This window comes from Pseudoalteromonas sp. S3776 (genome assembly GCF_005886915.1).
In the GTDB taxonomy this organism is placed as follows: domain Bacteria; phylum Pseudomonadota; class Gammaproteobacteria; order Enterobacterales; family Alteromonadaceae; genus Pseudoalteromonas.
Map to the genome: position 1 here is coordinate 1 of NZ_PNCU01000001.1, position 57,671 is coordinate 57,671.

Below are 57,671 nucleotides of genomic sequence, written 5' to 3' on the forward strand. Positions count from 1 at the left end.
TAAATTGTCCCTAGGCAGAACCCTTCGGGCAGCGCCTGTTTGGCATTTATACGACGTTATCGCCTATTTATGGGGAATAACCACACTACACAGGCTCTGCCTTGCCTAAATACCAAGCAGGCTGCTGCAAATTTAACCTCGAAAGATAAACAGGCCCCAGTATTAGTATGAGCGTGCTTATTATGTCCATCTTTAACCTCGGTTTAAATAATAAAAAACGCAGCTACGGTGAGGTAAGCTGCGTTTTAAACGTCCTGTAAGGCTTTTAAATTACTTTCTAGGCTCGTAGTCTATTCTAAATACAACAGTATAAAGCACAGGCACTACGATAAGCGTAAGTATGGTTGCAAAGCCTAAACCAAACATAATCGTTACCGCCATTGACTGGAAGAACACGTCAAATAACAGCGGGATCATACCTAAAATGGTGGTAATAGCCGCCATGGCTACAGGGCGTACACGGCTAACGCCAGATTCAAATACAGCTTGATAAGGCGATTTACCATCGCGAAGCTCAAGGTTTATTTGATCAACCAACACAATACCATTTTTAATTAGCATTCCGCTTAAACTTAGTAAGCCAAGTAGCGCCATAAAACTAAATGGTGCATTCATTATTAACATGCCTGCACTCACACCTATAATGGCAAGTGGCACTGTAGCCCAAATAACTAAAGGCTGTTTAAGTGAATTGAACAGCAGTACGGTAACCGCAAACATTGCTAAATAACCCAGCGGTAATGAGCCAAATATAGCGGCTTGCGCATCCGATGACGACTCATACTCGCCGCCCCATTCTAATTTATAGCCACGTGGTAACTCTATTGCTTCTACAGGTCCGCGTATGCGAGCAAAAAGCTTGGCGGCAGTTTCATCACCTAATACGTTGTGATCGGCCATAACCGTTATTGTGCGCTTTCTGTCGCGGCGCATAATTAGGCTGTCTTCCCATTCAACTACAAATTCGTCAACCACTTGTGTTACTGGCACAAATACCCCCAGTACTGGGCTGTATATTTGTAAATCGTGAACGCTTTCTACATTTAGGCGCTCATTTGCCGGTGAGCGAGCAATAATTGGCAGTAGTTGTGTACCATCGCGGTATACACCCACTTGCTTGCCCGAAAGGCTAGTAAGCAGCACATCATCAAGGTCCGACTTACTAATGCCTAAGCGGCGCGCTTTTTGTTCGTTAAATTGTGGGCGAATCATTTTAGTACGTGCGCGCCAATCATCACGAATATTATAAGCGCCGTCGTCTTGTGCGATAACTTCTTCAGCTTGGGCGGCTAATTGTCTCAGTATTACCGGGTCTGGACCTGTAAAGCGAGCTTCAATTTTAGCATCGGTTGAGGGGCCAATTTCCATCGGCTTAATTTTAAGCTCAGCTGAAAGGGGCGTACTTTGAGAGTACTCTCGCACTTTTTGCATTACTACAGCTACCGCCTCGCGGTTTTTTACTCTAATAATGAGCTGCCCGTATGACGAGTACGACTTTTGCGGTGCATAAGTGAGCATAAAACGTGGAGCGCCTTGGCCTGTAGTGCTGGTTATTTCTTCAACTAGCTCTTCTTTTTGAAGGTAGTTTTCAAGCTTTTTAATTCCCTCAAGTGTCGCCCTTATGTCAGAGCCTTGTTGCTGCCAGTAATCTACGTAAAACATAGGCGTGTTAGAGGCAGGGAAAAACGATTGTTTAACTGCACCAAAACCAACCACTGCCGAGCAAAGGAGTACAACCATAAGCACAAGCGTGGTTTTACGATAATGCATAGACACATCTAAAAGTGCTTTATAGCCGGTGAAAATAAAGCCTTGGTATGGGTCGTCGTCTTGTTCGCCCTCAGCATTTTTACCTTTTTTAAACTCATCTTGTTTAAACATTAAATTTGCAAAAAATGGTGTAAGCGTAATGGCGGTGATCCAGCTTAGTAAAAGCGATATAAACAACACCCAAAATAAGCTACCGGCAAATTCACCGGTCGCATCTGAGCTCAAGCCAATAGGGGCAAACGCAGTAATACCAATAACTGTAGCGCCTAGTAGCGGCCATTTAGTTTGTTCTACAATATTAACCGCCGCTTTTAACTTAGTTTGGCCACGCTTTAAATTTATTAATATGCCTTCGGTTACTACTATGGCGTTATCTACCAGCATACCAAGGGCAATAATCAGCGCACCCAAAGAAATACGTTGCAGGTCTATGGCAAACAGCTTCATAAATATAAAGGTGCCTAGAACGGTTAGTAATAAAATCCCGCCAATTAAAATACCGCTTTTTAATCCCATAAAAATCAGTAGTACCACAATTACAATGGCAATGGCCTCTACCAAGCTTACAATAAAGCCATCTACCGATTTTTCTACCTCTTTAGGTTGGTTATAAACCGATTTAACATCAATGCCATGGGGGCGCTGGTATTCAAGTTCTGCCAAGTGTTCGTCAATACGTTTACCTACATCGACTACGTTCACGCTATTCATAAACGAAACGCCAATTAAAAGTGCTTGCTCTGAGTTGTAGCGAATAACATTGTTGGGTACTTCTGCGTATTCTCTAAATACTTTGGCTACATCACCTAGGTAAATAAGCTCGCTAGCACCGGGTTTTGATATAAGTAGGGTTTCGAGCTCTTTAACATCTTTAAATTCGCCGGTTGGGTGAAAGCGTATAGACTCATCGCCCACTCTAATTTTACCTGCGTTAGAGACTGTATTTTGAGATTGCAGTAAACCAAAAATATGGCTTGGGGCTATACCGAGCTGCGCTAACTTGCGGGTAGACACTTCAACCATAACTTGTGGCTGTTGTTCACCTGCAATGGTTACTTTACTCACGCCTTTAACAAGTACGAGTTCACGCTTTAAGTAATCGGTGTAATCTTTAAGCTCATCATAAGAGTAGCCATCGCCGGTAACCGCATACATAACGCCGTATACATCGCCAAAGTCATCTAAAATAGTGCTCGGGTAAACACCACTTGGGAGTGAAGGCGCTAAATCGTTAATTTTACGGCGCATTTCATCCCAAATTTGGCGCAGCTGCTCCTTTCGGTAGGTGCTTTTCATTTCTACCGATATTTGCGACTTACCGTTTGATGAAATAGAGGTTACAAAATCAACGTAAGGGAGTTGCTGAATTGCATTTTCAATTGGGAAGGTGACTTCTTCCTCTACTTGTTGAGGTGACGCACCTGGGTACATAGTAATAACCATGGCGGTTTTAAGCGTAAACTCTGGGTCTTCTAGTTGGCCTAAATCAAAGTACGACACACTCCCGCCAATTAACAGCAGTAGTGCAAACATCCAGCTAATTACTTTTTTCTCTATAGAGAGTTGTGCAAAGCTCATAATTATAAGCCTCGCTCTTTATTCCATGGGCGTACTTTCATGCCTTCATCTAATGAATGCACGCCAGCAGAAACGACAATTTGGCCTTCTTTAACGCCGCTCAGTACTTCAATGCCGTCACGGTGTACTTGACCGACTTTAACAGCTTGCTTGTTAACAACGCCGGTTTCGGGGTTGTATATCCACACATGAGCGTTATCTGACACGCTTTCTTTAGCTTCAGAAAAAACCGACTCTATTGGTAAAATAGTGTAAGCCACTTGCGAGCTGGTTACTTTAGATAAATCAATAAATACACGCCCGGTCATTCCTGCAAGGAGGTTAAAGTCTTTAGGAACAGGCAATGAAAAAACAACTTTGTAAGTGAGCGTTGTCGGATCTGCCTGCGTATCCCACTCTTTTAAATCTAAGGTGTATTCTTTGTTCGTAAAACCATCGAACACAACGGTTGGGTGGTAGTCGCTGCCTTTTTTGATACGCGCAATGATTTTTTCAGGAACTTGAATCTCAACATCCATTAAATCGCGTGTTTCTAAGCGTAATATGTTTTGTTTGGCTTGAATGTTTTCAAAGTTTTTAACAAATACTTTGGCAACAGTACCTGCAAATGGAGCGCGCAATTCGCTGTATTCTAAATTAGTTTCAGCAATCTTAAAGGCTGACTCTGCCACTTGCATATTAGCCAATGCTTCATCGTACTCTGATTGGCTCGCTATTTTTTTCTCGTATAGTTGCTCAATACGACTAAGTTGCGATTTAGCAAGTTCATAACGGGCTTTTCTATCGTCGTACTGTAATTGAAAATCTTCTGGGTCGAGTTTTGCCAAAAGCTGGCCTTTCTCAACTTCTTCACCTGCTAAAACCGGAAACTCTACCAATTCACCATTTACTCTAAATGCTAAGTATGAGCCTTGGTTAGCAACCACTTCAGCAGGAAAACTGCGCACATTTGTTTGCGAATCATGTCCTATATTGAATAACTTTACAGGCCTAATGGGCTCTTCTTTTACTTGCTGCTCTGGCTCTGAACAGGCCATTAAAGTAAGTAAAGTCGTAGTAAGTATACATAGACGAAAGAGTTTCATGTCTTCTCCGTGGCAATGATGGGCAAAATAATTAAGTGCAGGATACGCCGCAACCATATAAAATAAAATTCATTAAATTTTAGAAACATAATAAGTTTTATTTATGATCATGTTGAGCGCAGTATGAAGCTGAATCAATTACAAATTTTAGATGCCATTGTACAAAGTGCAAGTTTAAGTGGCGCGGCGCTTAAATTACATAAAACTCAGCCTGCACTTACCTTAGCAATTAAAAACTTAGAGGCAAAAATTGGCTTTGAATTACTTGATAGAACCAAGTACCGATTACAGCTAACTGAAAAAGGGCGTGTTTTTCACCGCGAAGCACAACAACTATTGTATGCAAATGATGAGCTGGCACAGCTTGCTAAAGAGCTTGCACTCGGTAACGAGCCACAATATCGCATTTGCTACGAACAAATATGTCATAAAGACAGTTATAACGAGATCATAAGTAATACTTTTAGATTATTTAAGCGTACAGAGTTTAATTTAACCAGTGGCAAACGCTTTGTTTCTTTAGAGCAGGTAAATAGTGGGCAAGTTGAGCTAGGCATAGGCCCATGGTTTGATTTGTTTCATGCAACAGGGCATTTAGAAAGTTTGCCTATTGGTAAACTAAATATTGGTATTATTGCATCTACTAATAAATACCCTAAGCACATGACCTTTAACGAGCTACAAAATTACCCGTGTTTGGCCATGTTTGAAAGCGACTTAAGCATAGACAGCGACAAGCTTTCTTACTCAAAAGGGTCTGCCTTAATGAAGATTGATGATGTAACCAATTTAAAGTCGTTTTTGCTTGCGGGTGCTGGCTGGGCAATGATGAATATAGACTATTGCGCCCCTGAAATAGAAGCCGGGCTGTTGCAGCAAATACATATAAACGACAGAGAAGATCAGTTTGGTATAGAAGTGCGTGCATTTAGGCGTGATGCCATACATCATGGGCCCGTTGCCCGTTCCATTTGGGAGCAATTTAAAGTACTCAGTGAGGCGTACGTGAATGAGCGCTGATATCGATAAAGAAACCCTCATCTATACCATTATTGCAAATATACCTGCAGGTTTTGTAGCAAGTTATGGGCAAGTAGCCGCGCTTGCCGGTTATCCGCAAAATTCACGCCTAGTAGGGCGGCTTTTAAAGCAAATGCCTGATGACTCTGTTATACCGTGGCACAGAGTAGTAAACAGCCAAGGAAAAATATCATTCCCGGCAGGCAGTGATAAATACCAAGAGCAGCGCCAAAAGCTATTATTAGAAGGGGTTAGCTTTAAAAACGACAAAGTAAATATGCGCGAGTGTAGATGGCAGTAGTAAACGTACTATCGTAAAAGAAGCTTTTAAAGGCTGCTTTATTACAAGTGTGCGGCTTACTTTTTTGTTTTAGCTATCGTAAATCTACAACAAATAGGGTTTGTCAGCTTGTAGTTTTCCCTTCAACACAACCTTCTTAACTAGCTTTGTGAATGAAAAACTTACAATGATAAGCGATATATTTTCTACTTTTTCCACAACAAAAATATACACGGCAAAGTAAAAAACATCTCATAACCTACCTATACTTAAGATGGCATTTAATCAATTTAGCATCGAAATTTGGCATAACACTTGAACTACTTATTTGCTGTAAATAGATATTGAGCAGACCAAATGTCGGCTCATGGGCGCGTTTTAAGTGGTATCTCATTTACATAAAGGTAAAAGCGTAAAAACGTAAGTAATCCTCAAGCCATCTTAAAAGTGAATGATAAACTATCTGAAAAGTACGGTTTTTCACATCGCGAATGATGAATGAAGAAGCTGATGAAGTGTAGATATATAGTCTTAAGCATGAGGGTTTTTAAAACCAAATATTAAGGACTAACAAACTATGACTGACCCAACTTTATTGATTTTAATGTACTTTGTGATCCCTGTTTGGCTTGCTGCTGGCATTGCTGATTGGTTTTGTCATCGACGTAATAATATTTCTACAACCAGCGGTGCTAAAGAGTCATTTATTCATTTATTAATGTTTGCCGAAGTGGGCATACCGTTAATCCTCGTTCTAATTTTTGAAGTTAATAGTTTGATTATTGCCATTTGTATTGTGCTGTTTTTTCTACATGAGCTTACAGCAATGTGGGATGTAACTTATGCGGTAAGTAAGCGAAGGGTAGGGCCGATAGAGCAACATATACACAGTTTTTTAGAAATGATACCCCTGTTAGCTTTGGTATTAATTGTTGCGCGCCATTGGGAACAATTTACCGCTTTATTTACTCCAGGTGGCTTTCCTCCTGACTTTACGCTGCAATTAAAAGCCTCTCCTTTGCCAATAACTTACTTGGCAACGGTGCTATTTATAGCACTTGCGCTTGAATTTACGCCTTATTTAGAAGAGTTCATTCGCGGAATACGTGCTAAAAAAGATAACTCTTAATCTGTTTAACTTATTTAAGCAGTTAATTTATACGTGTCTAACTTGGCGCGCTCTTGATCACACTGAGCTAAATAGTGCTGTATGAGCACCGGTTTTTAGTACTAAGCTAAGGTGCTGTCTAAGGCATTGTTAACCAAAGCCACACCAATACTTAGTGGGGCTTATTTAGGTATGATTAAAAAAGGCTAGGTAATAATAGCGGCTTATATACGCCGCTATTATTTTATAAAATCAATAAGCTGATATTAACTAATATGAGAGAGCCTGTATGATTAAGGTAGATGCTGCCCACCTGTCACACCCATTATTTCAGCGGTAATGTAACTTGACTCTTGCGACGCTAAGTATACATAGGTGGGTGCTAGCTCAGCAGGCTGACCTGGTCTGCCAAGTGGCACGTTATCACCAAATTCAGGTAGTTTTTTAGCCGGTTGGCCGCCACTTTGTTGAAGTGGGGTCCAAATTGGCCCAGGAGCAACCCCATTAACCCTAATGCCTTTATCAATCACCATTTTTGCTAAACTTTTAGTAAAGCTTGTAATTGCGCCCTTAGTCGATGCGTAATCAAGAAGCCCAGCAGAGGGTTGATAACATTGGATAGAGGTTGTATTAATAATACTTGCGCCAGGTGGCATATGTTTTACCGCCGCTTTTGTTATCCAAAACATAGCAAATACATTTGTTGCATATGTTTGGCAAAATTGCTCGGTAGATAAATCGTCTAGCTCTGCAACAAACTGTTGTTTACCTGCATTATTCACTAATATATCGATTGAGCCTAAGTTTTCAATGCTTTGAGCCACAAGTTCGTTACAAAAACTCTCATCAGAGATATCGCCTGCAATTCCCCATGCTTTGCTACCGCTGGCTTTTAAGATATCGAGTGTTTCTTTCGCATCGGCTTCTTCGCTGGCTAAGTAATTAATAACCACATCGGCACCTTCTCTGGCAAATGCAATGGCAACCGCTCTTCCAATGCCTGAGTCGCCCCCAGTGATCAACGCTTTACGACCCTTTAATCTATCGCTACCTACATAGGTATCTTCGCCGTGATCTGCTTTAGGTTTTAAAATTCCATCTAGGCCTGGGTCTGGTTGATCACTGTCTTTTTCGGTCCGTCCCATTTGGTATTGGCTTCTAGGGTCTTGCATCGTAAATTGGTTAGTTGGCATATCAACGTCTCCTTTAACGTAAAGTTTAAGTTGGATTAACTGCATGTAATCACAAAGAGCCTAATGGGATATAACGCAGCAATGCGTGTTACCTATCTCTTTGCTTGGCGGGAATCGACGTAAAAGTGAGTGGTTGTAAAATATTGAGTATAAGTAGCGACTTACTAATGTAGCACTTGCCTTAATTGTAGAGTCAGCTTGTATTGCGCCCACTTTGTATCTCCTTTATGTATTTGCTTGGCCAAAGTTTCATTGACCATTTATATTGAAGGAGCAATAGATATGCCATAGCGTTACATTCAAAATATTAAGCTATGTCACTTATTTTAATGTATTTATTTTTAAACTAGGAAAAGTGTAAGTGGGTAAAATGGGTAAAATGGGTAAAATGGGTAAAAAATGGATAATAGTACCGAAAATGTTACAAGCTGTTTATCGAGCTAGTAAATTAGGCGAGTAAGGACAATGATAGGCTTATAGACAACGCCGTAAAAAACAGCGTTTTTAATTAAAGCTTAGGTGATATCGCCTAAGCTAAAACGAGCATTTACGTAAAAGGGTAGCCAAATTAATGCGGTTTATGTGCATGGTATAAAATGACTAATTACATGTATTAATACACGTAATTAGTAATTGAAATGTAGTGGCAAACGCACCCAGCAATCACAAACAAATGCCAAATAGCATGGCTAAATTGAGTGCTTTTAGCGCTATAAAATAATGTACCTAAGCTATAAAAAATGCCACCGGCCAGTAACCAGTAAAGTGCTTTTACATCAATATTTAAATAAAGCGGGTATACAATCGCGAGTGCAAACCAGCCCATAAGTAAGTAGGTAGCCAGCGATATTTTTTTATTACCATTTTTAACCAGCACTTTATAAGCAACGCCGCTAATTGCTACAGCCCATATAAAGCTAAGCGTACCCCAAGACCAAGCGCCATTAAGGGATAGTAACAAAAATGGGGTGTAAGTACCGGCTATTAATACGTAAATAGCGCAATGATCACACTTTTTATAAAAAGCGCGTATTTTTGGCTGCACACTGGCGTGATAAAGTGTGGATGATAAAAACAATACAAATAAACTAGCCCCATATACAGCGGTGCTAATATAAGCTTTTACGCTGGTGGCTTGTTTAAATAAATCCCAAGTTACAAACACAGCAAAAAATATACCCAGTGCATGGCTTAGTACGTTGAGTTTTTCTTCTTTGCGAGAATAGGGTGCATCTATAGTCATACTAGTCCTACCACTAATCAATTGAACTTGAGTGTACAGGTGTACGCTCAATGTTTCAATGCCATCACTGTTAATGTAAATTAGTCTGGTTACTTTTATTGATTTTAAAAGGAATTAATCGGTTATAGTGTGGTCGTATAGTCACAATCAATTAAGGCACGTTTATCATGAAAAAAGAGCTCAAAGCCGTTTTACTTACTGCCATTGTGTATCCTGGGGCAGGGCATTTTTCGCTTAAAAAGCATTTAATAGGCTGCATTTTTGCAGGTGTATTTACGCTACTTTTGTTTATGACATTAGGTGATATTTTGGCTGTAGCGCAATGTAGTGCAAATGAAATTTTAGCAGGTAAAATCCCAATGACGGCTTCTGGCATTTTACAAGCTGCTCGTAATCCATCAGGTGAATGTGCCCAACTTGGGGAATATAAATACCTTCCTTTAATGGTGGTTATTTGGTTATTAAGTATGGCTGATGCCTATCGGTTAGGTAAAAAAATGAAATTAGCTAAACACGCAAAAGAGTAACGCAGGGAGTTACTTTTAGTTGTGAAGAGTTAAACTTTATTTATTTACTAATAATTAGTCAAAAAATTAAAAAGGTTAGTTAAATTAACTAAGCCTGAATGCTGCATTGCTGTATGGTTTTTAATATAGTCTTTATATATCAATGATTTAATTTTTATTTTTCTGTTGGCACAACCCTTGATTATGTTATTGCGTCTAAACAATATACACAACAAGGAATACCATTATGAAACTTTCAATTAAAATCGCTATGGCAAGTTTATTAGTATTAGGTTCTTCGCAGGTACAGGCGAGTGAAGTGGACTTAGATGTAACTGATATTATAACGCAAAACGTAACAAGCTATATTAACCAAGCAACGGCAGAACTCGAGCAATCAATTTCGCAGAACCTTAGTTTTGATGCCCAAGCAGCTCTTGAGCAATTAGTTAATCAAGCGCAAGAACAAGCTGACGTTACCACGCAGTCTACAATGGCGGTAACTACACAAGTTAAAGCTAAATAAGTGTAAAAGGATAAGACGATGAGCAACGAATTAGGGTTATTTGCACTTATGTTGGCGCCTGTTGTAAGCATGATGAGTGTTTACTATATGGTTCAAGTTATAAAAAGTATGGGCAGTTGGATTAACTTTTAAATAATGGGTAAATAATTCGATTTAGGTAAGCTGATCGACTTAGTAAAAGCGCACGTAAATAATGGCAGTGTAATTTAAAGAAGTAGACTTTATGAAACGTGCGATTTTCCCATTACCAATATTTGTGCTACCTGAAGGCTATACGCGTTTACGTATATTTGAGCCTCGGTATTTAAACATGGTAAAAACCGCACTACAAAATAACGAAGGTTTTGTTTTGTGCACTTACCAGCACGATACGCCATTTAATATTAGCGCTCAGGGCTGCTTAGTCGATATTATCGACTTTGACCAAGACCTTAGCAATATGCTACTCATTGATGTGTACGCTGCTAAAACCGTGCAAATAAATGACGTATATCAAGATGAAAGTGAATTGCGCCATGGCTTATTAAGCGATTGCAATACGCCGTATTGGTACAATGACTCCCACAGTGATATTTCGGCCGATAATCAACGTTTGTCTGATTCTTTGCAGGACATATTTTTAAGCAATCAAGAGCTTTCGAGCCTATACAGGCAAACTAAATTTGACAATTTAGCTTGGGTTGCCGCGCGCTGGCTTGAATTATTACCTATATCTATTGATAAAAAACAGCAACTTGCGTTCGAAAGTAACTTTGCTAACTTACTAAACTTCCTCCATACTGTGATTAACAATGAATTTGCCTAAAATAATGTGATCTGCTTTAAATTGCTTAGCGTATAGATGTGTACAAAAGCATACACGGGATTAATTATTATGGTAAGTCAACAACCTTCACAACGTTGTGAACCTAATACAGGTAAATATACTGCCATGCCAGAAACGCCAAGTGCAGAGCTTATGCAAGCTTTGCTTGATGTAGCTACTTCGCGAGACAAAAGAGCGTTTGCTTACTTATTTGAATATTTTTCGCCAAAAATTAAACGCTTTGGAATAAAGCAGTTTGGTTCAGAGGCACAAGCAATGGAGCTTGTACAAGAAACATTAACCTCAGTTTGGCGTAAAGCGCATTTGTATCATAGCGATAAAGGGGCTGCAACGACATGGGTATATACCGTGATGCGTAACGCTTCATTCGACATGCTTCGTAAAATGAAAAGTAATAAAGAAGAAAACATAAGCGAAGATATTTGGCCACTTATTAACGAATCTCAAGATACAACACTTGAATTTAGCGACCATTTGGAAGACCAGCAAATTAAACGTTACCTAGATAAATTGCCAGCTGCACAGCGAGAGGTAGTCAGAGGCGTTTACTTTCAAGATATGTCGCAAGAGCAACTTGCTCAACAACTTAATATTCCTGTAGGCACGGTAAAATCACGATTGCGTTTAGCCTTGCAAAAATTACGTAATGAAATGGGAGATCAGCATGATTAAACATCACCCTAGTGAATCTTTACTAGCACAATATTGTTCAGCGCAGTTACCTGCATCGTTAAGTGTTGCGGTTTCTATTCACGTTGATATGTGTCCAGTTTGCCAAGCAAAAGTAGCAAAGCTCGAAGCCGCCAATGCAAATGATGTATTTAGTGAGGCGCTTGATGTGTCTAATGAATTAAATCTGAGCAATGATTTACAAACATCAGATTTTGACATCGACCTGTTAGATTTAATCACTGCTGATGCTAGCATTGATGAAGTTTACGAAGTTGAACCAGTAACTGTACAAGTCAATGAGCACAACTATGAATTACCTCGCGCTTTGACACGCATTTCTCATGGGCGTTTTACCCAGGTGGGTAAGCTTGCTCGCTCGCGTGTTGCTATTGATGATGGCCCGCTGCGATCAAGCCTTTTACATATTGGTGCAGGAGGAGAGATCCCAGAGCATACTCATAAAGGCTTTGAGGTAACCCTGTTACTTGATGGTGAGTTTAGTGATGAAGAGGGAAGTTACGTGCCAGGTGACTTTATTTGGCAAGATGGCTCTCATCAGCATACTCCACTTACAAAAGATGGCTGTTTATGCTTTACAGTAGTCAGTAGTGCGCTACATTTTAATAAAGGGCTCAGTAAGTTACTTAATCCTATAGGTAACTTGATTTATTAAGAGAATTTATGCAAACAGACACAATAAAAATAGGTATTAGCGCCTGCTTAGCAGGCGAGAAAGTACGTTTTGATACAGGCCATAAAAAGTCTAACTTTTGTATGGATGAACTTGGAAAACATGTAGAGTACACGCGTTTTTGCCCAGAAGTAGCTGTTGGTTTACCAATTCCTAGGCCAACTATTCGCCAAGTCCGTGTGGGTGATACAATAAAAGTATGTCGCCCAGATGGCACTGGCGATGTTGGGCCTAAGCTAACTGAATACGGTAAAAAAGTAGCTACAGAGCAAGCTAAAAACCTAAGTGGTTTTGTTTTTTGTGCGAAAAGCCCAAGCTGCGGTATGGAAAGAATTAAAATTTATAACGAAGCGGGCACCGGCAACACATCTGAAGGCGTTGGTTTTTTTGCTGAGCAAATAATGAAGCACAATCCATTATTACCTTGCGAAGAAAACGGTCGCTTAAATGACATGCACTTACGCGAAAACTTTGTAATGCGGGTGTACGCTTACAAACAGTGGCAGCTATTAGCTTCTGAACCGCTTACAGTACATAAGCTTACTCAATTTCATTCTCAATATAAGTACTTATTGATGGCTCATAATTATCAAGCCTACCGCGACTTAGGTAACTTACTTGGTACTTACAAAGGTGACGATATTAACGCTTTAGCAGATGAGTACATTCTGGGGTTAATGAATGGCCTTAAAAAGCCTGCATCGCGTAGGAATAACTGTAATACGTTAATGCACTTGCAAGGTTACTTTAAAAAAGATTTATCTAAGATTGAAAAGCAAGAATTGCGTGACGCAATCGATGAATACCGTCAAGGTTTAGTTCCTTTATATGTGCCACTTACTTTGCTAAAGCACCACCTTAAAGTACACCCTAATGAGTACCTAGAAAAGCAGGTGTTTTTTAATCCTTACCCTAATGAACTAAAATTACGTTACGGCATATAATGAATACACTTTTTTGGTTTAGGCGCGATCTGCGCCTTTTTTCTAACGAAGCGCTTATTGAAGCGCTAAATAATGGCGCTAAACAGGCCATTTTTTTTATCTGCGAAAAACAATGGCAACAACACAATGCCGCTCCCATTCAAATTGACTTACTAAAAAGACGTCTTAATTACATAAGTGAGCAGCTTGCGCAGTACGCAATAGAGCTTCACATTATTGATGCACCTTACTTTGCTGATTGTGAAAGTGCGCTTTTATCATTTTGCGATAAACATCAGGTAGAACATGTAATTGCCAATAAAGAGTACGAGTTAAATGAAGTCAATCGCGATGCGCAAATACTCACAAAATGTGATGAAAAAAATATCACGTTTACGCTTTATGAAGGCGATGTAATAGCACCTGTAGGCACTGTTAAAAACCAAAGTAACGAAATGTATAAGGTGTTTACGCCGTTTAAAAAACAGTGGCTTAAACAGTATCAAGATACTCACTTTAGTTTACTACCGTGGCCTTTAAAAAAGCTGGCAGAAGGTAAAAACAATTCACCGGTATTAAAAGGCGATGGTAGCTCAGAAAAATGGCCTGTTGATGATGACAGCTTAGCTACCATTGTTGATAATTTTATTTGCGACAAATTAAGTAGTTACGACGATCAGCGTGATATACCTAGTATCAAGGGCACTTCGGGTTTAAGTCCGTATTTAGCGCTGGGTATTATAAGCCCAAAGCAGTTACTCGTTAATATTCAAAACCGCTACCCAGATATTTTAACTACCTCTAAAAGTAAAACTTTTACTTGGATAAACGAGCTAATTTGGCGCGAATTTTATCGTCATTTAATTGCGCAATTTCCTAAGCTTTCTCGTGGTGATAACTTTAATGAAAAATACAATAGCGTAACATGGCGTAAAAACGAGGCTGACTTTAAAGCCTGGTGCGAGGGAAAAACAGGTTACCCACTCGTTGATGCTGCAATGAGGCAGTTATTTCAAACTGGGTGGATGCATAATAGATTAAGAATGGTGGTTGCTAGCTTCTTAACCAAACATTTATTAATTGACTGGCGAGAGGGCGAATCGTTTTTTATGCAGCATCTTATTGATGGTGATTTAGCCTCTAACAATGGCGGCTGGCAGTGGGCTGCAAGCACAGGCTGTGACGCGCAACCTTATTTTCGCGTGTTTAATCCTATTACTCAAAGTGAGCGCTTTGATCCTAATGGTAAATTCATACGTAAATATTTGCCAGAGCTTGAAAAAGTGCCAGATAAACATATTCATTTTCCTCATGCCTATTTAGCGTCAATAGGGGCGGATAAGCAATGTTACTGGCCGGCAATCGTAGATCATAAAGCAGCTCGCGAGCGTGCAATAGCTGCATTTAAGGGGTGATATGGAAACAGCATTACCGCTAGAAAAATTTGTAGAAATATATCAACAACTCGATAAATCAAACCTGCATTTGCTTAATGATATTTACAGCGAGCAAATTAAATTTAAAGACCCAATGCACGAAATACACGGGCTAAGCGAGCTTACCCGATATTTTTCTAATCTATATAGTAATGTTAAGCATTGTCAGTTTGATATTAGCGACACCTACGAGCGTGATGATAAAGCATTTTTGTATTGGACTATGTATTATGCCCACCCAAAGCTGGCTTCTGGCAAAACTATATCGGTAGAAGGGCACAGTAAGCTGGTTTTTAAAGAAGGTAAAATTATTAACCACCGCGACTATTTTAATGTAGGTGAAATGCTATACAAGCATATTCCCATTTTGGGTGGCATTATAAATTACATAGACAAACGAGCAGGGTAGCGATGAATATTTTAATTACAGGTGCAACCTCAGGTATTGGCGAGCAGCTTGCAATAAAGTACGCAAAGCAAGGCAACACGGTAATCGCTTGCGGTAGAAATCTTGAAAAGCTAGCTGAGCTTGAAAAACACACCAATATTAAAGCGTGTCAGTTTGATGCCACAGACCTTAAAGACATAAAGCAAGCAACCCTTGGGTTTACTGCTTTTGATAAGGTTATTCTTAATGCCGGTAACTGTGAATACGTTGATGATGCCCGTAACTTTGACAGCGCCCTGTTTGAGCGCGTTATTTCGGTTAACTTGCTAGCAATGGGTTATTGCCTTGAGGCTCTCTTGCCAAAAATTAGCACAGGCGGACAACTTGTACTTGTTAGTTCAAGTGTTACCTATTTACCTCTGCCACGCTCAGAGGCTTATGGCGCATCAAAAGCCGGGGTAAGCTATTTAGCGAAAAGTTTAGCAATCGACTTAAACGATGTTGATGTTACTTTAGTGCACCCAGGCTTTGTAAAAACCCCTCTGACCGATAAAAACGATTTCCCAATGCCCATGGCCGTTACCGCAACTGTGGCTGCCGATTACATGATTAAGGGAATTAATAAACGCCGTAAAGAAGTTCACTTTCCTTATCGGTTTACACTTATTTTAAAAGCATTACGAATCTTACCGTTACCACTTTGGTTACGTTTAGCAAAAGGACTAGCCCGTTGAAAAAAATAGCAATAATAGGTTCTGGCGTATCGGGTTTAACCTGTGCTCATTTACTGCATAAACATTACGATATTACCGTATTTGAAAAAAATGATTATATTGGTGGTCATACCGCAACAGTAGAAATATCTGATGCTGGAGTTAAACGCGCGATAGACACAGGCTTTATAGTATTTAATGACCGTACTTACCCGTACTTTGAAAAACTACTCGCGCGCATTGGCGTAGATAGACAAGAAACACAAATGAGCTTTAGTGTTCATAACCAAGCAAGCGGTTTTGAGTACAACGGTCACACTTTTGGCAGTTTATTTGCCCAAAAAAGGAATATATTTAGGCCCAAGTTTTGGCGCTTGTTAAGCGATATAGTTAAGTTTAATAAATTATGTAAAACAATGCACAGCGAGCAAAACTACCCTAAAAATCAAACGCTAGGTCAGTTATTGGATACACACGGCTTTAATGACTTTTTTAAATACCATTACATTTTGCCTATGGGTGCCGCTATCTGGTCAACCAGCATTAAAGAGATGCAAAATGTTGGCGTAGAGTTTTTTGTAAACTTTTTTTACAACCATGGTTTATTAGATATTACAAATAGGCCGCAGTGGTATGTAATTCCAGGTGGTTCCAAACAATATATTAAGCCACTTATCAAAGGGTTTGCAGATCAAATAAAACTAAATACCGATATTGAAACAGTTACTCGTGTAGATGATAAAGTAATTATTACCCTTGAAAATGGCGAACAAGCTGAATTTGATAAAGTGGTATTTGCGTGTCACTCTGATCAGGCACTAGCGTTACTTGGCGATGCTACTGAGCAAGAGCAATCTGTATTAGGTGCAATTCCATACACAGAAAATTCGGTAGTTTTGCATACAGACACCAGTTTGTTACCCGATAGAAAAGCCGCTTGGGCAAGCTGGAACTATTTACTTAATGAAAACACAGATAAAGCAGCCGTTGTAACCTACCAGATGAATATACTGCAGGGTATAGACTCTGATACGCAATTTTGTGTAACCCTTAACCACTTAGAAGGGATTAACAAAGCGGATATATTACGTGAGTTTACTTATCATCACCCTGTGTTTAACGAATCTTCCATTGCCGCACAAAAACTTAAACACACTGTTGATGGCCAAAACAATAGCTATTTTTGTGGTGCTTATTGGTATAACGGTTTTCATGAAGATGGCGTACGCAGTGGGGTTGATGTCGCTAGGCAGTTAGGTGTTGAATTTGAATAGCGCTGTTTACTTAGGCGATGTGAGGCATCGCCGCTTTTCTGAAAAAAGTCATAAGTTTAAATACCCTCTCTACATGATGTGGATTGATTTAAAAAATCCTCTATTGCTTAACAACATTCATCCTATGTTGGGTACATTTGGTTTTAAAGCATTGCGGTTTAACCAAGCTGATTATTTAACTTTACAATCCAACTCAGAGCCACTCAGCATTTTTGAACGTGCACAATGCCAAATAGAAAAATTAGGGGTTAAAGAATCGTTTTCACATATATATATGCTTGGCCAACTTAGGTGTATGGGCATTTATTTTAGTCCTGTAAATTTTTACTTTTACGGTAATAGCGCCGACAACTTTGAATATATGGTTGCCGAGGTGAGTAATACGCCCTGGAATGAGCGCCATTATTATTTGGTGCCCTTACAAAAAAAAGTGAACTTTAAAAAAGCTTTCTCCGTATCACCCTTTATGAATTTAGATATGGACTATCATTGGCAGGTACAACATACTGCTGATAACACATTAATTCATATAGAAAATAAACGTGGAGATGAGTTGTTATTTGACGCGTCTTTACGATTAAAGCGAAGCCAGTTAACTAAGCAAGAAGTTAATAAATTATTAAAAAAATTTCCTGCGATGACTTTGTCTATTTTCAAAGGTATTTATGTGCAAGCACTTAAGCTGTTTATAAAAAGGGTTCCTTTTTTAGGTCATTCAGGAAAACCTTAGTATAGTTAAACTAGCTTAGTTGCGGGTAGTGACAAAATTATAAAGGGTTTAAGATGGAAAAAGTCTCGAGTATAAACTGCCAAGAGCAAACTGGATGGTTTACAAACTTATATAAAAAGTTAGTTACCAAAGCCTTTGCAAGTATTGAAATAGGCCAAATAGTGTTAGTTGAGAACAGTCGCTCAACAGTATTTGGTCATCAGCATTCAGACTTAAAAACCACGATTACCGTTAACGACACTGCCATGTACAAAGCATTTGCTATGTCTGGAAGCGTGGGAGCCGGTGAATCTTATATTCTTGGGCAATGGTCGTGTGATAACTTGACCAAACTTATCGAAATTTTTGCTATAAACCAAAAGCAACTTGATGCATTTGAAAAAAAATTCTCTTTTTTTAGTGGCTTAGCCCACCGATTGAAACATCTTAAAAACAGCAACTCAGAATCTGGGTCGAAAAAGAACATTGTTGCCCATTATGATTTAGGTAATGATTTATATGAGTCATTTTTAAGTGATGAAATGCTGTATTCCTGTGCTGTTTATCCAACAAAAGAGGCAACCCTTGAGGACGCTCAACAAAACAAGTTAAAGCAAATTTGTGAGCAAGTAGAAATAAACGAAGGTGATACTGTTATAGAAATTGGCACAGGCTGGGGTGCGTTTGCCATTTACGCAGCAACTCACTATAACTGCCATGTCACCACAACAACGATTTCGGATGAACAATATGCTTATGTTGAAAACAAAGTTAAACAGTTAGGCCTTGAAAATAACATAACATTGCTTAAGCTCGATTATCGTTTATTAGAAGGTCAATACGACAAGCTAGTATCAATAGAAATGATTGAAGCAGTAGGGCATGAATACCTACCTAGCTTTTTTAAGCAGTGTAACAACCTACTTAAAGAAGACGGTGCAATGCTTATTCAAGCAATTACTATTGGCGATCAGCGTTATCAACATTATTTAAAAAACTCAGACTTTATTCAGCAGTATATTTTCCCCGGTGGTTGTTTGCCTTCAATTAATGAGATGAGCGAGCAAATTAAAAACAATACCGATATGGTTATTCATACTGTTAGCGACATAGGCGCGCATTATGCTAGAACACTCGCTGATTGGCGCACACGCTTTATTGATAACTGGCACACCCTAGACAGTGACAAGTTTGATGAGCGTTTTTACAGGTTATGGTTGTTTTACTTTGCTTACTGCGAAGGCGCTTTTAGAACGCGAGCAACCAGTACCGTTCATTTAACGGCGCGTAAACCACGTTTCACTAGTCAAAATGACGAAATTGCCCTTAATTATTAATTTTGTGCTTTTTCAAACGGTGTGGTTTTTATCGCTGTTTTTAGAAGCCCAATCTGTATTATACACCTCTGTTATTGTTGTGCTTATGTTCGTTTTATCGAAGCAACATAAGCATGACGCGCTGCTCTTAGTCAAAGCTTTACCTATTGCGCTGTTATGTGAATACACGGCTGTACAGTTAAACTTTTTGGAATTTAAAGTATCACCTTTCCCGCTTTGGTTAGCCTTGCTATGGGCTGCATTATTGCTTTGCATAAACACGTCAATGGCGTTTATTACTAAACTAAAATGTTGGCAAGCCTATTTAGTGTGTTTAGCCTTTGCGCCTATTAGTTATTATTCTGGCGCTCAATTTGGCGTGCTTAGTATTTATTCACCTGTTTGGGCATTTTGGCTTCTGTACGGCGCACTTTGGGCTGCAGCCTTTACACTTATACTTTTTATCAACCAAAAAATTAAAGCGTTTTTGAATATTAGCAAGCAATAACAGGAGCTTGTATGATTAATACCGCAAAAAAATGTGCAATAACCGCCACAATGATTATGGCAACTTTGTTTACCCCTTTGAGCTTTAGCGAAGAGCAGGCGGATTTTAAAAAAGTGGGCGAGGCGCGTATGGAATATTTATTCTGGGATGTTTACGACGCTACATTATATACCACTTCAGGGACTTACAAACAGGGTGTGCACCCAGTTAAATTTACGCTCACCTATTTGCGAGACTTCGCAGCAAAAGACATTGTTAAAGCGACTAAAGAGCAATGGCAGCATTTAGGTAAAAGTGATTTATCAGCTAAGTATGCTGATAAATTGCTTGTTCTTTGGCCTAACATTAAAAAAGGCGAATCGTTGAGCTTACAAACATCACCAAGCGGTGAGGCTATTTTTTATCATAATGATAAAAAATTAGGTGAGATAACAGACTCACAATTTGCCAATCAGTTTTTAGCTATTTGGCTAAGCCCGAACACCTCAGAGCCAGCACTTAGAAAACAATTATTAGGAAATTAACATGCGCAATATAAATAAATTTAAACAGCTATGTATTTTAATGGCTGCACTATTTTTAGTGAGCTGCTCCGCGCCAAAAGTAGAGCACTACAATAGCAGCACCCCAGAATTTGATTTTAAAGCGTTTTTTAGTGGTGATTTAAAAGCATATGGTGTTGTGCAAGATTATAAAGGCGAACTCACTCGTAAGCTTGTGGTTACTATGAATGCGCGCTGGGAAGGCAACGAGGGCGTTATAGAGGAAGACTTTGTGTATGACGATGGTGAAACACAAAAGCGTATTTGGTATGTCACTCTTAATGACGATAATAGCTTAGTGGGTCGTGCTGATGACGTGCTTGGTATTGCAACCGGTAACAGTGCTGGCAGTGTGTTTCATTGGAACTACAATGTGGCTTTACCCTATGACGGCAGTACGCTTGAGGTAAATTTTGATGATTGGATGTACCTGGTTACACAATCACGCTTGATAAACCGAACGTCTATTGTTAAGTTTGGTGTCGAGGTTGGGGAAGTGACCTTAGTTATCGAAAAAATATAGAGCAGTGTGTTATTTAAAGTGTGCCTTTTGTGTACTTAAATTAAGTTTTAGTTAACCCAACACACTGTATTTTACCGAGAATTATTAAAATTTTACGCATTTTCGAAGTATTTAAGCAAAAAATGCAATTTGCTGTTGCTAACTCCTTAAAAATGCATAAAGATAGGTTTTGCGAAGGCAAAATAATAACGAATAGGAATCTAACAATGAATAAAGCTCAATTAGTTGAAAAAATCGCTACTGATGCAGAAATCTCTAAAGCTGCTGCTACACGTGCACTTGACGCGTTTACTGGCGCTGTAACTTCTTCTTTAAAAGAAGGTAATTCAGTTGCATTAGTAGGTTTTGGTACTTTCTCAGTTAAAGAACGTGCAGCACGTACTGGCCGTAACCCACAAACGGGTGCTGAGATCCAAATCGCAGCGGCAACTATCCCAAGCTTTAAAGCAGGTAAAGGTCTTAAAGACCAAGTAAACCCTTAATTGGCGCTTTACAGAATTTTTTAAAAAAGAGCTATTTAGCTCTTTTTTTTTGCCTGTATTAAAGTAGCGAGCTTACCTAAGTTAAGCTTATTCCCACATGCCTAATTAGGGATTAATGCAGAGCGTTGTAAGGCAAGGCTTAACATAAAAAATCCCCGCTAATTGCTTAGCAGGGATTTAATAAAAACGCTTAAACTTTAATTAATTACGCTTTTAATGCTTTGTCACCACGGCCGATCCCTACAGCACCAGAGCGCACCACTTCAATAATGTCGGTTTCATGGCGTAGGGTGTCTAAAAATGACTCAATTTTGTCTGTGCTGCTCACCAGTTGTAAGCTGTAGCTTTGGCGGCCCATATCTAAAATAGCACCTTGGAATACATCAACAACACGTGTAACAGCTGCACGTGTGGTTTCGTCTTGGGCAAATACTTTAACAAGTAATAATTCACGTTCGATGTGACTCATTTCGGTCAAATCAATAATTTTAAGTACATCTACTAGTTTGTTAACTTGTTTTGTAATTTGCTCAACGATTCTATCATCACCCATAGTAGTAATAGTGATACGCGACAGTGACTCATCATCCGTGGTGCCCACTGTTAAGCTATCTATATTGTAGGCACGCTGTGAAAAAAGCCCAACAATGCGTGATAAGGCTCCTGGCTCGTTTTCTAATAAAATAGATAATATACGACGCATTATGCTTTTACTCCTTTACGTAACCACATCTCATCAATGCCACCTAGTTTGATTTGCATTGGGTATACATGTTCTTTTTCATCAACGTTAATATCTAAAAATACTAAACGGTCATTAATGCTCATAGCTTTATCTATAGCAGGTTGTAGCTCATCTAACGTATCTACTTTTATGCCTACATGGCCATAGCTTTCAACAAGTTTTACAAAGTCAGGTAATGAGTCCATATAGGAAGATGAATGACGCCCACCGTAAATCATATCTTGCCATTGGCGTACCATGCCCAATGAGCGGTTATTCAACGAAACTACTTTTACAGCCAAGTTGTACTGTAAACATGTCGATAGCTCTTGAATATTCATTTGAATTGAGCCATCGCCGGTTACACATACTGACTCTTTATCAGGAAAAGCAAGCTTAACCCCCATAGCTGCTGGTAAGCCAAAGCCCATGGTGCCTAAGCCCCCTGAATTGATCCATTGGCGAGGGTTTTTAAATGGATAATATTGTGCTGCAAACATTTGGTGCTGACCGACATCAGAGCTTACATAGGCGTCACCATTAGTGGCTTTATACACTGCTTCTATAACTGCTTGTGGTTTAATTTTATCGCCATCTGTGTTGTAGCTTAGGCACTTTTGCTCACGCCAGCTAATAATTTGTCGCCACCAATCTTCTTGAGCACTGCGATCAATTTGAATGCTACTTTTATCTATGCCCGCTTGTAGTTGCTCCATTACAGTGGCTAAACAGCCCACAACTGGAATATGGGCTTTAATGGTTTTAGAAATAGAGGTCGGATCTACATCTACGTGAACGATGGTTGCATTGGGGCAAAACTTTTGCACGTTATTGGTTACACGATCATCAAAACGCGCGCCCAGTGCTAAAATCACATCGGCATTTGCCATTGCTTTATTGGCTTCAAGCGTGCCGTGCATGCCCAGCATACCCACGTAATTTGGGTGAATACCTGAAATACCGCCTAAGCCCATTAATGTATTAGTGATAGGTGCATTTAGCGATTCAACTAAGCGGGTTAATTGCTCAGAGGTGTTAGATAAAATAATGCCGCCGCCTGAGTAAATTACCAGTTTTTTAGCTTCTAAAATTGCGGTAACTGCTTTACGAATTTGCTTAGAGTGGCCCTTTGTATTTGGGCTGTAGGTTCTAAGCTCTGTGGTTTTAGGAAAGTTGTACTCAAACTTAATAGCAGGGTTAAGCATATCTTTTGGTAGCTCAACAACAACGGGTCCTGGGCGGCCAGTACTTGCAATGTAAAACGCTTTGGCCAAAATAGCCGGAATTTCTTCAGCACTTCTGCAGTTAAAACTATGTTTTACAACTGGGCGAGAACAGCCAACAATGTCGGTTTCTTGGAATGCATCGTCACCAATTAAGCCTGTAGGTACTTGCCCCGATAAAACAACCATCGGGATTGAGTCCATATAAGCGGTGGCAATACCTGTAATACAGTTAGTTGCGCCAGGGCCAGAGGTAGCAAGTACAACACCCACTTCGCCAGTAGCTCTGGCATAACCATCAGCCATATGGGTTGCGGCTTGTTCGTGACGCACTAAAATATGTTCAATATCTTCTTGTTGAAAAAGTGCATCATATAAATCTAAAACCGATCCACCTGGGTAGCCAAAGATATACTTAACCTTTAACTCTTTTAATGCCTGAACAACTAATTCAGAACCATTATATTCTTGTTTGCTCATCCTCATTCCTCTGTGCGCTGTTTATGCATAAAAAAACCCCCGCGTAATGCGAGGGTTTTTAAAAAGCAATTTCACTTTTTAATACATCCCCGCTGGGCTTATCACTAAGACCACTACGAGTACGATTAAAAGGTGAAGTTGTTTTTTCATAATTGTCACTTTATAAAAAGCAAAATGCTGCTTTAGATTAAAAATTCTATATGGGGTTATTTTTAAGGGTTTTACGTGCTCGTGTCAACCTTGAAAAGGTTTTTTTGGATTAAAATTTCAAATTAATTTATTTTAATACTAAAAAATTGCACGGCATTTGTAGTTACATAAAAAATATGAAGAAATTATGCTAATTTTCCTGAGTAAGCATAGTAAGTGAATAGCTGATTTGAGCACTGTGCTTAATACATATATTAGGTATGATAGAGCAATAATTTATCTGGGGAAGATACAGTGAAAAAAATAATAGGGCTTGGCTTATTCCTTTGCAGCCTAAATCTTACCGCAGCAAATACCAGCGCGCATGACCCAGGTATTATTAACAAACAAAGAATAGAGTATTGGTTAAATAAACGCGCTGATACCCAACAAACCACTAACAAGCCAACGGTTGAAAGCTACTTAGCGAGTACTGCACGTTTTAGCCCTTTACAGCTAAAATCTATTTCGGCTATGAAAGCCCGCTTAACCGCTAAGCAAGCCAATAAGCAGCTGCAATATGCAAGTGCGGCTAGCCCTAACAACGGGCTAAATGAAGTTAAAGTGCTGGCTATTTTAATTGATTTTCCTGATTTAAAGCATGATGACAATCAGCTTGTTGATGCTGATACCGACATGTACTACGAAAACTATACAAAGGAGCATTACCAACAATTACTTTTTAATAAAGGTGGTTTTGCGGGGCCCAATAACGAAATGCTCAGCAGCGTATACGATTATTATTACGACGCATCAGGTACTAGCTTAACGTTTAGCGGGCAAGTATATGGATGGGTTAGGGCAGATAGCAATGCAAAAACTTATGGAGAGCGAGTAGGTAGCACACGCGATATAAATGCCCCTGCACTGATAAAAGAAGCGGTAGAAAAAGCCACTGCACAATTTGATATTGATTTAACGCAATATGATCTAACAGATTTAGATGATATTGACGGCGATGGCATAATCAACGAGCCGAATGGAATTATCGACCATGTTATGGTTTTTCATTCCAGTATTGGTGAAGAATCCGGTGGAGGCTATTTAGGCGTTGATGCAATTTGGTCTCACCGCTACTACGTATTTGATGAAAACAGTGAACCTGTCAGTATTGCGGGTAGTAGCGTTAAGTTATCGGGTTATACGATAAACCCAATAGATGCCAGCATAGGTGTAGTTGCGCATGAATTTGGTCACGACTTAGGGTTAGCAGATGAATACGACTTACAATCAAATACCGTGGGTGAGCCTGTATCGTCTTGGTCAATAATGTCTACTGGTAGCTGGGCTGGCGGGCCTCGGGGCTCAAAGCCCGTTATGTTTAGTGCACAGGCGCTTGAGTATTTACAAAACAGATATAAAGGCAATTGGGTGAACCAGCTTAATTTAACCATGGAGGAAGTGAACAGCCAGCCTCAGCAGTCACTTGTTTATACTAGCTCACTTTCTCAGCAGCAAAGCCAAATTAAAGTGACACTTGCGCAGCAGCTAGAAAAATTTAAACCCCCGGTAGAAGGTGATTTTCAATTTTACTCTGGTACAGGTAATAACCTAACACACACGCTCACACAAACTGTGACCTTACCTGAGGCGGCTACACCACTGACACTTAGCTTTTTAGCTTACTACAGTATTGAGCGCGATTATGACCTTGTACAAGTAAAGGTAAATCAAACTCCTTTAGCTGGTAATTATACAATCGAGACAAATCCTTATTATGGCGATATAGGCCCGTATATAAGTGGTGATTCGTTTTTACATGCTGATGCGCAGCAACCTAATGGGTTTTTAATGCATGAATTTGATTTAACACAATATGCAGGACAAACCATTACACTAAGTATTGAGTATATTACCGATGCAAACACACAGTATTATGGATTTGTAGCCGATGATTTAAAAATAACACACAACAATACTGTGATTTGGCAAAATAACGCAGAGCAGTCAGAGTCTACCTTAGCGTTAAATGGTTTTAGCCGCGTGAGTAGTTATATTTACGCTAAAGCAGCCCACTATTATTTACAGCTACGTGCACACAAAGGTGTGGATGCCGGCTTACAAGCAGAGCAATATTCACCGGGGGTTTTACTGTGGTATAGCAATAGTGCACTGAATAACAACAACACAACTGAGCACCCTGGCGGCGGTTTTAACTTAGTGGTTGATGCGGATCAAAAGCCAATTTTTCGCGGTACAAGTAGCAGTACACTTGCAGATACACCTATACAAGTACGCGACGCTGCATTTAGTTTATATCAGCAAAGTGCAGGTTTAGGCGATCAAGACTTAGCGGCCATTAGTGAGTTTAATGATCATTTTGATTACAGTTTTTCGCAGCAGGCTGAATCAGGGGTGGTGCTTACTCCCCAGGGGTTTAACTTTGAAATAGTCAGTCAACATCCTGAAAGTGAAACTGCAGAGCTTTTACTCAGCTATGACGCGCTACAACAAATAACCACTACAATAAACGAGGCAACTGTTAGCTTTAAGGCAGCAGGTTTAAAGTTGACCCCCACAGATACATTTTTATGGGATTTTGGTGATGGGCAAATGAGCACTGATCTAAGCCCTACACATACCTATGCAGATTACGGCACCTATAGCGTGACCTTTTCGGCAACGGGTGAGACGGCTACGCAAACACAAACTACACAAATTACCATCACAAAGCCGCTAGAAATAGAAAGTTTAGCGTATCAGTTAAGCGGTGCGACTTTATCTGCTCAAGCAATCGTAAGTGGCGGTGAAGCACCTTACAACATACGCTGGCTTATAGATGGTGAACCTGTATCGCAAACTGAAAACCTAGATTACCAATTTAGCTACTCTGGAGATTACACCCTCGCGTTAATAGTAACCGATACGCAAGGGATAAGTGTTAGCCAACAAAAGGCTTTGAGTGTTAACGTACCGCTGCAATTAAGTACACGCCAAACGACAAATAACTTAGCGGTTCAATTTAATAGTTCACCATTAGGGGGGTCTGGTAATTATACGTATAGCTGGGATTATGGTGATAGCAGCCCACTAGGTACAACGCAAAACCCAAGTCATAATTACCAAAGTGCAGGTAGTTATACAGTAAAACTTGTGCTCACAGACAGTCAAACAAATGAAGTTATAAGTAGTGAGCTAACAGTCTCAGTACAAGAAGCGCAAAGTGAATCGTCATCAAGTGGTGGGGCAATAGGTTATTTAATTGCGCTATTAGTGATAAGTGGGTTTCATCGGCGCATGAGCAATCATGTTTAATCATTTTTTGGATTAAAACGATTCGACTTAACTGCCTAAGAACTTAATACAAGAAGTATAAAAAGTGATGCTCGTGGTATTGAAATTCCTTTATAATTAATGCCTTAGTTATGCCGCGTAATGTAATTAGCTAAGGTTAAAATACAAAAAAGCCAGCAAGATGCTGGCTTTTTAGACTTAAAACAAGATTTACTTTGTTAAATTATAAACGGTCGATTACTGATTGAGTGAAATCAGTTGTACCGTGGCTGCCGCCTAAGTCACGTGTTGTGCGATCGCCAGATTTAATTACATCCGCTACTGCGCTGCGAATACGCTCAGCCGTGTCGCCCATATTTAAGTGCTCAAGCATCTGGATAGACGCTAAAATTACAGAAGTAGGGTTTGCTAGGTTTTTGCCAGCAATATCTGGTGCACTACCGTGTACTGCTTCAAAAATTGCAGCGTCTTCACCAATGTTTGCACCTGGTGCCATACCTAAACCACCTACTAAACCAGCACAAAGATCTGATAAAATGTCGCCAAATAAGTTAGTTGTTACTACAACGTCAAACTCTTCTGGTGTCATTACTAGCTTCATACATGTTGCATCAACAATCATTTCAGTTGACTCAATTTGCGGGTAACGCTCAGCAACTTCACGTGCAACTTTTAAAAATAAGCCAGAGGTAGATTTTAAGATATTTGCTTTGTGTACTGCGGTTACTTTTTTACGGCCTTCACGTACTGCTAACTCATAAGCAAAGGTGATGATTTTTTCAGCGCCTTCGCGAGTAATTACAGATTTAGCTTCTGCTTCGTTACCGTCTTCGCTTACTACTTGGCCTAAACCTGAGTACATACCTTGGGTATTTTCACGAATAGTAATGATATCGATATCATCGTAACGTGCTTTAGTACCAACAAATGATTTAACAGGGCGCACATTCGCGTATAAACCAAACTGCTTACGTAATGTTACGTTAATAGACGTAAAACCTTCACCTACCGGAGTCGTTAAAGGACCTTTAAGGGTGATTTTGTTTTTAGCGATTGTATCAATTGTTTCTTGAGGAAGTAGCTCGCCAGTTTTTTCTAGTGCAGCAAGGCCTGCATCAACAAATTCATAATCAAAATCGCAACCTGCGGCTTTTAATATTTCAAGTGCTGAGTCGATAATGCTCGGACCGATGCCGTCGCCTTTGATCACTGTGATGGTTTGTTTGGCCATTGACTTTTCCTTTAAAAGAATAAAAAACGCACATAAATTATTACTAATAATAGTAACTGCTTGTTAGGTCATTTATGTGACGTATGTGGATATATTTTGAGGGCGCATTTATACCAACTTATCGCCCATTTTGCCAGTTTATACTATAAATACAGGGTATAACCTGTGCTTATAGTCAGCATAAGTGACTTAAATGCTGTTATATAGCGATAAGCCTTGCAGTTGCGCAAAAAAATCATCCTCAGATTTAAAGCCTTGTACTTTTAGCTGCGCATTTAAAGTTTGTTTTTGCCAAGAAGTTAAAGGCAGAGCGGGTTTGAAAACACTTTGCGCCACAACCTTTAAACTAATCCATAATTTGTGCTGCTCATTTAGCTCTTTTTTGGGGTGTTGCTCAGCATCGAGCAGTGGCTTAGTCCATGGGTTATCACTCAGTAGCTGTGCTAATTCAGTATTTAAATGCTCATTATTAATCGTTTCAACCCCAAAAAAGGCGGCTAAGGGTGCGCTATAGGTTTGGTTAGGCGCGCTATTTATACATACTTTTGCACAAAGCTGCGCACTACAATGGGTTAATAAGTAGTGCACGTAACCATAGATAGGCAAAGCTATTTGTTCAAATTGCTGTTTAGGGTTATTACTTACCATTAAAGCTAAAATACGAATAAAGCTGTTAAGTTTATTCAGTACAATGTGTTTGTGCGGATGATGCGATGTATCCACTAATTGCTCAAATATAACCCGCTGAATAATCGCCGGTGCATTATCGTACCCGACCATCGACAAGCTATGGCGTAAATCTTTGGCGGCTTGGTGCTGGTTGTTATAGGGCCTGACTGCTTGGCAGAGCTTTTGTGCTATTTCATTAAAAGGGGCCAGTAACTTATCTAAGCCTTTAAAACTGTATTCATGCGCTACTTTTATATGGCTCACTAATGCGATTAATTCGGCCTTAGAACTTATTTTCGCTGGCGTTTTACGTACTAAGTGCTCATTATTCCAGGCTAAAAATAATACCCGTTTATCTTTACATAGCCATTGCAGTGGCTGATCTTTAAGTGAGGTTTTAACCTTGTACCATGCTAGTTTTTGCTCATTATTGGCATTAATAAGTATATGTTTATTAGTCTCATCACTTGCGAGATAAACCATTGCTTGGTCGCTGTAAACAATTTTACTGCCTGGAAGGTGTGGGCCTATATGCGCTATTAAATCTTTAACTAACCTTTGCGCAAATGGGTTAGTTGTTTTGACATATAATTCACCCAGCGCTTTATAAAAATTTAATGGATTCTTTTTGGGTGTATAAGTGATGTTCATCGCTATAATATTACTCAATGCACACAAGGTTATGGCATTGTCGTATAGCATGATGTCGCTGCTACTCAATAAAGCTTGTTTATATTTATTTAATTTAGCCAACATACGCACGCTATTTTGAGTAGGGTGCTGCCCACTGAGCAGCATTTTTGCTGCTAGCTGATGGCGAAAACGCCATATTTTTTTATCGCTGAGAGTAAGCATTTGCTGCTGCGAAATTTTATTATGCTGTGCTACAACACAGCAATGCTCTACCAAAGCAACGCCAATATAAAGCTCTGTTAGTTCGTCATCAAACTGTTGGCTAGCGCACAGCGCTGTGCTAATAACACATTGGTTAATAACGAGGTTTGTAGCAAAGTCGTAGTGGCTGGTGTACAAACTTAAACGCGCTTGTAACGCATGCGGGTGTTGCTGATATAAAACACGATAGTGCTGGGCTGTTTGCACAACAAGCGGATAAAGATGTTGCCACTGCGTTTTGTCATTATAAATAGTCAGTATTTGCTGTGTGTTATGCAGTAACCGCACTAACTGTTTTGAAATAGGCTCATCCATTGGCCATCACCTGATCTTTTCCTGGTAAGTTGTATAGGCGCTGGGGCCCCATAAAAATAACTCACCATTTTTAAATAATAAGCCGGTGCATTCATCCATTGTGGTTATGCCATCTGAAGTTTGGTGCTGAGTACGGTAAAAAACAATCTGCCATACTTGGTCTTTATTGCGCTTGGCATAAGTTAAATCTGGGCTGCCTAAATAATCGAGTACACTGTTTAACGTAACTGCCTCATCAATTGAGAGCTTTTTGATGTAGCGTTCATTAAAGGCCTCACGGTCTTGCCAAATCATTGCTTGCGGGTCATCTTTATAAAAGGTGATCACTAAAGTCGCAATGAGCGCGTATAATCCTAGCCCTAATATTAAGTACCTTATAAACTTTTTAATCATTTTTCACTCATGCTCGCAACAATATTGAGAGTATAAATTGTGAGCTTAAACAGTGCTATCAACATGCGACTAATGTAACCTTAGCTGCTTTAAACTAAAGCCTAGCTGTATATCTGTACGTAAAGTGACTAATTGTTTAGAAATAACATACATGTCTTTTTGCTCAACTAACTTTTTTTGAATACTGCTTGATAGGACGTCGTCTTCTATGGCGCTATCTATGCTTTCGTAGGTATTTACAATAAGTTGAGCCGATTTAGTCCCTATGCCCTTAACGCCGGGTACATCGTTAGTTTTATCGCCAGCTAAGGCCCAAAAATCAATTAACTTACTTTGCTCAATGCCAAAACGCTGCTCGATGCTGTTGTTATCTAGGTAGCACTTTTTAAAATAATCGTACACACAAATATAGTCGTTCAAAAAGGGTAAAAACCCCTTATCGGTAGAAACAATAGTACTGTTTATTTTATTTTTAGCAGCTTTGTCGGCTAAGGTGGCTATGATATCGTCAGCTTCATCGTTAATCGGTTCAAATACAACGATACCCGTTTGCTCTATAGCTTGTTTAAAATTGTGCAATGCATTTTTGAGCGTGTCAGGCATGGGGGCCCTAGAGTGTTTATATTGCTTATAAAAGTGATAGCGCCAGCTTTTATCGCCATCAAAAACAGCGATAGCGTGAGTGGCATTTGTTGACTGTAAAAGCTTTTTGCACGCGTGTGCAACGCGGGCACAACTGGCCTTTAGCATGTGCTCTTCACTATGGTGTGTTTGGTTAGCATCAACTGCGTAAATGCGCCTAATTAAATTAAGCGCATCAATTAAAAGTAAATGGGGTTTCAAATAGTCAAACTCATGCTTTTATTTCATAACAAGGGACGTACTTACTACCGGGTAACTTCATACGACCTTGGTCTACAAATGCCTGTAATAGTTTATCCATATCTTTCATTAACTCAGGCTCACCGCTTAACACATAGGGTCCGTGTGCTTTTATGGCGCGTAGGCCCTCATCTTTTACATTGCCAGCAACAATACCTGAAAACGCTCTACGTAGGTTAGCCGCTAAATGTTGCTTAGGCTGTTCTAGGTGTAAATCTAAACTGGCCATGTTTTCGTGCGTAGGTGCAAAAGGTTGCTGAAAGTCGTTATCGATTTTAAGTGTCCAGTTAAAGTAGTAGGCATCTCCTTGGCTTTTACGGTAATTACGCACACTTGCCATAGCAGATTTTAATTTTTGCCCTACTAGCGCAGGATCATCAATGATCACTTCAAACTTATCAAGGGCTTCTTTGCCTAATGTTAGCTCTACAAACTTACATAACTCGCTAAAGTACGCTTCGCTTTCTTTAGGGCCAGTTAAAATAACAGGCAAACACTGTTTTTCGTTATCTGGGTGCAGCAAAATACCTAATAAATAAAGTAACTCTTCTGCAGTACCTGCACCACCAGGAAATATAATAATTGCGTGCGCCGTTCTAATAAATGCTTCAAGGCGCTTCTCAATATCGGGTAAAATTACCAGCTCATTTACAATAGGGTTTGGCGGCTCTGCGGCAATGATACTAGGCTCAGTTAAACCAAGATAACGGTTTTCGCTAATGCGCTGTTTAGCATGGCCAATAGTGGCACCTTTCATCGGGCCTTTCATCGCACCTGGGCCGCAGCCAGTGCATATATTTAAACCACGTAAACCAAGCTCGTAACCTACTTGCTTAGTGTATTTGTATTCTATTTCGTTAATTGAATGTCCGCCCCAACATACAATCATATTTGGCTCACTGTTAACACGCAGTGCGCCGGCGTTTCTAAGCATATCAAATACCATATGGGTAATGGCTTTTTGCTGTTTAAGATCTTTTTCGTATTTTTGGCAAATAAATAAAATATCGCGGATCACCGAAAAAATATGCTCGTGAATACCGGTAATTATTTCACCATCAACAAAGGCGGTTTCGGGAGGATTTTCTAACTCAATTTTAATGCCACGCTCGCGACTGACTAGGCGTATATCAAAGTCTTGGTATTTGTCGTAAATTTCATTACTAGCATCTGTGTGGCTGCCTACGTTTAGGACGGCTAAGGCACAGTTTCTAAAAAGTCGATAACGTTCACTGGCTGAAGATTGCTCTAATAAATCAACTTCCAATTGTGACAGTAAATCTAAAACCCCAGTCGGGTTTAACTGTATTAACATCGGCATTCTCCTTGTTGCTTAAAATGTAAAAACTGCATGTCATTTACTTTAGCACTCAAGCTAATTGAGAATTATGACATTATTTACTCATACAAAGGCGATCCCGACCCGTTTTTTTTGCTTCATAGAGGGCGTCATCTGCTCTGTCGAATGCTTTGAGCGGTGTATCGCCTTTTTTAAATTGTGTAGCGCCTAACGAAATGGTGATTTCTATTTCTTTTTCTCTAAATTTAAAAGGAATATTTTTAATCACTTTTCTAAGTTTTTCAAGCGGCTGCGCTGCGTTTAACAACGAAAGCCCAGGCATTAGTAGTACAAATTCCTCTCCGCCGTAGCGGGCTATAAAATCAGACTGCCGGACTGATTTTTGCAGCGCCTTTGCAATAACTTGTAAGGTTATATCGCCTGCAGTATGACCAAACCTGTCATTAATTGACTTAAAGTGATCCACATCAATAACCACTAGGGTAACATCCGAAGCCTGCACATTAAATAAGTGAAGCTCATGGTTGTAACGCTCATCAAAGGCTGCTCTATTTGGAAGTTTTGTAAGGCTGTCGAGTAAACTTTTAAAGCGTTGCTCGTTTAGGCGTTTTTTATATTTAGTTAGTTTGCCTTCTAAGCTGCCAATTCGATCGTTTATTTCATCAAAACTGGCAATCAGAGTTTCGCGGTCTTTTCTTTCTAGCTGCTCTTTAGCAATAAAGTCTTTACTGAGTGATCTTAGCTCGTTGTCTACTAATTCTTTTAATGAGGAAATAGACGTAGCCGATTGGGTTTGCTCGTTTAAGTGCTTTATTTTCCCTTCAATACGTTTGTTGAGCGTATCGAACTCTTCACCCATTGATTTAGAGTGCTGGCTGGTAGATACAATAGATGAGTGTAACTCTTCTAATGTTTGGTTAAGCGAGACTAAAAAGCTTTGTGCCGATTGGCGCTCTTTACTGATATTTTTAACCACAACGCTAATTATATTTAAAGCGGCTTGCAACAGTGCTTCTACATTATCGTTTTCGGTAATCGCATTTTTTATTTGTTTAATTTGTTCAGTCGATTCATCCTCTAATACCAGCTCATTTGCAAGCTCTAATAACTTTTTAGCCATACGAGGAGAGGCATTAGCGCTTGTTTCATCCGAGGCTGATAGCTTGCTCTGTAAAGCATGATGATAAAAGTTTATTAGCTGATTTAAAATCGGAATGTAATCGTGCGTAGACTGTACATTATTAATTTCGTGGTCGAGTAAATGTCTTAAGGTGCGACGGGTATCGTCTGGCAAGCCTTTGGTTTTTTGTAAAAGCTTACCGGCTGTTTGTACGCTCGAAAACAGCTCTCGTTGATGGGCAGCTTGTAACGTTTCTTGGTTTTGTAATAATAATAATATGTCATCTATTAAAGGCGATAATACTTCAAACCCAACACCTTTATTTAGCGAATTTCTAAATTTAGCGAGTTTATTATCAAGCTCAATATCAAGCCCTTTGCAGCTTAAAGACAGCTTTGCAGTTAGATTTGATAAAGTATCAACTTGGAGCTTACGCGCATTTTCAATGGCTATCCTTGCTTCAATTGCTTGCTTTAACTTTTTATCTACAGCGTTAGAGTTTTCAGACACCTAAGCATACCGCCATCGTATTAATTACATTACCTTCAGTTTACAACAAAATCATATTAAGTGTAGTTATCTAATTAAAAACTTAGCATTTTTACTTAGACCCTGCATGTAAACTGAGCTATTAGGTTGTTTATCGTTTTTAATTCACTTTTAATTTATGCCTTGTTAGGCTTATTTCAAATAATAAGTAACTTTGAGTCATTATGAAAAAGCGTTTTGTCCTGTCTATGTTAGCGGCCTGTTGTGCTGCCCCTGCGTTAGCTGATGTTAACTACTCATTAAGTATTACACAGCCTCAACACCATTTAGGCAATGTAAGTGTAGAATTTCCAAAATCGGCGCAATCGCATATCGATGTTAAATTGCCTGCATGGCGCACTGGGCGCTACGAAATATTAAATTTAGCTAATGGGGTACGTTATTTTGCGGCCACAGACGACAATGGCAATGCATTAAAATGGGAAAAAATTAACCACAGTACATGGCGTGTGCACTTAGTTGAGCCAACACAGGTGAATATTGATTATCAAGTATATGCAAACGAGTTAGGTAAACGTGCACGCCACATAGACGATAGCCATGCCTTCATTGATGCATCTGGCTTTTTTATGTTTAGTGAATCATTTCGCCAAGAACCTGTTACCGTAGATTTAAAGGTGCCTAAAGCGTGGCGCTCAGTATCAGGCATGGAAAATGCGAGTAATAAACACAGTTTTAAAGCCGCAGATTACGATGTACTGGTAGACTCACCAATAGAAACAGGAATTAACAAACTTCATAAATTTGAAGTAGATGGCCGCCAATACGAGTTAGTTATATGGGGCGAGGGCAATTACGATGAGCAACTAATGCTGACTGATTTAAAAAAATTGGTGACCACTGGCAATGTTATTTGGAATAGCTACCCGTATGAGCGTTATGTATTTATGGTCCATGCTACATCAGGTGCTGGCGGGGCAACTGAGCATTTAAACTCAACCATTATACAGCGCTCAAGAGATCGGTTTGGTAGTCGCGAAGATTATTTAGGCTTTATAAGTACCGCCGCGCATGAGTTTATTCATACCTGGAATGTAAAAGCCTACCGTCCTAAAGGGTTGGTACCTTATGATTACACTAACATGAACTACTCAAATTTATTATGGATTTCGGAAGGTTCCACTAGCTACTTTGAAGATCACTTATTGGTGCGCTCTGGCATAGAAACCACCGATGAATTTTTTAAAGTGATGAGTAAAACCATCAACCGTCATTTACAAACACCAGGGCGAGAAGTACAAAGTGCCAGCGAAACAAGCTTTGATAAATGGATAAACCAAGGCGGTGACCACGCGCGAAATTACAGCACCAATATATATTTAGAAGGCTCATTGCTTTCTATGTTGCTTGATATACATTTATTAGAAACAACCAAAGCAAAAGTTAACTACCGCCAAGTACACAATGCTTTATACAATAAGCACAGGTTACCACAGGGATTTACTGAGCAAGATGTACTTACCATATTAAAAGAGCTCACAGGTGAAGACTACACAACGTGGTGGCACGATAACGTAAGCACCCCAGCTGATATAGATTTTGATGCGTTATTGGCCAAAGTTGGCTTGAAACTAACCCGCCCCGAGAACGCTAAGCCAATAGCAAGTATTGATGCCACTGCAAAAAATAGTGGTGAATTATTAACGCTTACTCATGTGCGCAGAGGGGGCGCAGCATGGCAAGCTGGTTTAACTACTGACGATAAAATTGTGGCGGTTAACAAGCAACATGTAGGGAAAGATTTAAAATCGAGCTTAGAGGTGTTTAAAGCGGATGAAAAGGTGACTATTGATTTTATTCGCCGAGATGCACTTCAATCAACAACCCTGGTTTTATCGCAGGATTATGATAAACCTAAAAAGGTGGTTGCTGATAAAAATGCCAATTTATCTCAACGCGCCTTATTTAAGGCGTGGGTCGGGGTAGAGCACCCAGCTAATATGTAAGCTAATTAACTGTAATAACATTTAAAAAGGAGCTTTGGCTCCTTTTTTTATACCTTTTGCAAAGGTATATCACTTAAAAACCAACCTAAAAGTGTTAATTTAAAAAGTACGTCCTATTATTTAGTTAATAAGTTCTTTAGGTATCGTATAAATGAAGTCATTAAAAACGGTTCAAACACTGTCACACCAATTTGTACTGAACGATCCGCTTCATCAGTTATTTGATGCGATACACAGTATTTCTGTTCAAGGATACGATGAGCAACGACGCGTTATTTACTGGAATAAAGGCAGTGAGCTGCTTTATGGCTACACAAAAGAGTATGCAACTGGAAAAAAACTAGAAGAATTAATTATTCCGCCCCCAATGCAAGATGCGGTTATAGATGCCCATAGTGAATGGCTTATAAATGATATAGAGATACCTGCCGCAGAGCTTACATTAGTTCATCAAAATGGGGGCAATGTAACAGTGTTTTCAAGCCATGTTATGTTTACAAATCAACATGGTGTAAAGCAAATGTACTGCATTGACATAGATTTGAGCGAGGTAAAGCAGGCACAAGCACAAGCCATGGATAAACAGCAGATGCTTGAAAAAGTATTTGAAGCTATCCCTGACCTTTATTTTTTGCTTAAACCCGAGGGTACCATAGTTGATTATCATGCTAATGATATTAGTAACCTTCATTTACAACCAGAACAATTTTTAAATAAGTCGATGTTTAGTGTGTTACCCAAAGGCGTAGCTAAAATATTTGAAGAAAATATTAAAGACCTTTTAATTAATAAAGGCATTGTATGCTTTGAATATGAACTTTTAGTCCCAAAAGGCGTGTTGTATTTCGAAGCGCGAGTGAGTTATTTACATCATTCAGACCAAGTAATGCTGATAATTCGCGACATAACAGAGCAGCATGAGTCAAACAAACTTATACGTAAACAAGCCTATTACGATAGCTTAACGCTACTTCCTAATCGTTTTTATTCTTTAAAACGACTAACTCAGCTAATTAACACTGCGAGCGAAAAAAATACTTTAGCTGCTGTTATTTTTATCGACTTAGATGACTTTAAAAAAGTAAACGACACACTAGGACATGAAATTGGCGACTCATTACTTATTAGCGCTGCGGATAAACTTAGCCAAATAGTTAATGTAAACGCGACCGTAGGCAGATTAGGAGGTGATGAGTTCATTATTTTACAACCAGATCTGAAGAGTAAAAAACAAGTTGATGAGATTGTTACACGCTTACTAAAAAGCTTTAGAAATCCCTTTGAAATAGATGGCCGCGAGCTATTATTAACACTGAGTATTGGCGTGGCTTTATACCCAGATAATGGGGGAACGGCCTCCGATTTATTACGCCATGCAGACACAGCAATGTACCAAGCAAAAGCACTTGGCAGAAATACCTACGCTTGTTTTACCAACGAGATGAATACAGCTATAAAAAGGCGTTTAGCAATCGAAGAGCAGATGCATGTTGCATTAGAAAAAAACGAATTTAAATTGTATTTTCAACCTAAATGCAATGCTAAAACACATAAAATAATCGGAGCAGAGGCATTACTACGCTGGGACAATAATGTGCTTGGTAAGGTTATGCCCGATGAGTTTATTCCGTTAGCAGAGCAAACAGGTTTAATTATTCCCATTGGCAAGTTTGTTATTGAGCAGGCATTAGCATTTTTAACACGGTGGCAGGCAAGCTCTCAACAAAACTACAGCATGGCTATAAATTTATCACCAAGCCAGTTTAGAGATTCAGAGCTATTAAGTTTTATAGAAAGCACGTTAGAAAAAACTGGCGTGAGTGCGAAAGATGTTGAGCTTGAAATTACCGAAGGTGTGCTAATGAGTGTACAAACAAATATTACAGAGTCTTTGCATGCACTTAATAAGCTAGGTATTAAACTATCCATGGATGACTTTGGCACAGGTTACTCATCACTTAGCTATTTAAGACAATACCCGTTTGAGGTATTAAAGATAGATCGCAGCTTTATCTGTGGTATTACCGAAAACAAAGAAGACTACAGCTTAGTTAAAGCCACCATTGCAATGTCGCATAGTTTAGGCTTAAGTGTGGTCGCTGAAGGCGTAGAAACATCGGCACAACAACAATTACTTGCTAAGCTAGACTGCGATCTGATTCAAGGTTACTACTTTAGCAAACCGCTGCCCGCCACGCAGTTACTATGTTTTAAAGGTTGAGGTATTTAAATTTAATCAGTTCAACACCCTTTAATATATTTCATGTGCATTTTATAACCTAAAAATGCTAGGTTTAAGAAACACAATATTAAAGGATATAAATATGAAACTAGAGTCATTAGCACTGCACCATGGTTACGAGTCTGAAGAAACCACTAAATCTGCAGCGGTGCCTATTTACCATACCTCATCTTACACGTTCGATAACACACAGCATGGCGCTGATCTATTCGACTTAAAAGTACCAGGCAATATCTATACTCGTATTATGAATCCAACTAATGCCGTGCTTGAACAGCGTATTGCCGCAATGGAAGGGGGCATTGGTGCACTTGCGGTCGCCTCGGGTATGGCAGCTATTACCTATGCCATTCAATGCTTGTGTGAAGTTGGCACTAATATTGTGAGTACCAGCCAAGTATATGGCGGTACATATAACTTATTTGCTCATACGTTACCGCGCCAAGGTATTGAGGCTCGTATGATTAAAGCTGATGACTTCAAGGCATTTGAAAAGGCCATTGACGATAATACTCGCGCAGTATTTTGTGAGTCAATTGGTAACCCAGCTGGGAATATTGTTGATATTGAACGGCTAGCAAAAATTGCACACAGTAAAGGCGTGCCTTTGATTGTTGATAATACCGTTGCTACTCCGTATTTATGCCGCCCATTTGAACTTGGCGCCGATATAGTGGTTCATTCACTGACCAAGTATATAAACGGACACGGTACAGCTATTGGTGGAATGATTGTCGATTCTGGTAAATTTGATTGGAAAGCCAATGCCACACGTTTTGCAATGATGAACCAGCCTGACCCGTCGTATCACAACGTGGTGTATACCGATGCCTTTGCTGAAGCGGCTTTTATTGGACGTTGTAGAGTCGTGCCACTTAGAAATACGGGCGCGGCGCTTGCCCCTAAAAATGCATCTGACATTTTAATTGGCCTTGAAACTTTAGGCTTAAGGATGGACCGCCACTGCGAAAACGCTCAGCAGTTAGCAGAGTTTTTAGAAAGTCATCCAAAAGTGCTTTGGGTTAATTACGCAGGGCTTAAATCAAGCCCGTATAATGCAATGAGCCAAAAAATTACCAGTGGTAAAGCATCCGGTATTTTAAGCTTTGGTATCGCGGGCGGCCTTGAAGCAGGCACGCGCTTTATTGATGCACTAAACATGATTTTACGCTTAGTAAATATTGGCGATGCCAAGTCGCTTGCGTGCCATCCTGCGTCAACTACACACCGCCAATTAAACGATGAAGAGCTGGCTAGTGCAGGCGTAAGCCGTGATTTAATTCGCTTATCGGTAGGGATTGAAAATATTGCCGATATTATTGCCGATGTGAGCCAAGCGCTCGATAAAGCATAGTTACCTCACTACCTTTCATAAAAAGCTTAAAACATAAAAAGCGTTAGTTGAAAATATACTCTCGTTTTTTATGTTTTTCTAAAATCAATTAATAATTATACCTACCTGTTTTATATGTCTTTATTTTAAAACCTTCCTAAGGCTTTTATATTTCTACCGTGTGTTTTTTATTCATATGTCAATTTTGTATTGACACTAAGATTTCTAACTACTACATTTGTAACAGTGCCACTACAAGTGTAGTAATAGGAGCGACAATGAAACTTAGTGATTTTGAAATGGATATTATGCAGCTGCTCTGGCAGGAAGAACCCTGTACTGCGAGTCAACTACATAAAGTGCTTTTAGCTGATAAGCAAAAAGATAAACAAGTAGCCTATACAACAGTCAAAACTATTGTAGATAGGTTAGAACATAAAGGAGCGATTGAGCGCTGTGGACATGAAGGGCGAGCCATTGTTTTTAGAACAATCGTGACACAAGACGCGTTATCGGAGCAAGCTATGCCTAGTTTTATGCAACGATTTTTTAAAGGTAATTCTCGTAGTTTAATTGCCCACTTTATCAAAGAAGAAAAGCTAAATGATGAAGATATAGAATACTTACAAACGCTTTTAAAAAATAAGAAGTTAGATTAAAGGAGAGGGTAATGACGGATTATTTACTAACTTGCACGCTCATTAGCTTATGTATTTTACTTACAGTAAAAGGATTAAAAAATGCCCCTGCACGATTAAATTTTTACATTTTAATGATTGCCTTGGCATGTTGGTTTATCCCTTGGCAGTACTTTTCCCAGCTACCGTTATTTGAAGGGGCAAATCGTTACACATTCAACGTGACGCAATTGATTCCCGATGTTAAAGCATTAATACCAAACGCTGAACAAATAGCAATTAAGGATCAATTACAAAGCGATATGAGTATATGGGACTTATTGCCATCACTTAGTATTGTTTTTACGGTTTTAGTTTTAGCTGGTTTTGGATTGTTTTTATTACGCATGGGCTTATATGTAAAGCTTATAAAAAATTTATACATTAACTCAAAGCCTAGTCCTGAACTTAAACACATCAATAATCAGTATTCAATTAGACTAACAACCCATACAGAGCCAGCTTTTGCTACAGGATTAATAAAGCCTGTTATTTGGTTAGAGTCGACGATGGTAAATCGTGAAGAATTAGATTCAGTCATTCAGCACGAGGTAACCCATTTACAACAAGGTGATATTTATTGGACGTGGCTTATTTGTTTTATAGAAAGCGTTTTTTGGTGGAATCCTATTTGCTTAAAGTTAACAGGTTTAGCAAGAGAGCAACTCGAACTTAGCTGTGATGAGTTGTGTATGCAAAAGCTAAAAGGTAAATACCAATTGGATTTAGCTAGTTTATTGCTACAAGAGCAAAGTGCTAAAAGCTCGCCTAACTTTTTTACCCCCCCACTTTTGAATATTGCTCATTCTAAGAGTTTTAATATTCAGAGGATCAAAATGTTAAACAAGGAAAAAACAATGAAAAGTAAATATTTGGTTATGGTTGCGGCGGCAATGTCTTTTAGTGCTTTAGCTGCAGCGCAAATTGTAGATGGTAGTTCAGATAACAAGCAGCAAAGTAATAATACGTCTCAGGCTCCTGTTAAAAGTGGAGAATATAATCAACAACTTGCACAGCTTCTTAAAAGTGCAGCAGGGGCAAAAAGTGATAACCCTGAACTGTTAAACCAAGCTGCGCAAGGCATACAACAATGGTACTTAAATAGAGATAAACTTGCTGGTTTTGAAGAAGCAGAAATTAAACTACAAAGCTTTAGGCTGCTAGATCACGTTTACTCTAAACTTGAGCAATATGAAGATATACTGAGTGCTTACGAAAAATGGTATGAGCCTGGTAGTAACCCGCCTTACTTTTTAAAAAATTCACTAGCAACCGCGTATATACAACTAGGGCGTTATGAGCTTGCAGTTGTAGAACTTGAAGATTTATCAAAACAGCTTGAAGGAAAACTACATGTTGGATCTGCTGATAACTTAGCATTGGCATACATTTACCTTGCTGATTACGATAAGGCATTAAAAACCCTAGAGCAGGTTGATGCAAAAGATGATGTATACGGAAATATCCTTAAATACTATGTTTATGATAAACAAAATAACCGCAAAAAAATGAACGAAATCAAAAGTAAAATTCCAAAAGTATTTGCAGTTACCCCCGCACTATTACCGCAAACGGGCATACCAGGTTCTCAACTTTTAAGGATGTTATAAGCGTTGAGTTATTAAACTTGGAGCCTTTGAGGCTCCTTTTTCATTCTGTTTAAATTTTTTTACAAAGGCGCTTGTATAAACCTTATTAAAAATACAGCTTTTAATTTGTTGTGCTTTACGCCGTAAAAAAGCTTTTTTAACCTTGGTTTTAGTAGCGCAGCTTGCAATATCGCTCTGTATGTCTGTATTTTGCGAAACAGGGTATGGTATAAGCGAAAAACCATTCACGTGGGTTTCCCAAATATGTTGTAAGTCGCAATCTACAGGGCGGCCAAATTGAGCTGTGGCTTTAAGTAATTGCTTAGCCCCTTCATAGCTTATTGCCGTAGCACAACAGCCAGTCATTAGCTTTTTATGTATGACTAATTGCTGGTGGTTATTTAGGTTTTGTTGATAGGCAATAGGGCGTGTGCGGTTTTCATACGCGGCGAGTTTAATAAGTTGCCAGGGTTGGTTCAGCTGCTCAATATTTTTAATCGCATCATGAATGCTGTCATCAATATAAAAATCATCCTCGAGCACAATCGCGTATTTTAATTTCTCATCCACTATCTTTTGCCATGCTTTACGGTGGCTTAAATAGCAGCCAATTTGGCCATTGCTGAGCGGGTAGTGATACTTTTGTTTGTTTAATTGTAAGCTGTAATGTACGAGCTTTTGTTCTGTACTCAATTGTGCGCCATCTACGGCGTCAATACGTTCAAAGGGTAAGTTGACCCGTGCAAGTTGCATTTGAGTATTTGCTAGTCGCTGCGTTGAGCGCGCTAAGTTTATTACAAATATTGCCGCCATGATGATCACCCCATACTTTTTTTAGTAATACTAAAGGGGGCCTGTTACACGCAAGTGGCAAATTTATGGCTTTTTTAAGTCAGCGCGAGGCTGCGCTAAAATGGCGATTTTTTCTTCTTGGCTGAGGATGATCCAATCAAATATTTCTTCATTAGTTCGCCCGCAGCCAGTGCAATAACCGCTGCGGCGCTCACATATGCCTAAACAGTCTGTTTTTAACTTGGTGTTTGAGTGTGGGGGTTTTTGCATTTAATTTCCTAGCGGTGGAGCAATTTCAAAACGGGTAATATAGCGCGCTTTGCTTTGAGAGGTAAATAAGGTGATAACTGGATGAGCTTCATCCAAAACAAAGTTACTACTCATTGAGGTTGCTGACTCTTTGGTATTTTCGTACCAGCCTTGTGATGCTAAACATTGACGTATTTTATCCACTGTTTGTATATGTAGATGTGTAGCATTGGCTTGTTTATTTTCACTCGTGCATTGATAACTAAACTGCTTATTATGTTGAGTAATGGTGCAAGTATTGCCTATAAAATGGGTATTAGCATGCCACTGGTTTATAAAATCATTTCCCACATTATTTGCTTTTACTGCATTAAAGCCATTAGTGTGCGCATTAAGTAATGCGTTTAGTGGGCTACATGTGCTTTGCGTTTTTACTAGTTTAGGCGCAGGGGCTTTTTGGCTTGCACAGCCTGTTAATACCAATAAGCATATGGCTGTGATAATTGATTTATTCATAAGCAACGCTAAAAGAATTAGTTAAGCTGCACCATACGCAACCTATTTAAAAAAATAAATACCATAACTAAAAAAGGCCCATAAATATGAGCCTTTTAATGCGCTAAATAAAGCCGCTGTATTATTTATGGCGACCTTGCAAGCATTTTACAACGTCTTCTAGGGCTAAGCCTTGGCGTTGAAGCAATACAGTAAGGTGATAAATTAAATCAGCTGATTCATTAGTTAGCTCATCGTTATCGTGTTTCATTGCAGCAAGCGCTACTTCTACGCCTTCTTCACCTACTTTTTGACAGCTGCGGCTTAAGTCTTTAGCAAACAATGAAGCGGTGTAGCTTTTTGATGGGTCGTCATTTTTACGCTCAACAATCACATCTTCTAATTGCGCTAAAAAGCTCAGGCTAGGTTTTGCATCATCACCAAAGCAGCTTTGTGTGCCTAAGTGACATGTTGGGCCTTCTGGATTAGCCAGTACTAAAATTGAATCGTAATCACAATCGGTATGCACCGATACTACGTTTAAATAGTTTTCTGATGACTCGCCTTTAGTCCATAAACGTGACTTTGAACGCGAGTAAAAGGTTACCTTGTTACTTTCAAGCGTCACCTTTAGTGCTTCGCTGTTCATAAACCCTTGCATTAAAATAACACCAGAGCGAGCATCTTGAACAATCGCAGGGATCATTTCGCTTTTAGCAAAATCTACTTGAGTTTGGTTTTGTTGTGTTACTTGCATAGTCTTGCTGCCACTTGGTTATCAGTTAAAAATTGTTTTAATTCGCCAATGTTAATCACATTTTTGTGAAAAACGCTTGCTGCTAATGCGCCATCGACTTCGCTTTGTTTAAATACGTCAACAAAGTCTTGCATACTGCCTGCACCACCAGATGCGATTAAAGGAATATTACATAATGCGCGCATTTTACTTAGCTGCCCATTGTCGTAACCGTTACGTACGCCATCTTGGTTCATACAGTTTAAAACAATTTCGCCTGCGCCTAAGTCTTGTACGCGTTTAACCCATTCCTCGGTTTTATAACGTGTACGGCTTGATGCATTAGGATCGCCGGTTAATTGATACACTAAGTATTCGCCGGTCACTTCATCGTAAAAGCTATCAATACCTACAACAACACATTGCTTACCAAATTCATCATGTAGCTCTTTTATAAGCTCCGGGCGGGCAATAGCGGGGCTGTTAATACTTATTTTGTCAGCGCCACGCTCTAGTACACGTGCTGCATCAGCTACCGATTTAATACCGCCAGCCACACAAAATGGAATATCAATATGGCGGGCAATGCTCTCTACCCAATTTACATCAAGTAGGCGTTTTTCAACACTTGCGCTGATTTCGTAAAAAACCAGTTCATCGGCGCCGGCATCGCTGTATGCTTTTGCCATTGTTAAAATATCGCCCACTATTTCGTGGCCTTTAAATTTAACGCCTTTTACTACTTGGCCGTCTTTTACATCTAAACACGGGATTATGCGTTTTGATAACATGCCAACGCCTCCTCAACACTAAATGCGCCATCAAGTAGTGACTTACCTAAAATAACGCCGCCTACGCCAAGCTCTTTAAGTTTCTTAATGTCATCAAGTGAACTTACGCCACCAGAAGCTTGCACTTTAATAGTGCTGTTGTGACGAGTTAAGTCTTCGTAAAGCTCAAACGATGGACCTGTCATGGTGCCATCCTTACCGATGTCCGTACATAAAAAATCAATAACGCCCAAGCTTACATAAAAATCAACAAGCTCAAGTAAACCAAACTCAGATTCACTTAACCAACCGTGCGTAGCAGGTGCCCAGCCAGTGGCTGTTTTATTTACATCAAGGGCGATAACAAAGTGCTCGGCGCCAAATTGTTCAATCCAGGCTTTTACTTGTTCGCGTTTTTCTACCGCCATTGAACCAATAACAACTTGGTTAGCACCGGCTTTTAGCCAATCACTTACATCTTGCTCTGAGCGAATACCGCCGCCGACTTGATACGGTACATTAAGTGCTTTGGTAGCGGCTTGAATGTGTTGCCACTGTTTTTTACTTGGATCGCGTGCACCTTCTAAATCAACAAGGTGCAGTTTACCTGCGCCGCTGTCGGCGTACTCTTTTAAACGCGCGCCAAGCTCAAAAGGGTAAAACTGAGCGGTGTCGTATTTACCTTGGTATAAACGAACAATTTGATTTTGTAATACGTCTAATGCTGGAATAATCACAAATAATCTCTTTATTGTTGGTTAATGGGCAGTTTATAACTGCCAATCAACAAAATTTTGTAATAAACGTGTGCCTACTTTTGCACTGCGCTCTGGGTGAAATTGCATACCAGCGTAGTTGTCTTTAGCGACAATAGCTGAAAAGGTTTGGCCGTATTCGCCGCTTACAAGTGTTGCATCGTTTACGGTGTGAGCAAAGCTATGTACAAAGTACACTTGCTCGTCTTGTGTTAGCCCTTTAGTAAGTGCATGCTCTTTATTTACGCTTAAGTTATTCCAACCCATATGCGGCGACGTTAAGTTGCCTACATCGAGGGCTTTTACTTGCCCTGGTATTTTACCTAGGCACTGTACATTACCTTCTTCGGTGCTTTCGCACAGTAACTGCATACCTAAACAAATACCCATAAGCGGGCGCTGGTATTCGTTTATAGCTTGTTGCCAACCGTTATCTACTAGGCGCTTCATGGCAACTGATGCATGGCCAACACCTGGTAATATTGCACGCTCAAAACCGGTTAATTGCTCTGGTGAGGTAATGACTGTTGGCGTTTGCCCTAAGCGTTCAAAAGCAAAACGTACTGAATTTATATTGGCACAACCTGTATTAATTATGGCAATCATAAACATCCCTTAGAGCTGGCTGTTTGTTGGCTCGTGTCTTGTGCTATTGCCATACGAAGGGCGCGTGAAAACGCTTTAAATAAGCCTTCTACTTGGTGATGACAGTTACCGTCGCTCACCGATAAAATAAGGCTAATAGCGGCATTATCGCTTAAGCTTTTGAAAAAGTGCTCAACCATTTGCACGTCTAAATCGCCGGCTTTTTCGCGGCTAAAGTTAGCGTTTAATACAAACGATGCACGACCCGATAAATCGATTTGTGCCTCTGCTTTACACTCATCCATTGGCAGTGCAAATCCATATCGCGCTATTTGCGATTTAGTGCCAAGCGCTTGTTTAAGCGCAACACCTAGGGCAATACCTATGTCTTCAACAAGGTGGTGCTCGTCTATGTGTAAATCGCCTTTGGCTTTTATGTTTAAACCAATGTTGGCGTGGGTGCGAATTTGATCAAGCATATGATCAAAAAAGCCAAGGCCTGTTTCAATGCTACCGTTTTTAGTTTGATCTAGATTTATGGCTACATCAATTTGGGTTTCTTTGGTGTTACGCGTAACACGGCCTTCGCGATTGGCAGTTGTAAGCTTTGTAACAATGGCAGGCCAGCTGCCATCATACAAAATGCCTTCACAACATAAGTTTTGAGCAAGGCCAATATCTGTTTGGCGATCGCCAATCACGTATGAACGTGCTAAATCAACTTTGCCAGAGCGCATAAGCTCAGTTAATAAACCTGTTTTAGGTTTACGGCAATCGCAGTTTTGCTCGTCAAAATGTGGACAAATTAATACTTCATCAAAGCTAATACCTTGGCTTTGCATTATGTCCATCATTTTATCTTGTGCTATATCAAAGTCAGCAGTCGGGAAGCTGTCTGTGCCTAAGCCATCCTGATTCGATACCATTACTAAGCGGTACCCTGCGGCTTGTAACTGTAATAAAGCCGGGATAACACCAGGTAAAAAGGCAAGCTTTTCAAGGCTGTCTACCTGTTTGTCGGTGATTGGCTCTTCAATTATGGTGCCGTCACGGTCAATAAATAAATAGGGGTTACTCATGATACTTCGTTTCCTGCTAATGGTGCTGTGGTAGCTGGCGTTTGTAAGCCATCTAACCAAATTTTTACTTGTTCTAGCTCTTGTTCACTACCAATTGAAATTCGTAGCCAATCGTCTTCACCGTATAGGGTAAACGCGCGCATTACTAAACCTTGCTCAAGTGCTACTTTAAAGGAGTTTTTGTTGGCTAATTTTAAGGTAACAAAGTTACCTTCACCAGTGAGAATTTTTAATGCTGCAGGGGAGGCGTTTAGCCAATCTACCAGCTTAGCTTTTAAGCTATTTAAAATAGTCACTTGGCGGCGCATTGATGTAATTGCATCAGGTGCAATTGCTTGCGCTGCAATACTTGCCACCACACCCGATACCGGATACGGCGCAATTACTTTGCGAATTGGCGCAAGTACACTTTCTTGTGCAAGTGTAAAACCGGTTCTAAGGCCTGCAAGCGCAAACGCTTTTGATAAGGTGCGCAGTACCACTACATTATTAAATTCATTTATAAGTGCGGTGGCGCTTTGCTCTGGGCAAAACTCAATATAGGCTTCATCAACTATAACAAGAGCCTTACCTGTAAGCGCTGTTGCAATTGCTTTTACTTTATTAAGCGGTGTTAAACTACCCGTTGGGTTATTTGGATTACAAATAAACACCAGTTTTGAGCTGCCAACAGCTGCAACTATTTCATCAACACTGCCATCAAGTAATAGCGCTTGGGTTAAGCCATTGATTGCAACGTTATGCGTATCAGCGGTTACTTTGTACATACCGTAGGTTGGCAAAAATAACGCAATGCTGTCTTTGGCTGGCTCACAGTAGGTACGTACTAAAAGCTCAATGCCTTCATCGGCGCCGCGCGTCATTAATACGTTTTCGCTTTCAAGCTCTGCATACGCAGCATAGCGGTCAATAACCAATTGCGGTTGTGGATCTGGGTAGCGATTTAAATCTTCAATACTCAGTTCAATATTTTTAGCGTACGGGCTTTCATTGGCATTTAACCACGTTGACCCTGTTAGCTTTTCACTTTTAGCAGAGCTGTAGGCAGCAAGTGCTGCAATATTTTGTGGTAATAAGCTTGTCGCTTGTGCCCTCTCATTGCTCATTTTTAATTGCCTCTAAACGAATTGAAACCGCATTTGCGTGTGCATCAAGGCCTTCTGCATCTGCTAATGGTAAAATAGCTTTTGATAGCTGTGTTAAGCCACTTTTGCTAATAGTTTGCACAGTGTAAGTGCGGAAAAAATCAAGCAAGTTTAAGCTTGAATACGTTGCACTGTAACCGTAGGTAGGTAACACGTGGTTAGTACCCGATGCGTAATCGCCCGCTGATTCTGGCGTGTAGTCGCCAACAAATACCGAGCCTGCATTTTTTACTTTATCTAAGTAAGGTGTTGAATCTGCTAATTGCAAAATTAAGTGCTCAGGGCCATATTGCGCTGATACGTCAAATGCTTGCTCAACAGAGTCCACTAAAATAAGTGATGAATTAGCCAGAGCTTGCTCGGCTGTATCTTTGCGGCTTAATTTAGCAAGCTGGCGTGTAAGTGCCTGCTGCGTTTGCTCAATGATACTTTCGCTGTTACACAATAAAATTACTTGCGAGTCTGCGCCGTGCTCAGCTTGCGAGAGTAAATCTGCCGCTATAAATTCTGGGTTTGCACGCTCATCTGCTATTACTAACACCTCAGAAGGGCCTGCTGGCATATCGATTGCCATTCCAGGGATCGTTTGCGCAACAAGCTGTTTTGCCATCGTTACAAAGCTATTACCTGGGCCAAAAATTTTGTTCACTTTAGGCACTGATTCAGTGCCGTAGGCCATTGCGGCAATTGCACCTGCGCCACCACTTTCAATTAAAGTTGTAATGCCACATAACTTAGCTGCATATAATATCGCAGGGTTAATGCTTTCATCACCTTGCACAGGGGTTGTAAGTACGACGGTTTTAGCACCACTTAATTGTGCAAGTACACCTTGCATAATAACCGATGATGGCAGTGGAGCACTGCCACCTGGTACATAAATACCCACAGCTTCGATGGCCTGATATTTCAGTTCACATTCAACGCCAGGTTGGGTTGATAACTTAATATCTTTAGGCAATTGCGCCTCGTGAAAACGTTTAACGTTTGCATAAGCGGTGTCAATTGCGTATTTAAGCTCTGCGCTTAGTGCCTGCTCTGATGCGTTTATTTCATCAAGCGGTACACGTAAACGAGGGTTAGCTCTATTATCAAACTTTTTAGCCATATCAAGTAAGGCTTTATCGCCTTGCTCTTTAACATCGCTCATAATTGTTTGGCATATTGCTTCAACCTTTGCGCTGGCAGAAACCGCAGGGCGCATTAGCGCCGCTGCTTGTACTTGTGAAGATTCCTCATTCCAACGAAGCATGGTCCTTACTCCATCATTTTTTCAATTGGCATTACTAAAATAGAGTTAGCGCCTAGGGCTTTAAGCTGCTCCATGGTTTCCCAAAATAATGTTTCGCTGCTTACCATGTGAAGCGCTACGTACTCTTCGTTACCAGCAAGTGCCAGCAGAGTTGGTTGGCCAGTGCCTGGTAAAAGCTCACATATTTCATCAAGTTTAGCTTTTGGCGCGTGTAGCATAATGTATTTGCTTTCTTTTGCTTGTTTAACACCACGAAGGCGCGGCATGAGCTTATTGATTAGCGCTAGTTTGTCTTCATCTTGAAGGTCTTTATTTTGAATTAAACACGCGTTTGATTCTAAAATTGTATCACCTTGAATTAAGCCGTTCGCTTCAAGTGTTGCACCGGTTGAAACTAAATCACAAATTGCATCTGAAAGACCGGCACGTGGAGCCACTTCTACAGAACCTGTCAGCATGACCGTGCTTGCATTGATGCCTTCGCGTTTTAACCACTGCGTTAAAATTTCAGGGTAGGTTGTTGCAATACGTTTGCCTTCAAACCAGCTTTTATCACGTGGGCCAAGCTCTTGTGGCCATGCAAGTGCAAGTCGGCAGTAACCAAAGTCTAGTTTTGCTAGTTTGCTAACTTCGCTTGGTACACCTTGGCGTTCACGCTCTGCTTGTACTTCTACTAGTACGTTTTCGCCAACAATACCTAAATCACATACACCGTCCATTACTAAGCCCGGAATATCGTCATCGCGCACACGTAGTACGTCAATTGGCATATTAGTTGAGTGTGCAATTAAGCGTTGCTCACGTAGGTTTAGTTTAACACCTAGTTGCTTTAGTAAATCTTGGCAATCTTTAGACAGGCGACCGCCTTTTTGGATGGCGATACGTAGACGATTTGTGTTACTCATTATTCATTTTCCTTTAATTTAAAAACTAAAAACCCCGAGGGGAACCTCAGGGCGAAAATGAATCAATGTGTTTTGAATCGCCAGAGGTTCCTTTTAGGAATAACCTCTCAGCGAAAGACCTGACAGGTTATTCCGGTGAATGGTGGTGATGATGTACTGTTGTCAGGTTTAAGCGCATTTTTTATCCTATTTTGCTTAGCGCTATTTAGTGAGCGTTAAGCTTTAATCTGTTTCAATAAATTTCGCATTCATAAAAACATAAACCGCCTTGCTAAGGCAAGTTTTTTTTTACCTAATTAAAGCATATCTTATAACGGTCGATAATATTGAAAGCAAAACCTCACTTTTTGCTGTTTTAATGTTTAAAATGTAGACAAAACAGGCCTTGTTGGTCGTTTTATCTAATTTAGTAAATTAACGTTAGGGAGAGATGTATGGACATAATGATCCCTTTTTTAGGGAAAATATCACGACTCGAACTCGAGCCAAAAGGCGCTTTTCACATTGCAGGTGTGCAAAATACGCCGCAAACACAAAAAATTAAGCTGGAAAATGAAAAAAAACAAACGCTAAATAAAAAACGATTAGAAACAGCTCAGGGCGACAAAAGCGCAAACACCGATAATGAAAAAGCGATTACCGTAGATGATGAAGGGAATAAACATTTAGATACGTGGGCATGATCTGAATTAATAATAGTAAAAAGCCACGAATGACTTTTTACTATTACGGGCGTGTTATTTTTTACGTCTTATATATTTGTTAGTGCTTTTTAGCTTTAATAATGTAAAAGCTAAATATGGCTACAACAGCAATTTGCGCTATAAAACCTTGCCACGTAGATTTTAAACCAAGTAATGCAATATCAAAGTTTATCGGCATTGAACTAATAGCGATTATATCGGCCTCTTGTAATGCAATGACAGCTTTACCCATTAATACAAAGGCAAGTGCAAATAATAAGTACGTGGTATAAGCAAAAAACTTCGCAATAGGTAACTTAATCGAATATTTTACTAACACCCATGCAATAAGCGCTAATAAAGCAACACCTAATGCAAACCCAATAGCCACCGATGAATACTGCGCTTGTGAGCTTTGCGTTAATAACGACTGATAAAATAATACCGTTTCGAAAATTTCACGGTATACGGCAATAAAAGAAAGCCCCGCTAATCCCCATAATGTACCCGACTCAAGACGCTTATCAATATTATCTTTTATGTATTTTTGCCATTGTTGTGCACTGGTTTTACTGTGCATCCACACGCCAACGTATAGCAAAATAATCGCTGCGAATAGGGCGCCTGCGCCTTCCATAACTTCGCGGCTTGCACCACTTATTTGTATTAATGTTTGCGCTGCTGCCCATGTTAATCCGCCTGCAATGAGTGCCATAACCCAGCCTATATGAACGTATTTAAGCGCATCTTGGCGGTGCGTTTTTATAAGTACAGTCATGAGCGCAATAACAACTAATAGTGCTTCTAAGCCTTCGCGTAGTAATATAACTAAACTTGCTGATAGGAGTGCACCATCAGTTAGTTTGGTTTTGTTTAGCATACTATCGGCTTTAGCAAGTTGTGCTAGCGCCGCACTTACTTTTTCGTTAACGATGGCAGTATCTTTCTCGTTTTTGAAGGTTTGACGCAGGTTCATCAGTTGTACTTCGATGTTTTTACGCAAAGTTTCGTCGTAAGCATTTAAGTTATTTTCTACAAGCTCAAAGCCATCTAGGTATGCGCTAATTGCTAAGTCACTCGCCTGAGAGTAATTGCCTTTAGCATGTGCGGCTTGCGCTGCAAGTAACTGAGTTCGAGTAACAGAGAGCGGGTTCTTGTTAGCGCTAAATAATTGCTCTGGATTACCACGAAGCCATTTGACGTAGTGTGCTTGCGCTTCACTTTGACCTGCCGATAATTGTGCAGGGTTTAGGTTTACAATTTGCGAAGCGGTAACACTTTCAAAAGTCCCTTCGGGTTTTTGTACATCTTTGAATGCTAAGCTTCCTACATAAAAAGCGAGTGACCAACGCTGCTGCTCGTTAAACTGTGAAAAAGCAACCATAGGCGTATCGTTAATACCATTTGTTACAGCATCATATAAGCCCATTAGCGAACGGTTGGTTGCGCGCTCTTTGTCAGTAAAATTGGTTGGCTCTGGTGTTAGGTTTTTAGCAAGCGGCCCGTTACCTTGCCCACCTGCGCCGTGGCACATAGAACAATTAGTAGCAAAGAGTGCTTTAGTTTGCTCAATCGGCAGAAGTGTTGTCGGTAAAGATAACTGAGGCATAAAAGTAAGTAGAGATTCGCGAAGTGCAGAACTTTCTTTTCGTACTTTTTCTACACTCTCTTTGTTAGAAATCGCTGTATGCAGCGCCTTTGCGTGAGTTTTTACGGTATTAAATTTAGTTGTTTGACTTGAAAGCTGACTTGCTTGCTCGAGAATAACATGTGAAAACTCGCTCATTTCTTGGTATTCATCAGAATCCAGTATTTCTCCATTACCTACAGCGGCAACGTAATCTACCCCTACATATTCAGCAAGTTGAGCAATTTGCTTAATTTTTGTTTGTTCACTTTCTGAAGCCGAAGCACTGAAGCTTAAAACTGTTATGACTAAAAGCATGAGAATAAAATTAAACTGTCTTTTACTTAACGACATTAATTTAAAAAATACGTGAGAATTATTTATGGACATCGGAAAGCCCTGAAGAGGAAAAGTCAAAAATTATAATCGTTTTCATTTGCATTTCAAGCGGATTAAACTAAAGCGAGGCTATTGGCTAAAAGTATAACAATTAGTAAAAGTTTTAAGCGCTTTTGCAACACTTAAATAACAGCGAATAAAGGTACAAAAGCTTTATTCGCTGTGTTTAAAATTAATGTTATTTAGTTTGTTCAGCCGATTTAATACTACTTTGAATAAGCGGTGAAATAGTTAAACCTTGCACAATAATAGAGAATATAACGACAACGTAGGTAACAATAACAAGTAGGTTATGTAAGTCTGAGCCACCAATAAACACTTGTTCGCGAGGAATTGCCGCTGCCATTGCAAGTGCTAACCCTCCACGAAGGCCGCCCCACGTCAGTATTTTTACGCTGTGTTTATCGTAGGTTCTAAATCGTTTGAAAAATATAAATGGGGTTCCGACACTTATAAAGCGTGCAAGTAATACAGCAGGCACCATTAATAAACCTAAACCAATTTCACCAAGCGTGATTGGCATTGTTACTATTAACATGCCAATTATTAAAAATAAAAGTGCGTTTAGAAAGCTGTCGGTTGCATGCCAAAAATCTTTTACGTAACGTGTATCTTCTGGGCCTGTGCGCTCTGTTGCTTTAGTGCGGGTAATATTACCCATCAATATGCCGCTTGTTACCATAGCAAGTGCACCCGAAATTTCCCAAATATTTGCAGCAGCAAAACCTGCAGTAGGAATAGTTAACGTTATCAATAAACGAATATTTACATCGCGACTGTTAATAATTAAAAAGTGACCCACTAAAGCAATAGCTAAACCAAAGGCTATACCACCTAGAGCATCTACAAAAAAGAGCTCTGCTATATCGCCAAATTGTGCATCCGTACCATAAAAAGCAACCGAGAAAATAGTTGTAAATATTACCAGACCAATACCGTCGTTAAATAAAGACTCGCCTTCAACTTGCACCGATATGCCCTCTGGTGCGCGCATTTGTTTAATAATAGCCAATACGGCAATGGGATCTGTTGGGCTAATAAGTGCACCAAACAATAAACAGTATATAAACGGTACATCAAAGCCAAATAAGGCGAACAGATAAAAACTTAAATAGCCCACTATAAAAGTTGAAGCAATAGTAGAAAATAGCACTAATGCGGTTATTTCCCAGCGCTGCTTACGAAGCGCCATAAGATTAATTTCCAGTGCGCCAGCATAAAGTAAAAATCCGAGCATACCTTTGAGTAATAATTCATTAAAATTAATGCTAGAGACGATTTGGGTCATGGCCAACGCATTTTGATCGCCTAATAATTTAACGGCAAAAATCAATAATAATGAAATAACGACTGAGCCAGTTGTAATGGCAATAGTAGTTTGCATTTTGAGGATATATTGGTTTGCAAAAGCAATAAAAATTGCAATGGCAGAGAGAAAACAAATGAGATACCAAGCATTCATTGGCTAACCTTACTATTTATTTACGATAGAAAAAAAGGAAATTTTAAACCCGCGTATGGTACTCTTGTGACGATCAACTGTCACAGTGTTTATGGTGTATTTTTAGGGTTTATTATGTCTTTAAGAGACATTTGGTTGATGTAAAGTTACTCGTGTTATTTATTGTAACTTGCTATTTAATATTTGGTTTTATTTTGGTTTTGAGTATTATTATACGAGTTGGCTTATAAAAGTTATTTATAATAAATGTTTTATAGGTTGAGCCTTTTAACTGCTAGGCATTAATATTTAAAAGTAATACTAACTTTGTTTTATGGCATAAGCCCTTTCTCTAATTTTAAACATCAGCTAATACTTGCCCTTGATGTATAGCTTACGTAAAATCGCGCTATTATTTTTTGTAAAGTGACTGGTATTATCAAACAGCTGTTTAGTGCAACCGGGCCGTTAGCGTTATCTTTAGAGGGATACACGCCTCGCCAACCTCAAATTGATATGGCCGTTGCCGTTAACGATGCATTAAAAAATAGCACGCAGTTAGTGGTTGAGGCGGGAACGGGTACAGGTAAAACGTTTGCTTATTTAGCACCTGCACTTAAATCTAAGGGCAAAACGATTATCTCAACAGGCTCTAAGGCCTTGCAAGAGCAGTTATATCACCGCGATTTACCGCAACTAGTAAAAGCACTTAACGCATCTAAAAAAACCGCACTGTTAAAAGGGCGCGCAAATTACTTATGTACTTATAGGCTTAACCAACATGTGGCCCATGTACCTACTGACGATCCTGATGTTATGCATCAGCTTGCAATGGTTGCTAAATTTGCAAGTGAGACACTCTCGGGTGATTTAGCTGATTGTATTGGTATTGAAGAAGATGCAAAAGTACTGCCCTACGTTAATTCGACAGCCGATAACTGTTTAGGTAAAGAGTGCCCTGACTTTCAATCGTGTTACATACGTAAAGCGCGCCTAAATGCAGCTGAAGCGGATGTAGTTGTTATAAATCATCATTTATTTTTTGCTGATATGGCAGTAAAAGACTCTGGTTTTGCTGAGCTGATGCCCACAGCCGACGCTTATATTTTTGATGAAGCACACCAGCTTAGTGAAATTGCCAGTGACTACTTTGGGGAAAGCATTAGTACTAAAAAGCTGGTGGATTTAATTAACGATTTGCGTGCAATTTACCGTGCAGAAATTCCCGATATGCTGCAACTAGGAAAAAGCCTAAATAAGCTTGAAACCAGTGTGGCTGATTTACGTTTACAGTTTGGTGTAGATGGTAGCCGAGGAGATTGGCGTGAAAAACTCAGCGACAAACTGATTTGTGCGGCGCTGCACCGAGTAATTAGCGATTTAGACTTTGTTTATCAAGTATTAAAACTCTGCCTAGAGCGAAGCGATAAAATAGAGCACCCGTTTGAACGTACATTAGCGTTTAAAGGCCAGTTGGAGCGTGTTTTTGATACCGCTCAAACCGGATTTAGTTATTGGTACGAAACCACAAGGCGTTATTTAACGGTTAATATTACGCCGCTCAATGTCTCTGCTAAATTTGCTCAAATGATGAAAGACACTGGCGCCGGGTTTGTTTTTACCTCAGCCACGCTATCGGTTGATAATAAGCTCGATCACTTTAACGCAAGCTTAGGTATTACCCCTGCAAAGAGTATGATGGTTGACAGCCCCTTTGATTACCCTAATCAGGCGCTTTTATGCTTACCCCGATATTTGCCAGAATCGCACGCAGATAACATGCCTCATGCAATTATAAAATTAACTCTAGAGTTAATAAAATCGGCAAAAGGGCGTTGTTTTGTGCTGTTTACAAGTTATCGGATGATGCATTTGGTGGCTGAGGGATTAACCACACAAATGGACTACCCAGTTTATATGCAAGGGCAAATGTCTAAGCGTATAATACTCGAAAAATTTACGCGCCATGGTAATGCTGTATTATTAGGCACAGCCTCTTTTTGGGAAGGCGTTGATGTACGTGGTAGCACGCTAAGCTGTGTTATTATTGACAAGTTACCTTTTGCAGCACCGGATGACCCATTACTGCAAGCCAAAATGCAAGATTGCCAAATGCAAGGTAAAGACCCCTTTGCGCATATACAGTTGCCGCAAGCAGTTATTGCGCTTAAACAGGGGGTAGGGCGTTTGATACGAGATAATAAAGACAAAGGCGTGCTGGTTATTTGCGACAATCGTTTAGTAACACGCCAATATGGCCAAGTATTTTTAAAAAGCTTACCGCCGATGCGCCGCACGCGAAGCTTAGAAGATGCAAACACATTTTTAAAACACATTAACTAGAGTACTAAAATGATTAAAAGTAATATTCTTGCCCTAGACGCCTCTACAGAAGCGTTATCTATAGTTTTACACTTCAAGGGCCAAACATTTCATCATTTTGAAGAATGCCCGCA

At 39.7% G+C, this 57,671-nt stretch carries 53 protein-coding genes (1 of these 53 running past the window's edge); 28 read left to right on the plus strand and 25 right to left on the minus strand.

Features of this window, described 5'->3' with window-relative positions:
• Window positions 1-270: 270 nt before the first annotated feature.
• Window positions 271-3,348, minus strand: coding sequence for an efflux RND transporter permease subunit (locus tag CWC16_RS00005; protein ID WP_138539980.1), 3,078 nt, complete (start codon window positions 3,346-3,348; stop codon window positions 271-273).
• A 2-nt stretch (window positions 3,349-3,350) separates the two neighbouring features.
• Complete coding sequence (locus CWC16_RS00010) at window positions 3,351-4,433, minus strand: efflux RND transporter periplasmic adaptor subunit (protein WP_138539981.1); 1,083 nt, start codon at window positions 4,431-4,433, stop codon at window positions 3,351-3,353.
• Window positions 4,434-4,556: 123 nt separating this feature from the next.
• On the opposite strand from CWC16_RS00010, the gene CWC16_RS00015 reads away from it, so the two are divergent.
• From CWC16_RS00015 to CWC16_RS00025, 3 genes are all read left to right on the plus strand, one after another.
• Complete coding sequence (locus CWC16_RS00015; RefSeq protein WP_138539982.1) at window positions 4,557-5,453, plus strand: LysR family transcriptional regulator; 897 nt, start codon at window positions 4,557-4,559, stop codon at window positions 5,451-5,453.
• Window positions 5,443-5,754, plus strand: coding sequence for an MGMT family protein (locus CWC16_RS00020; protein ID WP_138539983.1), 312 nt, complete (start codon window positions 5,443-5,445; stop codon window positions 5,752-5,754). The genes CWC16_RS00015 and CWC16_RS00020 overlap by 11 nt, the downstream gene beginning before the upstream one ends.
• A gap of 556 nt (window positions 5,755-6,310) precedes the next feature.
• Window positions 6,311-6,862 carry a diguanylate cyclase gene (locus CWC16_RS00025; RefSeq protein WP_138539984.1) on the plus strand — a complete coding sequence of 184 codons (552 nt, stop codon included), beginning with the start codon at window positions 6,311-6,313 and terminating at the stop codon, window positions 6,860-6,862.
• 272 nt (window positions 6,863-7,134) lie between these two features.
• On the opposite strand, the gene CWC16_RS00030 is transcribed toward CWC16_RS00025, so the two are convergent.
• Window positions 7,135-8,034, minus strand: a complete 900-nt coding sequence (locus CWC16_RS00030; protein WP_138539985.1) for an SDR family oxidoreductase — start codon at window positions 8,032-8,034, stop codon at window positions 7,135-7,137.
• A gap of 613 nt (window positions 8,035-8,647) precedes the next feature.
• A complete protein-coding gene (gene trhA, locus CWC16_RS00035; protein WP_138539986.1) occupies window positions 8,648-9,277 on the minus strand; it encodes a PAQR family membrane homeostasis protein TrhA in 630 nt (209 codons plus the stop codon).
• 167 nt (window positions 9,278-9,444) lie between these two features.
• Here trhA and CWC16_RS00040 point away from each other — a divergent pair, with 167 nt between their 5' ends.
• The 16 genes from CWC16_RS00040 (at window position 9,445) to CWC16_RS00115 (ending at window position 21,312) form a co-directional block, all read left to right on the plus strand.
• The gene (locus tag CWC16_RS00040; protein ID WP_138539987.1) at window positions 9,445-9,804 is read left to right on the plus strand and encodes a hypothetical protein; all 360 of its coding nucleotides are present in this window, start codon (window positions 9,445-9,447) and stop codon (window positions 9,802-9,804) included.
• Window positions 9,805-10,030: 226 nt separating this feature from the next.
• Window positions 10,031-10,309, plus strand: coding sequence for a hypothetical protein (locus CWC16_RS00045; RefSeq protein ID WP_138539988.1), 279 nt, complete (start codon window positions 10,031-10,033; stop codon window positions 10,307-10,309).
• 223 nt (window positions 10,310-10,532) lie between these two features.
• Window positions 10,533-11,114: an LON peptidase substrate-binding domain-containing protein gene (locus CWC16_RS00050; RefSeq protein WP_138539989.1), complete on the plus strand. Its 582-nt coding sequence runs from the start codon at window positions 10,533-10,535 to the stop codon at window positions 11,112-11,114.
• 69 nt (window positions 11,115-11,183) lie between these two features.
• A complete protein-coding gene (locus tag CWC16_RS00055) occupies window positions 11,184-11,807 on the plus strand; it encodes a sigma-70 family RNA polymerase sigma factor (RefSeq protein ID WP_055013851.1) in 624 nt (207 codons plus the stop codon).
• A complete protein-coding gene (locus tag CWC16_RS00060) occupies window positions 11,800-12,480 on the plus strand; it encodes a ChrR family anti-sigma-E factor (protein ID WP_138539990.1) in 681 nt (226 codons plus the stop codon). The genes CWC16_RS00055 and CWC16_RS00060 overlap by 8 nt, the downstream gene beginning before the upstream one ends.
• Window positions 12,481-12,488: 8 nt before the next feature.
• Window positions 12,489-13,442 (plus strand): YbgA family protein, encoded by a 954-nt coding sequence (locus CWC16_RS00065; protein ID WP_138539991.1) that lies wholly within the window; start codon window positions 12,489-12,491, stop codon window positions 13,440-13,442.
• Window positions 13,442-14,836, plus strand: a complete 1,395-nt coding sequence (gene phrB, locus CWC16_RS00070) for a deoxyribodipyrimidine photo-lyase (RefSeq protein WP_138539992.1) — start codon at window positions 13,442-13,444, stop codon at window positions 14,834-14,836. The genes CWC16_RS00065 and phrB overlap by 1 nt, the downstream gene beginning before the upstream one ends.
• Before the next feature lies 1 nt (window position 14,837).
• Entirely contained in the window at window positions 14,838-15,266 is a 429-nt protein-coding gene (locus tag CWC16_RS00075) for a nuclear transport factor 2 family protein (RefSeq protein WP_138539993.1), read from the plus strand.
• Between the two features lie 2 nt (window positions 15,267-15,268).
• Window positions 15,269-15,979, plus strand: coding sequence for an SDR family NAD(P)-dependent oxidoreductase (locus CWC16_RS00080; protein WP_138539994.1), 711 nt, complete (start codon window positions 15,269-15,271; stop codon window positions 15,977-15,979).
• On the plus strand, window positions 15,976-17,232 hold the full coding sequence (locus CWC16_RS00085; RefSeq protein WP_138539995.1) for an NAD(P)/FAD-dependent oxidoreductase: 1,257 nt from the start codon (window positions 15,976-15,978) through the stop codon (window positions 17,230-17,232). The genes CWC16_RS00080 and CWC16_RS00085 overlap by 4 nt, the downstream gene beginning before the upstream one ends.
• A complete protein-coding gene (locus CWC16_RS00090) occupies window positions 17,225-17,962 on the plus strand; it encodes a DUF1365 domain-containing protein (protein ID WP_138539996.1) in 738 nt (245 codons plus the stop codon). Before CWC16_RS00085 ends, CWC16_RS00090 begins: the two co-directional genes overlap by 8 nt.
• Window positions 17,963-18,015: 53 nt before the next feature.
• A complete protein-coding gene (locus CWC16_RS00095; RefSeq protein ID WP_138539997.1) occupies window positions 18,016-19,278 on the plus strand; it encodes an SAM-dependent methyltransferase in 1,263 nt (420 codons plus the stop codon).
• The gene (locus CWC16_RS00100; RefSeq protein WP_138539998.1) at window positions 19,253-19,765 is read left to right on the plus strand and encodes a DUF2878 domain-containing protein; all 513 of its coding nucleotides are present in this window, start codon (window positions 19,253-19,255) and stop codon (window positions 19,763-19,765) included. The genes CWC16_RS00095 and CWC16_RS00100 overlap by 26 nt, the downstream gene beginning before the upstream one ends.
• Before the next feature lie 11 nt (window positions 19,766-19,776).
• Window positions 19,777-20,289, plus strand: coding sequence for a chalcone isomerase family protein (locus CWC16_RS00105; RefSeq protein WP_502704908.1), 513 nt, complete (start codon window positions 19,777-19,779; stop codon window positions 20,287-20,289).
• Window position 20,290: 1 nt separating this feature from the next.
• Window positions 20,291-20,830, plus strand: coding sequence for a DUF3833 domain-containing protein (locus tag CWC16_RS00110; protein WP_055017105.1), 540 nt, complete (start codon window positions 20,291-20,293; stop codon window positions 20,828-20,830).
• A gap of 206 nt (window positions 20,831-21,036) precedes the next feature.
• A complete protein-coding gene (locus CWC16_RS00115; protein WP_004586404.1) occupies window positions 21,037-21,312 on the plus strand; it encodes an HU family DNA-binding protein in 276 nt (91 codons plus the stop codon).
• 205 nt (window positions 21,313-21,517) lie between these two features.
• Here CWC16_RS00115 and ilvN read toward each other — a convergent pair whose 3' ends face one another.
• Entirely contained in the window at window positions 21,518-22,015 is a 498-nt protein-coding gene (gene ilvN, locus CWC16_RS00120; protein ID WP_004586403.1) for an acetolactate synthase small subunit, read from the minus strand.
• Window positions 22,015-23,739 (minus strand): acetolactate synthase 3 large subunit, encoded by a 1,725-nt coding sequence (locus CWC16_RS00125; RefSeq protein ID WP_138539999.1) that lies wholly within the window; start codon window positions 23,737-23,739, stop codon window positions 22,015-22,017. The genes ilvN and CWC16_RS00125 overlap by 1 nt, the downstream gene beginning before the upstream one ends.
• Before the next feature lie 444 nt (window positions 23,740-24,183).
• Between CWC16_RS00125 and CWC16_RS00130 the strand changes: the two genes are divergently transcribed.
• Window positions 24,184-27,183 carry an immune inhibitor A domain-containing protein gene (locus CWC16_RS00130; protein WP_138540000.1) on the plus strand — a complete coding sequence of 1,000 codons (3,000 nt, stop codon included), beginning with the start codon at window positions 24,184-24,186 and terminating at the stop codon, window positions 27,181-27,183.
• Between the two features lie 202 nt (window positions 27,184-27,385).
• On the opposite strand, the gene CWC16_RS00135 is transcribed toward CWC16_RS00130, so the two are convergent.
• The 6 genes from CWC16_RS00135 to CWC16_RS00160 all read right to left on the minus strand — a co-directional run bounded on the left by CWC16_RS00135 (window position 27,386) and on the right by CWC16_RS00160 (window position 34,476).
• Window positions 27,386-28,393: an isocitrate dehydrogenase gene (locus tag CWC16_RS00135; protein ID WP_055013662.1), complete on the minus strand. Its 1,008-nt coding sequence runs from the start codon at window positions 28,391-28,393 to the stop codon at window positions 27,386-27,388.
• Between the two features lie 189 nt (window positions 28,394-28,582).
• A complete protein-coding gene (locus tag CWC16_RS00140) occupies window positions 28,583-30,271 on the minus strand; it encodes a hypothetical protein (RefSeq protein WP_138540001.1) in 1,689 nt (562 codons plus the stop codon).
• Window positions 30,272-30,277: 6 nt separating this feature from the next.
• Window positions 30,278-30,664 (minus strand): DUF3192 domain-containing protein, encoded by a 387-nt coding sequence (locus CWC16_RS00145; protein ID WP_055013660.1) that lies wholly within the window; start codon window positions 30,662-30,664, stop codon window positions 30,278-30,280.
• A gap of 69 nt (window positions 30,665-30,733) precedes the next feature.
• Complete coding sequence (gene xni, locus CWC16_RS00150) at window positions 30,734-31,507, minus strand: flap endonuclease Xni (RefSeq protein ID WP_138540002.1); 774 nt, start codon at window positions 31,505-31,507, stop codon at window positions 30,734-30,736.
• A gap of 10 nt (window positions 31,508-31,517) precedes the next feature.
• Window positions 31,518-32,861 carry a nucleotide 5'-monophosphate nucleosidase PpnN gene (gene ppnN / locus CWC16_RS00155; protein WP_055013658.1) on the minus strand — a complete coding sequence of 448 codons (1,344 nt, stop codon included), beginning with the start codon at window positions 32,859-32,861 and terminating at the stop codon, window positions 31,518-31,520.
• A gap of 79 nt (window positions 32,862-32,940) precedes the next feature.
• Window positions 32,941-34,476 carry a GGDEF domain-containing protein gene (locus CWC16_RS00160; RefSeq protein ID WP_138540003.1) on the minus strand — a complete coding sequence of 512 codons (1,536 nt, stop codon included), beginning with the start codon at window positions 34,474-34,476 and terminating at the stop codon, window positions 32,941-32,943.
• 203 nt (window positions 34,477-34,679) lie between these two features.
• Between CWC16_RS00160 and CWC16_RS00165 the strand changes: the two genes are divergently transcribed.
• From CWC16_RS00165 to CWC16_RS00185, 5 genes are all read left to right on the plus strand, one after another.
• A complete protein-coding gene (locus CWC16_RS00165; protein ID WP_138540004.1) occupies window positions 34,680-36,461 on the plus strand; it encodes a M61 family metallopeptidase in 1,782 nt (593 codons plus the stop codon).
• Between the two features lie 151 nt (window positions 36,462-36,612).
• Entirely contained in the window at window positions 36,613-38,682 is a 2,070-nt protein-coding gene (locus CWC16_RS00170) for a sensor domain-containing protein (protein ID WP_138540005.1), read from the plus strand.
• Between the two features lie 103 nt (window positions 38,683-38,785).
• A complete protein-coding gene (locus CWC16_RS00175; RefSeq protein ID WP_138540006.1) occupies window positions 38,786-40,057 on the plus strand; it encodes an O-acetylhomoserine aminocarboxypropyltransferase/cysteine synthase family protein in 1,272 nt (423 codons plus the stop codon).
• Between the two features lie 257 nt (window positions 40,058-40,314).
• Window positions 40,315-40,695 carry a BlaI/MecI/CopY family transcriptional regulator gene (locus tag CWC16_RS00180; RefSeq protein ID WP_055013653.1) on the plus strand — a complete coding sequence of 127 codons (381 nt, stop codon included), beginning with the start codon at window positions 40,315-40,317 and terminating at the stop codon, window positions 40,693-40,695.
• Between the two features lie 11 nt (window positions 40,696-40,706).
• On the plus strand, window positions 40,707-42,323 hold the full coding sequence (locus CWC16_RS00185) for a M56 family metallopeptidase (RefSeq protein ID WP_138540007.1): 1,617 nt from the start codon (window positions 40,707-40,709) through the stop codon (window positions 42,321-42,323).
• Here CWC16_RS00185 and CWC16_RS00190 read toward each other — a convergent pair.
• The 11 genes from CWC16_RS00190 to hisG all read right to left on the minus strand — a co-directional run bounded on the left by CWC16_RS00190 (window position 42,318) and on the right by hisG (window position 51,065).
• Complete coding sequence (locus tag CWC16_RS00190; RefSeq protein WP_138540008.1) at window positions 42,318-43,115, minus strand: glycosyltransferase family 25 protein; 798 nt, start codon at window positions 43,113-43,115, stop codon at window positions 42,318-42,320. The two genes, CWC16_RS00185 and CWC16_RS00190, sit on opposite strands and share 6 nt — an antisense overlap.
• A 63-nt stretch (window positions 43,116-43,178) precedes the next feature.
• Window positions 43,179-43,364, minus strand: coding sequence for a DUF1289 domain-containing protein (locus tag CWC16_RS00195; protein ID WP_138540009.1), 186 nt, complete (start codon window positions 43,362-43,364; stop codon window positions 43,179-43,181).
• Window positions 43,365-43,859, minus strand: coding sequence for a hypothetical protein (locus CWC16_RS00200; protein ID WP_138540010.1), 495 nt, complete (start codon window positions 43,857-43,859; stop codon window positions 43,365-43,367).
• A gap of 121 nt (window positions 43,860-43,980) precedes the next feature.
• Window positions 43,981-44,595: a bifunctional phosphoribosyl-AMP cyclohydrolase/phosphoribosyl-ATP diphosphatase HisIE gene (hisIE, locus tag CWC16_RS00205; RefSeq protein ID WP_054981937.1), complete on the minus strand. Its 615-nt coding sequence runs from the start codon at window positions 44,593-44,595 to the stop codon at window positions 43,981-43,983.
• Complete coding sequence (hisF, locus tag CWC16_RS00210) at window positions 44,586-45,365, minus strand: imidazole glycerol phosphate synthase subunit HisF (protein WP_138540011.1); 780 nt, start codon at window positions 45,363-45,365, stop codon at window positions 44,586-44,588. Before hisF ends, hisIE begins: the two co-directional genes overlap by 10 nt.
• Window positions 45,347-46,081: a 1-(5-phosphoribosyl)-5-[(5-phosphoribosylamino)methylideneamino] imidazole-4-carboxamide isomerase gene (locus CWC16_RS00215; protein ID WP_138540012.1), complete on the minus strand. Its 735-nt coding sequence runs from the start codon at window positions 46,079-46,081 to the stop codon at window positions 45,347-45,349. The genes hisF and CWC16_RS00215 overlap by 19 nt, the downstream gene beginning before the upstream one ends.
• Before the next feature lie 33 nt (window positions 46,082-46,114).
• Entirely contained in the window at window positions 46,115-46,705 is a 591-nt protein-coding gene (gene hisH / locus CWC16_RS00220; protein ID WP_138540013.1) for an imidazole glycerol phosphate synthase subunit HisH, read from the minus strand.
• On the minus strand, window positions 46,702-47,763 hold the full coding sequence (gene hisB, locus CWC16_RS00225) for a bifunctional histidinol-phosphatase/imidazoleglycerol-phosphate dehydratase HisB (protein WP_138540014.1): 1,062 nt from the start codon (window positions 47,761-47,763) through the stop codon (window positions 46,702-46,704). The genes hisH and hisB overlap by 4 nt, the downstream gene beginning before the upstream one ends.
• On the minus strand, window positions 47,760-48,869 hold the full coding sequence (hisC, locus tag CWC16_RS00230) for a histidinol-phosphate transaminase (protein WP_138540015.1): 1,110 nt from the start codon (window positions 48,867-48,869) through the stop codon (window positions 47,760-47,762). Before hisC ends, hisB begins: the two co-directional genes overlap by 4 nt.
• Complete coding sequence (hisD, locus tag CWC16_RS00235) at window positions 48,859-50,160, minus strand: histidinol dehydrogenase (protein WP_138540016.1); 1,302 nt, start codon at window positions 50,158-50,160, stop codon at window positions 48,859-48,861. Before hisD ends, hisC begins: the two co-directional genes overlap by 11 nt.
• Before the next feature lie 5 nt (window positions 50,161-50,165).
• On the minus strand, window positions 50,166-51,065 hold the full coding sequence (hisG, locus tag CWC16_RS00240) for an ATP phosphoribosyltransferase (protein ID WP_138540017.1): 900 nt from the start codon (window positions 51,063-51,065) through the stop codon (window positions 50,166-50,168).
• 434 nt (window positions 51,066-51,499) lie between these two features.
• Here hisG and CWC16_RS00245 point away from each other — a divergent pair, with 434 nt between their 5' ends.
• The gene (locus CWC16_RS00245) at window positions 51,500-51,748 is read left to right on the plus strand and encodes a hypothetical protein (protein ID WP_138540018.1); all 249 of its coding nucleotides are present in this window, start codon (window positions 51,500-51,502) and stop codon (window positions 51,746-51,748) included.
• A gap of 79 nt (window positions 51,749-51,827) precedes the next feature.
• Here the strand turns inward: CWC16_RS00245 and CWC16_RS00250 are convergent, their stop codons facing one another.
• Both CWC16_RS00250 and CWC16_RS00255 read right to left on the minus strand, forming a co-directional pair.
• Window positions 51,828-53,693: a cytochrome c/FTR1 family iron permease gene (locus CWC16_RS00250; RefSeq protein ID WP_249929169.1), complete on the minus strand. Its 1,866-nt coding sequence runs from the start codon at window positions 53,691-53,693 to the stop codon at window positions 51,828-51,830.
• Window positions 53,694-53,952: 259 nt separating this feature from the next.
• Window positions 53,953-55,236 (minus strand): cation:proton antiporter, encoded by a 1,284-nt coding sequence (locus CWC16_RS00255; RefSeq protein WP_138540019.1) that lies wholly within the window; start codon window positions 55,234-55,236, stop codon window positions 53,953-53,955.
• 405 nt (window positions 55,237-55,641) lie between these two features.
• Between CWC16_RS00255 and yoaA the strand changes: the two genes are divergently transcribed.
• Both yoaA and tsaB read left to right on the plus strand, forming a co-directional pair.
• Complete coding sequence (gene yoaA / locus CWC16_RS00260) at window positions 55,642-57,558, plus strand: DNA repair helicase YoaA (protein ID WP_138540020.1); 1,917 nt, start codon at window positions 55,642-55,644, stop codon at window positions 57,556-57,558.
• Window positions 57,559-57,567: 9 nt separating this feature from the next.
• Window positions 57,568-57,671, plus strand: partial view of a tRNA (adenosine(37)-N6)-threonylcarbamoyltransferase complex dimerization subunit type 1 TsaB gene (tsaB, locus tag CWC16_RS00265; protein ID WP_138540021.1) — the start only. Its footprint extends 601 nt past the window's final position; only the first 104 of its 705 coding nucleotides appear in the window; its start codon is at window positions 57,568-57,570; the stop codon falls past the right edge of the window.

Coding starts and splice junctions, on each gene's coding strand:
- CWC16_RS00005 (WP_138539980.1), bottom strand. CDS start 3,348: ATGAGCTTTGCACAACTCTCTATAGAGAAAAAAGTAATTAGCTGGATG.
- CWC16_RS00010 (WP_138539981.1), bottom strand. CDS start 4,433: ATGAAACTCTTTCGTCTATGTATACTTACTACGACTTTACTTACTTTA.
- CWC16_RS00015 (WP_138539982.1), top strand. CDS start 4,557: ATGAAGCTGAATCAATTACAAATTTTAGATGCCATTGTACAAAGTGCA.
- CWC16_RS00020 (WP_138539983.1), top strand. CDS start 5,443: ATGAGCGCTGATATCGATAAAGAAACCCTCATCTATACCATTATTGCA.
- CWC16_RS00025 (WP_138539984.1), top strand. CDS start 6,311: ATGACTGACCCAACTTTATTGATTTTAATGTACTTTGTGATCCCTGTT.
- CWC16_RS00030 (WP_138539985.1), bottom strand. CDS start 8,034: ATGCCAACTAACCAATTTACGATGCAAGACCCTAGAAGCCAATACCAA.
- trhA (WP_138539986.1), bottom strand. CDS start 9,277: ATGACTATAGATGCACCCTATTCTCGCAAAGAAGAAAAACTCAACGTA.
- CWC16_RS00040 (WP_138539987.1), top strand. CDS start 9,445: ATGAAAAAAGAGCTCAAAGCCGTTTTACTTACTGCCATTGTGTATCCT.
- CWC16_RS00045 (WP_138539988.1), top strand. CDS start 10,031: ATGAAACTTTCAATTAAAATCGCTATGGCAAGTTTATTAGTATTAGGT.
- CWC16_RS00050 (WP_138539989.1), top strand. CDS start 10,533: ATGAAACGTGCGATTTTCCCATTACCAATATTTGTGCTACCTGAAGGC.
- CWC16_RS00055 (WP_055013851.1), top strand. CDS start 11,184: ATGGTAAGTCAACAACCTTCACAACGTTGTGAACCTAATACAGGTAAA.
- CWC16_RS00060 (WP_138539990.1), top strand. CDS start 11,800: ATGATTAAACATCACCCTAGTGAATCTTTACTAGCACAATATTGTTCA.
- CWC16_RS00065 (WP_138539991.1), top strand. CDS start 12,489: ATGCAAACAGACACAATAAAAATAGGTATTAGCGCCTGCTTAGCAGGC.
- phrB (WP_138539992.1), top strand. CDS start 13,442: ATGAATACACTTTTTTGGTTTAGGCGCGATCTGCGCCTTTTTTCTAAC.
- CWC16_RS00075 (WP_138539993.1), top strand. CDS start 14,838: ATGGAAACAGCATTACCGCTAGAAAAATTTGTAGAAATATATCAACAA.
- CWC16_RS00080 (WP_138539994.1), top strand. CDS start 15,269: ATGAATATTTTAATTACAGGTGCAACCTCAGGTATTGGCGAGCAGCTT.
- CWC16_RS00095 (WP_138539997.1), top strand. CDS start 18,016: ATGGAAAAAGTCTCGAGTATAAACTGCCAAGAGCAAACTGGATGGTTT.
- CWC16_RS00100 (WP_138539998.1), top strand. CDS start 19,253: ATGACGAAATTGCCCTTAATTATTAATTTTGTGCTTTTTCAAACGGTG.
- CWC16_RS00105 (WP_502704908.1), top strand. CDS start 19,777: ATGATTAATACCGCAAAAAAATGTGCAATAACCGCCACAATGATTATG.
- CWC16_RS00110 (WP_055017105.1), top strand. CDS start 20,291: ATGCGCAATATAAATAAATTTAAACAGCTATGTATTTTAATGGCTGCA.
- CWC16_RS00115 (WP_004586404.1), top strand. CDS start 21,037: ATGAATAAAGCTCAATTAGTTGAAAAAATCGCTACTGATGCAGAAATC.
- ilvN (WP_004586403.1), bottom strand. CDS start 22,015: ATGCGTCGTATATTATCTATTTTATTAGAAAACGAGCCAGGAGCCTTA.
- CWC16_RS00125 (WP_138539999.1), bottom strand. CDS start 23,739: ATGAGCAAACAAGAATATAATGGTTCTGAATTAGTTGTTCAGGCATTA.
- CWC16_RS00135 (WP_055013662.1), bottom strand. CDS start 28,393: ATGGCCAAACAAACCATCACAGTGATCAAAGGCGACGGCATCGGTCCG.
- CWC16_RS00140 (WP_138540001.1), bottom strand. CDS start 30,271: ATGGATGAGCCTATTTCAAAACAGTTAGTGCGGTTACTGCATAACACA.
- CWC16_RS00145 (WP_055013660.1), bottom strand. CDS start 30,664: ATGATTAAAAAGTTTATAAGGTACTTAATATTAGGGCTAGGATTATAC.
- ppnN (WP_055013658.1), bottom strand. CDS start 32,861: ATGTTAATACAGTTAAACCCGACTGGGGTTTTAGATTTACTGTCACAA.
- CWC16_RS00165 (WP_138540004.1), top strand. CDS start 34,680: ATGAAAAAGCGTTTTGTCCTGTCTATGTTAGCGGCCTGTTGTGCTGCC.
- CWC16_RS00170 (WP_138540005.1), top strand. CDS start 36,613: ATGAAGTCATTAAAAACGGTTCAAACACTGTCACACCAATTTGTACTG.
- CWC16_RS00175 (WP_138540006.1), top strand. CDS start 38,786: ATGAAACTAGAGTCATTAGCACTGCACCATGGTTACGAGTCTGAAGAA.
- CWC16_RS00180 (WP_055013653.1), top strand. CDS start 40,315: ATGAAACTTAGTGATTTTGAAATGGATATTATGCAGCTGCTCTGGCAG.
- CWC16_RS00185 (WP_138540007.1), top strand. CDS start 40,707: ATGACGGATTATTTACTAACTTGCACGCTCATTAGCTTATGTATTTTA.
- CWC16_RS00190 (WP_138540008.1), bottom strand. CDS start 43,115: ATGGCGGCAATATTTGTAATAAACTTAGCGCGCTCAACGCAGCGACTA.
- CWC16_RS00195 (WP_138540009.1), bottom strand. CDS start 43,364: ATGCAAAAACCCCCACACTCAAACACCAAGTTAAAAACAGACTGTTTA.
- CWC16_RS00200 (WP_138540010.1), bottom strand. CDS start 43,859: ATGAATAAATCAATTATCACAGCCATATGCTTATTGGTATTAACAGGC.
- hisIE (WP_054981937.1), bottom strand. CDS start 44,595: ATGCAAGTAACACAACAAAACCAAACTCAAGTAGATTTTGCTAAAAGC.
- hisF (WP_138540011.1), bottom strand. CDS start 45,365: ATGTTATCAAAACGCATAATCCCGTGTTTAGATGTAAAAGACGGCCAA.
- hisH (WP_138540013.1), bottom strand. CDS start 46,705: ATGATTGCCATAATTAATACAGGTTGTGCCAATATAAATTCAGTACGT.
- hisB (WP_138540014.1), bottom strand. CDS start 47,763: ATGAGTAACCCCTATTTATTTATTGACCGTGACGGCACCATAATTGAA.
- hisC (WP_138540015.1), bottom strand. CDS start 48,869: ATGAGCAATGAGAGGGCACAAGCGACAAGCTTATTACCACAAAATATT.
- hisD (WP_138540016.1), bottom strand. CDS start 50,160: ATGCTTCGTTGGAATGAGGAATCTTCACAAGTACAAGCAGCGGCGCTA.
- hisG (WP_138540017.1), bottom strand. CDS start 51,065: ATGAGTAACACAAATCGTCTACGTATCGCCATCCAAAAAGGCGGTCGC.
- CWC16_RS00245 (WP_138540018.1), top strand. CDS start 51,500: ATGGACATAATGATCCCTTTTTTAGGGAAAATATCACGACTCGAACTC.
- CWC16_RS00250 (WP_249929169.1), bottom strand. CDS start 53,693: ATGCTTTTAGTCATAACAGTTTTAAGCTTCAGTGCTTCGGCTTCAGAA.
- CWC16_RS00255 (WP_138540019.1), bottom strand. CDS start 55,236: ATGAATGCTTGGTATCTCATTTGTTTTCTCTCTGCCATTGCAATTTTT.